Source organism: Vibrio sp. SCSIO 43009 (assembly GCF_023716525.1).
GTDB lineage: Bacteria > Pseudomonadota > Gammaproteobacteria > Enterobacterales > Vibrionaceae > Vibrio > Vibrio alginolyticus.
Map to the genome: position 1 here is coordinate 2,709,108 of NZ_CP071842.1, position 57,671 is coordinate 2,766,778.

Genomic DNA, 57,671 nt, shown 5'->3' on the forward strand with positions numbered 1-57,671 from the left:
CTCGGCGTTAACCTCTGCCATGTAAGGCGCTAAGACATTCTCAATGCCATTTGTAGCGTCCTCAAAGACACCAAGCTCTACTAACGCTTTAACATGCCCCCACACCTCTTGGTGCAGCTGCGAGTCTTGCGTTGTAAGCAGCGTTTGAGTATCAAGATGATTAGAGGCTTTAATAGTTAAGACGTCGTTCATATCAATGCTCCTTTGTGCTTAAGGTGAGCTAAAGATACCGAAACTCAACTTGGTTGTGTTATGTGTAGTCACTAGTGAGTGCAATAACTTGAATATGGTCACGCAAGAGCTTGCTAAGTGAGTACTTATTGTTCAATCAGCCGACACTTAGAACACGGTGCCAGCTTCAACCGCCTTCTTCTTCACTCTCTGTACGGTACTTGCATTACAGCCAAGCTCCTGAGCGACACCACGGATAGACTTTCCCTCAAGTAACAACTCAATGATACGCTGATGCTGCTTGGTATTAGCTTTGCGTCCTTGGAACTTCTCAGCCCACTTCGCAGGGTTAGCTTTAAGCGCTTGTCTTCCAGCCTCAGCCGACGCTAAGCGATTCTTACGCTCTGCCGCAGCCATAGCCGTGAGCATGGTAATCTGGATGTCAGTGACCATGTTCTGCATGTCATCATCTTTGCTTGAGTATGAGAACGTCAGACCTTGGTTGATAGTCTTAATGCACACACCCCTGTCGAGAAGCTCACGTATAGTCGATTCAGCGTCTCGATAGTCACGCCCTAAACGGTCAACCCACCATACGACTAGAGTATCTCCTTTACGTAGCTTACCAAGAAGAACCGATAGCCCTGCCCTCTCTTTAGCTGGCACAGTACCCGACACTTTCTCTGTCGTAATCTCCGCATCAGGGTAAAGCTTTGAGATGTCACTCAATTGGCTGTCCACGTTCTGCTCCTTAGTCGACACACGGACATAAGCAAAGAGCATTGAGTTACTGTCATTGGATTGAGTTGTCATTGTCATACCTCGAACGAGTGCTTTAGGTTACCGTGTGCTTAACTTATTGTATGCATATCGGCAAGTCAACACCTAAAGCACACAAAAATAACACCCTTAGAGTGTATGCATTTGGGCATAACCTAAGACATACATCGAAAAATAAAACGTGGCACTGAGTCTAACTAGCAAGAATGACTACTTTCGCTAAAGGGGTCTGGGGGGGATTTGAGGACAAGACATATAAACAATGGCTCCAGAAATTTTTTTTGCAAAAATTATTCGACCATCACACATCACTCCGTCACATTTTGATTAAAGCGCCAAGATGCATATAGTAAACCTTATGAATCACTCGTGAGAGCATATATGAACCTTGATGAATTCGTGAGCAATTACCTCACTAACCTATCCAGTCAGCTCGATGCATCAAACACCTATCTAACAATTTTTGCAGCAGTCCTTGGTGCTGTTCTAGGTATTGTGCTTTCCTTACTTGTTGGCTGGTTTGGAGGTAAGCTTAAAACTCTATCCTACAACCGTATTGTGCGTCAGCAATTAATAGGTCTCACTGAAGACAACCTCATGCGGTGTCGGGCTAATATAGGGGTACTCAACAACGAGTTATTGAGGTTAAGAGGCATAGACGGAAAAATGACTTTGAGTGGTATTGCTGCACTTATTGACTACCCCACTCAACTTCTGCACTTGCCTGCGAGCTTTCGAAGCTCTGAGTTATTCCTACTACGGATGCAAATCTCAGCCTTAAACGCCCATCATGCCCAACTCATCAACGTTGTACATTTGCGAGAAAGCCTTAGCATTGAAATCCGAAAAGCACCTGTAGGTCAGCAAGAATGGGAAATTGTGGGTCTTAGACAAGAATACAATAGGCACCTCAAAACGAAGTACTTGGAGATAATCGAATTTACGCAAGCCTTACAAGACTACCTAAGCATAGGGGCTTGGAAGCGATTCCTTATGAACTTCATACCCACACGTAAATTTAGAAAAATGCGAGACTCTCAAGCTGCAATACCCACCCAAAACAACAACGCCTCCAATTCAACTCCCCAACAGGGAACTGAACCGAACTAGCAGTGTTCTACAAGGTGTGCTACATTTCGAGTAAACCACTGGTGTACCTTCCTTGTATATCAGAGACTTACAGAGGAAAAGGCGACGAACTCTCGAATCCCGCCAGCTCCACCAAACGTTTGGAAAAGGCCACCTTCGGGTGGCCTTTTTTGTATCAACTAAAATAGTCTCTTTTTTCAAACATTCATGCTTTCTGAAATCTTACTACATGGATTACCGCATACCTTTGGCCCATGTAGGTTTACAAACTCGTTGAGTATTAATCAGTAAACAAGAAGTTCATAAGTACTAATCAAAAAGGCAGAAAGCATGGTACTAAAAGCCCTGCAACTTAAAAGTCTTCTGCTTACCTATCCTTTCTAAGAGATAACTAGATCTAAGTCTAAAGTCTATACTCATCTCCCTCGATGAATTGATTGATGTATTCATTGTTAGTCCCTACTCGCTTGTTTCATTACAACTCTATAGATGTAATGACTACAAACAGTAGTTACAAAAAATAATGTAACTCTAATCACAAAGTTAACCTTAGATATTGAACAGAAACACAACATATATAGATTTTTAAATTTCAAAATGAAAATATTGTTGTGAAAAATTAAGTTGCTGGAATTATTACCGTCATATTAGTGAGCATTGTAATGAATTTTGAAGAAAGTAAATTGAATGACGAACACGTTAATCAATACACACCGCAAATCAATGGTGTGTTAACAAAGAAAGGAAAACCACTTAGTAGCCTAAAGGTTAGCCTTAGTATTGGTTTAAGCATGTCAGGGAAATCAATAGACTTATCAACATTCACAGACAGTACTGGTCGCTTTGAGTTTTCTCCAGTCTATGAAAATAAAGACGTCATAAGCACTCCTCTCATTGATCGCTATGTAACTATTGTTTTAGTCGCAGAACTCAGCAATGATGAAAGTACTATTATTTGGGAAGGAAGCTTTGATGGTTATAAAATAGAGGATTACGTAAAAAATAACATGGCTAACCTTGCTTGTGACACTGAGAACCCTCTTAAGTACTTTGCTTTTTCAATTGATGATGAAGAAAACGATGACTACTACGTGAACAGCCAATGTAACTTATTTGGTTATATAGACTCTGACTTGTATGGAAATTAAATAATGCACTCATGATGCAACTCCAGTTCCTATGTCTCCTCTTTGGCCATTCATTCACGGGGGCATTGAGTATCGGTTAGAAGGAGGTTCTGGTATCGACTTCCACGCTCATGGACTAGGAAAAAATCTGTTCCGGGTTATGTCAATAACGCTACAAGTAATGAGTGATCGGCACTACAATCTAAGCCTTAAACTTATCTAGAACGCAACGTATTTCTTGACTTCAACAAGAGATATAACGCTCGGATGACTGATGGTTGGGTAAGTAAAATAGTCTCTTCAACTTTGACTTTACTAAGAATTTCAGGTCTGGGTCATATAATACAACAGATGCGACCGTAGGCCTTGCTACTTGGGTTCAATTAGCTAATTTCAGAGCTAAAAAATGAACGTAACGAACACGTACGCGGTATTATAGGCCACATAAATGTAATGTCAGGCAATGCGGAAATTAACCTATCTAATATTACTTGTAGAGCAATAAAGCTTTGTTTTTCAAGGTTAGTAAAAAGGCTAGACAGTCATGCTAGTAACGTATTAAATACCCTGGAGTAACAATAAAATAAATTAGCCCTCGTTTTATATATACGCTTCATCGGTCTTAAATTATTTGAATGATAAATAATAAAAGTGCGAAGCTATTTTGCTTCGCACTTTTATTGAGTCCAGCACGGCTAACTATATTAGAAGCGATACTCTACACCTAGTGATGCTTGGTTAAAGTCTGTTTCCGTGTTTGCACCGTTCGCGACATTCTCCGCATTGAGTTCTACGTCGTACCACATATATTCTGCGTTAACTAAGAAGTTATCAGTAACTTTAAAACCCACACCGGCACCAGCGAATACACCTTCATCATCTTTGTTGCCTTGGAAGCCCGCAACGTTGTAATCCGTCGAGTACCACATTTGACCGCCTTTTGCGTAAAGGTCGACACGATCAGCAATGGGAGCGGTAACTTTTAGAGCCGCTGTATAGCCGTCCGTTTCGGCATTTGCTAGGTTATTACCATAGCTACCGAAATCAATGTAACCACCTTCCAACGCTAAGTAAGGATTAAAACGGTAACCAACTAAACCTTGAATAACATCGCTGTCATCATCAAAGTCATCTTGTCCATCAACTTTTAAGTAACCGTAGTTGGCGCCAACATATACACCATGATCGTTGGAGTCCGCAGCATGTGATAAAGTACTAAACGTTGCTAAAGAAAAAAGGCTAATCAAAGTAACAACATTGCTTTTCATTTCGTTCTCCTAATATAAGTTCCATTGAAGGTTCGAATAGTAAAGAGCAAATGCAATGCCAACTTTAAATTAATGAAAAATATATTTAATTTTATAGAATACTGACAATCCTCTAAAGAACGCCGAACAAAAACAGAAAAAACGATCTGTCTGTTTACTTTATATAAACAATACTAAATTGAGGTTAATCGATGATGTGAAAAAGATTCTTGTTAATTTGTAGATTTTTCAAAGAAATTAAATAAACATCTAAAATACTCTTGTAGATTAATCAGTCAAAAAACGCTTAGCTAGTTTTTATAAGAAAGGAAGCTAATCACACATACGTTGCATCTTACTTTGCTTCAAGCCGTGAATACTCTACTCTTTGCCTAAGCAGAGTTTAATGGAACTGAAGTATGTTAAAAGGCAGTGAATACCCTTCTATTCGAGCATTAAGGACGTTTGTCGCGGTCTCTAATTACCTCAGTTTCTCTAAAGCAGCGGATGCCCTATGTATTACGCAAAGCGCAGTAAGCAAACAAATCGCATCGCTGGAGCAATTGGTGGGTTTACCTTTAATACAAAGAAGGGCGAGTGGTATTGAGTTAACCGAAGAAGGCAAGCGTTATCTGCCGCAAGTCACAGAAGCTTTGGAGCTTATTCAGCATGCAACTGCCAACTTAATCCAGTCAGATTCAAAGCAAGAATTACTCACCGTGGACGTAACCCCTTCTTTTGCCAGCCTTTGGTTGATACCTAATATTGATGACTTCCACCAGCAACATCCTAACATCCGAGTAAGAGTCTGTACCGGGGATGGGAACGTCAAAGATTCGAGCAACGAAAGTGACTTACATATTCGCTGCCTTCCATTATCCACACATTATGAATACAGCCACTTACTGTGCGAAGAAACATTGTTATTAGTCGGTTGCACAAATGCTCCTGCAATTGAGAGTGTGCACGCTGTTAGTAATTATCCGTTTATACCTCAAATCACTCGCCCTCAGCTATGGGAGCAATTTAAAACTGTCTACACTGTAGAATCTCCCGTTACCTATCAACCTGTAGGCGTCGAACATTTTTACCTAGCTTGCGAAGCTGTCAGAATGGGAAAAGGGCTCGCCTTGCTTCCTGATTTTATGGCGCAGTATTCGATTTTAAGAGGGGACATTCAGCATGTTCTCAACCTCTCTTTACAGAGCGGTTATGGTTATTACGTGATGATTCCAAATTATCGACTTTCAGCTAAAAAAGTAGTGGCATTTCACGAATGGCTGAAGAGCAAGCTAAGTTAATGTTGTTTCTTTAAACTCGTTTAGGTAAACCAAAACAACTCAAAGACTTCGGTATCTGTCTGCTCAAATTTATGGCATTCTCATCCATACTATTTAAAAAGGATAAATGGATAGTAGGATATGGACAGCAACACGCCAAGACTCTCTTTACGCACCATTGAGCCGACCGATTACCCAGAGCTCGCGGAATTAATGGACCTTGTTTTTCCTGATGTTGGTGGCTCATGGCCACGCCTGACCATCATGGATCTCATTCATCAGTTTCCTGATGGCCAAATCTGTATTGAAGATAACGGCAAAATAGTCGGTGCAGCATTAACCATTAAAGTGGACTACAACCGCTTTTCTCTTCCTCATCTATATACCGACATCATTACCGAAAACAACGTCATACAGAATCAAGTGACCGGTGACGCCATGTATGGTCTCGATGTATTTGTCCACCCGGACTACCGTGGGCTGCGTTTAGGTCGACGTTTGTATGATGCGCGTAAAGAGCTTTGCCGGAGTAAGAACTTCAAAGCAATTTTAGCCGGTGGTCGCATTCCTAATTACCACCAATACGCAGATGAACTGAGCGTTGCAGAGTACATCGACAAAGTAAAACGCCGTGAGCTTCATGACCCTATTTTGTCTTTTCAGCTTGCAAATGACTTCGATGTAAAGCGTATTATGCGTGGTTACTTGCCAGAGGATAGTGCTTCTAAAGGCTACGCAACTCTACTGGAGTGGGATAACTTTTTCTACGAAGAGGATATTCAATCCGTCCATGATGTAGAAAAAACGCTGATTCGAATTGGTGTTGTGCAGTGGCAAATGCGCGCTATGAATGACTTAGAGGACTTGCTCGATCAGGCTGAGTTTTTCATTTCTTCTCTTGCGAACTACAAAGCCGATTTCGCCCTATTCCCTGAATTCTTTAACGCGCCGCTGATGGGATTGCAAAACGACCAAAACTCCGTCGAAGCAATTCGCTTTTTGGCTAGCTTTACAGAAGAGATCAAAAACCGCTTCTCGCAGATGGCAGTCACCTACAACATCAACATTATTGCAGGCAGTATGCCCGTCATCGAGGATGGCAAGTTGTATAATGTGGCCTACTTGCTGCAACGAGATGGTGAAATAAACGCTCAATATAAGATTCACATCACGCCCCATGAGCAAAAAGACTGGGTGATCGACGGTGGCGACAATGTTCAGGTGTTCGAAACCGATGCAGGCAAAGTCGGCATACTGATTTGTTATGACAGCGAGTTCCCAGAGTTGGGAAGAATGCTCGCCGAGCAAGGCGCACAAATTGTGTTCGTTCCTTTCTGGACAGACACAAAAAATGGCTACCAACGAGTACGAATCTGTTCCCAATCACGAGCCATCGAAAACGAATGCTACGTTGCAATTGGGGGCAGTGTCGGCAACTTACCTCGTGTTGATAATGTCGATATCCAGTACGCACAATCTGCCGTATTTTCACCGTCGGATATCTATTTTCCACACGATGCGACCTTGACAGAAGCAAGCGCCAACACCGAAATGATAATCTTCGCTGATGTTGATTTGACTAAGTTGAAACAGCTTAATACCGAAGGCTCTGTCACCAACTTACGTCATCGCCGCCTTGATTTGTATGGCGCATTCACCAAAGCCAAAGAGTCATAAGGATCTCCCTAATTCGCCGCTACCAAAGAGCGTGGCGGCGAGTAAAGCCAGCTGCAGGTTGATTCTGCGCAATTATCAGAGGCATGTCAGTTTTTCTCAATGGTGAGAAACAAGAATTGACCCAATAGGACATTCGGAGTATCACTCCAACTTCGTTCCGCTTTTATTAGGGGAAAGCTTTTGGAACATATTAACGAACTTCTCATGTCAATGAAGCCTTTGCTTGAGCAATACGGCTACGTTGCGCTGATTGTCAGTATATTTCTAGAAGGGATAGGTATCCCGATGCCTGGTCAATCACTGATGATCACGGCATCTTTGCTCTCGTCAGAGCAAGTCATGAACCTAAGTATGGTAATGATGGTATCGTGGCTGAGCTGCTTTTTTGGTAATACCTGTGGCTACTTAATCGGTTATTACTTTGAGGGGTGGTTAGATAAAAAAGGCTACATTTCCGGCCCTAAGATGCAAACGCTTCAATTGACGATCCAGAAATACGGCCCTACGTGCTTGGTCGTCAGCCGCTTTATTGAAGGAATGAAGCAATTTATGCCTCTTGCATGCGGTATCGCGAAAATGCCACGTAGAGAGTTTTTGCTCGGTAACGCCCTCGCGGCGACGGTTTGGGTATTGGTATTCAGCTTGTTAACTCACTTTGCATTTGAACATTTAAGCGTGTTGAGCAACCTGTACGCCGAATACAAATATCTGGTATGGGCATTTGCTGCTGTCTTATTTACGTGGATGGTTTTAGGTATTGTTAAACGCAAAAAAGCCAAATCAATGCAATAACGACAGTCTCTTCATTAGCGCATAACTAAAGCTCGTGGTATCAGTGAGATACGCAACACGAGCTTTTATCTTTTTCTTTACGTGTAAAATTTAAACAGCCATTTAGACGTCTAGACGTTGACAATGTATAAATGTGATATTAGTCTGCTCTTCTCTCTTATCATTAACATTGTCGTTTACATGTCCGGTTCCCAACAAACTACTAAAACAGTTGCACCGTCTGCGGTCGCACTGATCCCATTAATTGTATTTCTTGCGCTATTTATTGGCGTAGGCACTTACTTATCTTTGCAAGGCGTGGAATTTGCCTTCTACCAGCTGCCTGCACCCATCGCGGTATTACCAGCCATCATCATTGCGTTTCTTTTAAGTAAAGAGAAACTTAACCGCTCAATCGAACACTTCATGCGTGGTGTTGGCCACCCAGACATCATCGCAATGTGTATGATCTATCTGCTTGCAGGTGCCTTTGCTGCGGTAGCAAAAGCCTCTGGTGGTGTTGATGCAACAGTGAACCTTGGTTTATCCGCTATTCCAACCAGCATGATTTTACCGGGCATTTTTCTGATTTCTGCTTTTATCGCAACAGCAATGGGGACTTCGATGGGTACCATCGCAGCCGTTGCCCCCGTAGCGTTGGGGATTGCTGAATCAGCAGGAATGAGCTTACCGTTAACCGCAGGCGTTGTGCTGAGCGGGGCTATGTTTGGTGATAACCTTTCTATCATCTCTGACACCACCATCGCGGCGACACGCTCTCAAGGTTGTGAGATGAAAGACAAGTTTAAAGAGAACATTCGTATTGCTTTACCTGCGGCGTTGATCGCGATTGCAGTGTTCGCTTTCAACAGTACCGCGACTCAAGTGCCTGAAACTGGCGATATTGAGTGGCTAAAAGTCTTGCCGTACATCACTATTTTGATCCTAGCGGTATCTGGTGTGAATGTGTTTGTGGTTCTGTCGATTGGCATTCTTTTGGCTGGCGGCGTGAGCTTGGCATCGATTGACAATTACGGACTAACTAATCTAGCCCAAGACGTATACAAAGGCTTTGGTAACATGCAAGAGATCTTCTTGTTATCCATGCTGATTGGTGGTTTGAGTGAACTGATGCGTCGCCAAGGTGGTCTTGCTTTTCTAACAAATTTCGTTAGTAGCCTTATCCACGCGTTTGGCTCTAGTCACTCTAAGCATGCGAACAGTCGTGCAAGCGAGCTAGGTATTGCAGGTTTGGTATCAATGGTCAATGGCTGTACGGCAAACAACACCGTAGCCATCATTGTATCGGGCAGCGTTGCTCGCCAACTGGCGGAAGAGAATAATGTCTCTCCTCGCCGCTCAGCAAGCTTGTTAGACATTTTCTCATGCGTGGTGCAAGGCGTGTTGCCTTACGGTGCTCAAGTACTGCTGCTAGGTTCCGTATTCAACCTCTCGCCACTTGAAGTAGTTGCCAATTCTTACTACTGTTTTGCATTAGCGATAGCGGCTGTTGTCGCGGTGTTTATCAAACATCCCGCTCGTCAACCTGTAGCGCAAACTGAGAACTAACGACAAATACCGAAAAGGCTCCGATGGAGCCTTTTTACTTTCCTTTCTTCTTTTTTTCTTTTCCGCGAGCAGATTTACTTCAAAGCTGAACGCAAACTTTGCGCACTGTGTAAAGGAATCGCAAAGCGATGCGCCACATCGCGTAGAGCTTCCACCTGAGCCACGTTACTGATTGCTAATTCGCCTGCCACATCGACGTGGTTATTCTCAAACCCCACTCTCACATCGAATCCAAGTAACATCGCACTCGCTAAACAGTCTTGCTCTCGCGCGCCAAAAGCACAAATGGCACATCGAATTTCTTCCTCGACAAAACGCGCCAAATTCAAACCTCGTAAATCCCATGGCGAAGACTGTTGAGCTTGGTGATAACGCCCTAACACCACTAATGCATGCTGATGCGTTTTAGGTAACACGCCCGTATCACGCAGTTGGAAATAACGTTCAATGTCGGTTGCATCGTAGAGAATAATTTGGCTCACGATGTTGTTTTCTGCCACCCAATGGAAAAAGGTATGCCCTTCTTTCTCACTTGCTCGATCAGGGATTAACTCCCTCAATGCGAAAGAAGCCGCTTCTGGTTTCACAGCTTTAACTAACGCCATCTGTTGTGGCGGAGAATACAAGCCCACCGCCTCTGTGGTGAGCTGTACCATCATGTTTTGTCCCACTGCTTCTTTCACGGCATGGTAAATTGTCATGTTGTCGTCGATGTCTAATGAATGACGTCCGTTGGCGTCTCTAGCATGCAAATGGATCATGGCAGCCCCTGCCGTTTGACAAGCGATAGCCTCTGCAACCAGTTCGTCTGTTGTCATGGGTAAGCTGGCGTGATCGTACTTAGTTTTTCTTGCACCGTTTGGGGCCACGATAATAGCGATAGGCTCTCGTATAGATCGATTTTCTAATTCCATTCCTTCGCTACCTCTTTTAGCGTTAATGAGAGTTTGCCAACTAGCTCATCAATATGGTGAGGCTGAATAATGAATGGCGGTGCAAGCAAGATATGGTGCCCATTAACGCCATCAATCGTTCCTCCCATTGGGTAGCACATTAAGCCATTTTCCATTGCTTGCTGTTTGATGCATTTGTCTGCCAATGTGGCTTTACTCAGAGGCGCCTTGCTTTCTTTATCCGCCACCAGCTCAATGCCAAAAAATAAGCCTTTACCACGAATGTCGCCAATGTACGGTAAATGGGCCAATTCAGAAGTAAGCTCATTACGCAGCAAAGCACTTTGCTGATTCACCGCCGTTAATAAATCATCTTGGAAGATGGTTTGAATGGTTGCCACGGCAGCAGCGCACGCCACAGGGTGCGCCATAAAGGTATGGCCATGTTGGAAAAAACCGCTTCCACCGGCAATAGCTTGGTAGACTCGATCATTCGCAACCACCGCGCCAATAGGTTGATAACCCGCACCAAGCCCTTTAGCCATACACACCAGATCGGGGTCTGCCTCTTCTTGCTCAAACGCAAAAAAACTACCACTGCGTCCAACGCCACACATGACTTCATCCAAGATCAATAACACATCGTATTGGTCGCATATTTCGCGAATACGCTTGAAATAACCTTGTGTGGCAGGCACAGCTCCAGCGGTGGCTCCCACAATGGGCTCGGCGACAAAAGCCATGACATTATCAGCCCCCAACTCAAGAATTTTTGCCTCTAGCTCATTCGCCGCTCGCAATGAGTAATCCAATTCCGACTCATGACTCTGCTGATAACGATAAGCATAGCAAGGGGCGATATGATGGCTCGGGTGTAAGATGGGTTTGAACGGTTCACGTCGCCATTCATTACCTCCGACAGCCAAAGCCCCCAAGGTATTGCCGTGATAACTTTGCTGACGCGCGATGAATTGCTTTTTCTCTGGCTTACCTGATTCCACGAAATACTGCCGCGCCATTTTTAGTGCCGACTCCACCGCTTCTGATCCGCCACTGACTAAATACACATGGTTGAACTGTTCAGGCATGTGCTGACAAACCAATTCTGCTAGGCGCTCACTGTTATCACTAGTAAAAAATCCAGTATGAGCAAACGGCACTCGCTCGATCTGTTCCAACATCGCTTTTTTAACGGCTTGATGACTGTGGCCAAGGTTTGATACCGCAGCCCCACCACAAGCATCGAGATACTGCTTTCCATGCTTATCGAATAGATAAACACCTTCACCTCTATCGATGATTGGTAGCGTGGCATGGCAATGACGGTGAAATACGTAAGACATTTGAGTCCCTTCCAATGTGTAATACTTGCACACATCATCAGGAACAAACCCAAACGTGACAAGAGAATAAATCTCACCCTCTATGAGCTTTTGGAATGCCACAAACCAAAAACACCAAAACCCTTGATATTTAAACAATAAAATAAAAATAGGCCAGCTTTTTTAAAGGCTGGCCTATGGGTAACCCAAAGCTAAAAACAGAATCGTTTTACGAGTTTAGTGCCTGTTCTAAATCGGCTAGAATATCGTCAATATGTTCAATACCCACCGATAAACGAATCATCTCTGGAGACACACCAGCTTGTTTTTGTTCTGCTTCGCTCAATTGACGATGAGTCGTCGATGCAGGATGGCAAGCCAATGATTTTGCATCGCCAATGTTCACCAAACGCTTAAAGATTTTCAAAGCATCATAAAAACGCACACCAGCGTCATAACCATCTTTTAAACCAAACGACAAAATCGCAGAAGGCTTACCTTTCATGTATTTTTCGGCGAGATGGAAGTGTTCAGAACTTGGCAATCCGGCATAATTTACCCAACTGACTTTGTCATTCTGTTCCAAGAATTCAGCCACTTTGAGTGTGTTCTCGGTATGGCGCTCCATACGCAGCGGTAACGTTTCTAACCCTTGCATAAGCATAAATGCATTCATCGGTGATAATGCTGCTCCGGTATTACGCAGTGGTACGGTACGCGCACGCCCGATAAATGCCGCCTCACCAAACGCTTCGGTATACACCACGCCGTGGTAAGAAGGTTCTGGTTGGTTGAAAACAGGAAAGCGGTCTTTGTGCTGTGCCCAAGGGAATTTACCGGAATCCACAATCACGCCACCTAATGTGGTGCCATGCCCACCAACGTATTTAGTGAGAGAGTGAACTACGATATCCGCACCAAATTCGATGGGTTTGCAAAGCACTGGCGTCGCAACGGTGTTATCCACAATCACAGGTACGCCTTGTGCATGAGCAAGCTCCGCCACACGTTCTAAATCGATGATATTGCCCGCAGGGTTCCCAATGCTCTCGCAGTACACCGCTTTGGTATTTTCATCAATTAATTCGGCCAAACTTTCTGGCTTGTCATCTTTAGCAAGCTTCACCTGAATACCTTGATTTGGGAGCATGTGCGCAAACAAGGTATAAGTACCGCCATAAAGTTGCGGCGTAGAAACGATGTTATCGCCCGCTTGCGCTAAGGTCAGAATCGCATAGTTAATCGCTGCACTCCCCGCACTCACGACCAATCCAGCAATGCCGCCTTCTAACGCTGCCATGCGTTTTTCCAGCACGTCATTAGTCGGATTCATGATGCGAGTGTAGATATTCCCCGGCACTTCCAAGTTAAACAGATCAGCACCATGCTGCGCGTTGTCAAACTCGTACGCGACTGTTTGATAAATCGGCGTCGCGACAGATTTAGTGGTAGGGTCAGTTTCGTAACCAAAATGGATGGATAGCGTTTCGTCTTTCATGTTCTTCCCTGTCTTTCATCACTCAAATAGCGGCAAGCAAAGCACTTACCTTGCTTAAAACTTATATTGCCCAATTTTTCAACAAATAACGTGGGGATGAATCACAGAGATAAAACGCTAATTCAACTGTCCAAGTAACCAGTGACGAAACGTTTCTGTCGCATTCGTACGTGTGTTCATGATCAAGTAATACCCTGCATTGGCAGGAATCGGTTTGAATGGAGAAACCAAACGCTCTGTCGTCAATTCATCCTCAATCAGTGCCATTCGTGCCATCGCAATCCCAACGCCTGCTTCGGCTGCAGACATCGCCATATCCGTTCGATTAAAAAAGTGTCCGATATCGGTTTTAAAATCCAACCCCATCGCTGACGCCCAATATAGCCACTCATAGTCACGCGTCGCTTTTTCCCATGGCATCGCATCGTGTAGTAGCGTCGCCTCTTGCCATTGCTTCACTGGCATTGAGTTTTTTTGCTCACCAAACAACGTTTTTAGCCAGCCATGATCCTCAAGGTATTTTGGACTCATCACCGGTAGCAGATGCTCATCCAAAATCAGCTCCGCGTTAGCATTTCTATAAGGATGAAGACCATAGTCAATTGCGACGTCATAGTCTTTTATCTCACTATTTACCAGCGCACCTTCCGCAAAGATTTGTACTTGGATATCCGGATTATCGTGATGGAAGCTTTCGAGCTTTGGAACTAACCATTTGAAAGCAAAAGAAGGCGTCAACTTCAAACGAATTTCATTGGTTTGCTTTTCTACTTTGAGCTCATCAAGCAATTTGCTCAGTTCCGAAAAGTGAAACTGCGTCGCTTGGTGTAACTGAGTGCCTTTTACGGTTAAACGAATACCGCGAGAGTGGCGTTCAAATAAAGTAAAACCTAATAACGCTTCCAAATGAATAATTTGTTGGCTTATGGCACCAGTGGTGAGGTGTAAATGTCTCGCAGCACCAGTAAAGCTGTTGTACTCCGCGATTTGGCTAAATAGACACAAGCCACTTATCAGATTACTTTTCATCCTTGAGCCTATAGTTTTTCTAAACGCTATGTGTAATTTATATCGATTGTTAATAAAAGGTAAAGAAAAGAAACTGAGCACTCTGATAAATGTGTGGAGTGCATCAATGGAAGTCATCGTATTAGGCAGCGGCGTTATCGGCTTAACCTCTGCTTGGTATTTATCTCAAGCAGGCTATCAAGTTACCGTCATTGACCGCCAACCAAGCAGTGCCATGGAAACGAGCTTCGCCAATGCCGGGCAGATCTCGTATGGCTATTCTTCGCCTTGGGCTGCGCCTGGTGTTCCTGTTAAAGCCATTAAGTGGTTAATGGAGGAGCATGCTCCACTTAAAATCAAACCCACTCTGAATGCCGATATGATCCGCTGGGCGAGTAAAATGGTCGCGAACTGCACCCTACCTCGCTATCAAGTTAACAAGGCTCGCATGCTTTCTATCGCTAACCACAGCCGTATTTGCTTAGAACAGTTACGCCAAGAACACGCCATTGAGTATCAAGGACGTCAGTTTGGGACCTTGCAAGTATTCCGAACACATCAACAGCTGCAAACTATTGAAAAGGACATGCAGCTCCTTGAACAAAGCGGAACCCGATTTAAGCTAATGGACGTCGAACAATGTATTGAACAAGAGCCAGGGCTTGCACTTGTGAAAGACAAACTGGTTGGTGGCTTGCATCTACCTGATGACGAAACGGGCGATTGCCATCAATTTTGCCAACAACTAACGGAGCTTGCTAAGGCACACGGTGTCCGATTTGAGTTCGATACTGAAGTAAGCAATTGGGTTACAGTAGGCAAAAAGATCATAGGTGTCCAAACGAACCGAGGACAATTTAAAGCAGACCAATATGTGGTGGCCTCTGGCAGCTACTCTACAGCGCTACTCAAGCAACTCGATATTGATATTCCGGTCTACCCTGTCAAAGGCTATTCACTCACCATCCCGATGGAAGATGAACACTTCTCTCCTCGATCTACTGTGATGGATGAAACCTATAAAGTCGCTATGACTCGATTTGATGACAGAATTCGCGTAGCTGGCACCGCAGAATTAGCAGGGTTTGATGCTTCCCTTCCACAAAAGCGCAAAAACACCATCGAAATGGTCATCCGTGATCTTTTTCCTCGTTGTGGTGACTTCAGCCAAGCTGAGTTTTGGAGCGGCTTTAGGCCAATGACGCCTGATGGCACACCAATTATCGGCGCGACTAAATACGATAACCTTTTTACTAACACCGGACACGGAACTCTGGGCTGGACGATGGCTTGTGGTTCAGGTCAATTGCTAGCAAGCGTAATGAAAGGTGAAAAAGCAAAAGTGATGGATAATGCGGAGCTTAACCTTTGTCGTTACTCCTGAGGACATGACTGAACAAAAAACAGGCAGACACTTACTCCACAAAATGCATAACCACTGGCATTTTTAACTCATCAAAATCGCAGCACATTTAAATGACAATGTGCTGCATAATTAATCATCAGACAAATCTTCTACCTAAAAGGAGCAAATAAGCAATAAGAACCAAATTTTAACAACTGCTCTCCATTCTGTGTTCATCATCACGCTACAAAGGATTTGTAGCTAAAAAAGTTAACAATTGCATTACATAAAGGGTAATGTATTGTGTGAAAAACAACCACAAACACAACTAACAGGGAAAATACTCATGCAGTCATTAGTTGATTTTCTGAATGGAATTATTTGGAGCCCGGTACTGATCTATTTGTGCCTTGGCGCAGGTTTGTTCTATTCAATCATGACGCGTTTTGTACAAATTCGTCACTTCTTTGAGATGTGGCGCTTATTACTTTCAGGGAAGAGTTCAACAAAAGGGATATCATCATTTCAGGCACTTGCCGTTTCACTGTCTGGCCGTGTAGGTACAGGTAACATTGCTGGTGTTGCTGCTGCTATCGGTTTCGGTGGCCCAGGCGCCGTATTCTGGATGTGGGTCGTAGCCTTCTTTGGCGCTGCAACCGCATACGCAGAATCAACACTTGCACAAATTTATAAAGAAGAAGACGAAGGCGAGTTCCGTGGTGGCCCTGCTTACTATATTGAGAAAGCAATGGGACAAAAATGGTACGCTTGGATCTTTGCTATCGCGACCATCTTTGCTTGTGGTGTTCTACTTCCTGGCGTTCAATCGAACAGTATCGGTAACGCAGTAGAAGCCGCATTTGGCTCAGGTGACATGATTGAAACCGCTATTGGTACCTTCAGTTTTGCTAAAATTTTCACTGGTACGGTTGTTTGTGTCATTTTGGCTTTCATCATTTTTGGTGGCGTAAAGCGTATCGCGAACTTTACCCAAGTCGTTGTACCATTTATGGCGTTAGCTTACATCATTACTGCGTTTGTCATCATCCTTCTAAACATTGGTGAGGTTCCGCGCATTTTCGGCATGATTATTGGTGACGCGTTCACACCAATGGCAGGCGTTGGTGCCGCAATTGGCTGGGGTGTAAAACGTGGTGTCTACTCCAACGAAGCAGGTCAAGGTACTGGTCCTCACGCAGCAGCAGCAGCGAGTGTTGATCACCCTGCTCAGCAAGGTCTTGTTCAATCTTTCTCTATTTACATCGATACACTACTTGTGTGTTCAGCAACCGCGTTCATGATTCTTATCACTGGCGCGTACAACGTAAATGGTGCGATTGAAGGTACATTCCTGGTTCAAAACCTACCAGCGGATATTGGTGCAAATGGCCCTGTGTTTACACAGATGGCGATCGAAAGCGCACTACCTGGCGTGGGTAAACCATTCATCGCAATCGCTCTATTCTTCTTCGCGTTTACGACCATTCTGGCTTACTACTACATTGCAGAAACGAACATTGCTTACATTCGTCGTACGTTCAAAGTAAATGGACTGATGTTTATTCTGAAAGTCATCATTATTTCATCCGTGTTCTACGGAACCGTGAAAACCGCCAACTTAGCATGGGCGATGGGTGATGTAGGTGTAGGACTGATGGCGTGGCTAAACATCATCGGTATTTTGATCATCTTCTTTATGTCGAAGCCTGCACTCAAAGCATTGAACGACTACGAAGAGCAACAAAAACGTGGTGTGACCGATTTTACATTTAACCCTGTTGCACTGGGCATTAAAGGCGCATATTACTGGGAAGATAAGTACCGACGTAAAACGGGTAAAGCACCAACGGCAGACAGCAATAGCGCAGAAACTGTTGAGCAACCATCAACATAGCGTTATCACATAAATAAGAAAAAGCAGTGGTCCGATTAAGGACATAAAAAAGGGGGATTAACCAATGGTTAATCCCCCTTTCTTCTTTATGAGTAACAGCTTAGGCGATAACCGCTTCAACTTTACGAGCGATTTTTGCTTTACCCACAGGTAACACTTCACGACCAAATTCGTTGTTCAGTACTTGCGCCATTGCGAAGTAAATTGCACTTGCGCCACAGAAGATACCCTCGAAGCCAGCGATAGCACCGATCACTTCGCTACCAGTGAAATCACGAGCAGCAAGCAAGAAGAACAGGATAGTTAGAGAGCCAAATACCACTTGCTTCGCTGTTGGGTAACATAGAGAACCAATGAACATGAAACCAGTGAAGATGCCCCAAAGCGCTAGGTACCAACCCATAAAGCTTGCAGGGCTTGCAGGAAGACCCATGTGAGGCATTACGATTAGACCAACCAATGTTAGCCAAAATAGACCGTAAGAAGTAAACGCAGTTGTGCCGAATGTATCACCGCGTTTAAAGCACATGATGCCAACGATTACTTGGCTAAGGCCACCGTAAAAGATGCCCATCGCTAGAATCATAGAGTCAATTGGGAAAAATCCTGCATTATGAATATTGAGCAGAATAGTGGTCATACCGAAACCCATAAGACCTAGCGGTGCTGGGTTAGCCAGTTTTGTCGACATGTACAAATACCTTTTTTCAAAAATGTTGATAAAAAATGCGCGCGAATTTTAATGGGCTCCAGAACAAAAGAGAAAAGCTGTTATTGAAAACTTAGATTCCATAAATAAACCACTACATATATAAAAAAAGACCCTGCAAAAAAGCAGAGTCTTTATAGATGGTTAGGTTGTTTTTTACTCGATCACTGACAAGAAATCTCGTCCCAGAACCAGTTGCTTTGCGTTGGGCTTTCCCACACTCCTGGGCCATTTTTCGCAACAAAACATTTGTTTTGGTACGTCACTTTATCGCCGTTAGCGACTTGCGTTACACCCGGCTCCCACTGAATAAAATTGCCTGTCACTGGTGGTTCTGGCTCGGTTACTGGCGGCTCTGGCTCAGTCACCGGTGGTTCAGGTTCCGTTGTAGGCGGCTCCGTAGGAGTGCCTGAAACCAGCTTCCAAGGGTCTCCTTTCGTTGGCTCATTACCTTGTGACCACCATTTCGCTTCGTAAACAGCACCTTGGTAAGAAACTTGATCACCCGTGTTATATACTTTGCCAGAATCCCAAGCTGCCACACCACCTACAGGCGGATCGACCGGATCCACTGGGTCTAACTTGTCAACTACACGAACTTCTGGCCAACCCGCATGAGATTGGTAGAAGTTAGTTACACATTTCTCATAGTCACCCGCAACTAGCGCAGAGTAAGCCGTTTGGAAACCAACAAGTTCACATTCAAAAGAGTGGCCTCCCGGACGATCTGAGTAGTATTTCCAGTTCCCATCCCAGTTGGTGTACAACACGTCTGTCGCACCATTCAGATTTAAGCTGCCGTAAGGCGTCTGCTGCCAACAGGTATTGGTCTCATCGGCTTCAATTGGAATTTGATAATGAGCGGCAAGTCCTTCCCAATAGCGAATACGGTTAACAGGTTGGCCTTTATCTTTGTTTTGCTCTCCACACTCAATACCACCATTGATCACGTTGATGGTGGTACCAAAGCCGTAACCAATGCCAGCATCAAGCTCACGCTGTGAAGGCACCCAAGTACGGTCAATCACATGTAGCATTGCAGGTTTCGGTGCTTGTGGGGTTAGGAAGAACCAGATAGCCGATGCTAAGTTCAGCCACGAATCCGCAACCAAGCCTGGATTTTTCAGCAATACAGATGCATCGCCATCAAACATCACTTCAGAGAACGCGCCATAGTTAAAATGGTAAGAAAGCTGCTTTGCACCACGTCCAAAGTAACCTTGTCCAGACTCACATGGCCAGCGTTTGTTTTGCCAGTCATTTTGACCACAACCTGTTGTGTAACCTTCTTGCCCTTCAGACCATCCCATTTCTCGCACATGAACCAAAGCTTGCTGCCACTCTTCCAACCCTAGCGGATTATCCGATACGTTATCAATCGAAATATGGCCACCGGTTTCTTGTGCAAAGTGAGCAAACGCTGTCACGATCGATTTTTTACAAATTGCATCCGAATCACGACCGTCTGTGTACTCACCACAGAATGCAGGGAACTTACCAATTGCACGTAGGAAACGCGTGTAAGTGTATTCAGGTGCCGCCATTTGAGTCAGGAAGTCCCACTCACTTTCGGGGAATACACGCTCTACACGCTTCACGTTTTCTGGGTTGGTTGTCGCCCCTGGAACAATCGCTTCAACCACTGAGTTCGGGCGTGTCTCTAATGCTTGTGACCAAATGGCATACATAGGATCAGAAGTTTTGCTTTGCTCTACGGCTTGAACGTCACCACGAGCAATAACATAACCATTCGGATTTTGCGGATCGGGCTGAATATTCATACTCGCATTCACTTGTGCTGCTAAGACACAACTCAATGCAAGAGGAAGATGTTTGAGTGCAAACATGTCTAGTCTCCGGATTTCAACAATACAATATACGAGGAATAACTAGACATATAGTGGATCATATATACGAAACACCGAGCCAAGTACGTTGATTCTGCGAGACAAAATGAATAAATAGGTCCTCACACACATTTTGTCACAAGAAAAATGTTACCTTGACTCAAAAGAAAAGCGGAGACCCTGTGAGCCTCCGCTTTGTGATGTTTCTCTCTTTATTGTTCTGCCGAAACCACCTCTAGCTTCGCGGTTGACTTTTGTTTAGACAGCACAAAATAAACCACACACTGAGAAATAATTGCGGCAAGCACAATCACTGGTGAGGCGTTGATTCCAGCTAAAAGAAAACACCCTAATGCGATCATTCCATTGAGTAATGCGTAAGGCAATTGTGTACGGAAGTGCTCATACTGTTCACACCCCGCTCCTGTCGACGACAAAATCGTAGTTTCAGAGATGGGAGAACAGTGATCGCCAAACAAGCCACCAGATAATACCGCACCAATACAAACCAACAGTGGTGCATCAATCGCAACGGCAGTTGGGATCACTAATGGCATCATGATGGCAAACGTCCCCCAAGATGATCCCGTAGCGAACGAGATAATACCGGCCAGTAAAAACGCAACCGCTGGCAATAACCAGTAAGGGAAACCGGCTTGAGCTTGTTCAGCAATGTATGCAGCTGCACCTAATTCTTTCCCAACCGAGCTAAGCGCCCAAGCCAATACCAGAATCACCGCCACTGACATCATGTTTGACATCCCTTTCAGATAAACCTGAATACCATCCGAAAGCTTTCTTACGCCATAAAACGCCATCAGCGCAATTAAAGTGAAGGCCGCGAAGAAATATGCAGAAGAAAGTGCAGCCCTAAACGTTGATCCTGCCACTTTTTGAAATGGAAAACCGTGTGGCACGAGGATGGTACATAGAACCACCAGCATAACGAGCAAAGGTGCCCATACAAAACTAGATTTTGCATTTTTATGCGTAAACACATTCATGGACTCCTGCACTTTCCCAAAGTCGGAGCCCTGCTCTGCTAGTTGTTCAGCCTTCGCCATCGGTCCGAAATCTAATTTGAAGAAAGAGACAATCGGCACAATCGCGATCGCAAGAAAGGCGTAAAACTGATACGGGATCGCACCAATGAAAGCATCCCAATCACTCATACTGACATTCAGGGCAGTAAACTCTTTTTGAATCAATCCCATGATGTAAACGCCCCATCCGATAAAAGGGATCAAGATTGCGACGGGAGAGGAAGTAGAGTCGATAATAAAAGCTAATTTTTGGCGTGATACTTTTAACTTATCAAATAAAGGGCGAAAAACAGGGCCAACAATCAGTGGTGTACCAAGGTCTGAGAAGAAAATAACCACACCACCGAACCATGCGGACAGTTGAGCTTGGCATTTACTCGCAACCCATTGAGTAACCTTTTTAGCAAACGCCACACCACCGCCAGATTTCTCCATCAAGGCAACAAAGCCACCAATAAAGACCAAGAGCAAAATGACGCCCGCATTGTAGCTGTCAGTTAATTGCGGCAGTAGATAGCTTTTCATCAGTGCACTAAACGAGTCTAGTGGCCCTTTTTCGACAAATGTCCCTTCGAGCATAGCGACACCACTCACCACACCCGCGAATAAACCAACAACGACATTTCTTGTGGTCAGCGCGAGGAAAAGAGTAATAAGGATGGGAATGAGAGAGGTAACGTCAGCCTGTTCCATAGCAATACCATTTATGATAATTAAACAATTAAAATGAATATATATTTAATTTAACCGCATGTATATATCTCTCACAAAAAAGTTGAGCCACCTCTTCACAAACTTGAAGTACAAAAAAACCAGCCCGAAGGCTGGTTCTTATAAACTCAACTGTCTAGAGGAAAATTATTCCCACTCGATAGTCGCTGGTGGCTTACCTGAAATGTCGTAAACAACACGAGAAATGCCATCAACTTCGTTGATAATACGGTTAGATACCTTACCTAGGAAGTCGTATGGTAGGTGCGCCCAGTGTGCCGTCATAAAGTCGATGGTTTCTACCGCACGTAGAGACACAACCCAATCGTACTTACGGCCATCGCCCATTACACCAACAGAACGTACTGGTAGGAATACCGTGAACGCTTGAGATACTTTGTTGTATAAATCAGCTGCGTGAAGCTCTTCAATAAAGATAGCATCAGCACGACGTAGCAAGTCACAGTATTCTTTCTTGATTTCACCAAGAACACGAACACCTAGACCTGGACCTGGGAATGGGTGGCGGTAAAGCATGTTATAAGGCAGGCCTAGCTCTAGACCAATCTTACGTACTTCATCTTTGAACAGCTCACGTAGTGGCTCAACAAGACCCATTTCCATGTCATCTGGAAGACCGCCCACGTTGTGGTGCGATTTGATCACGTGCGCTTTACCAGTCTTAGATGCAGCTGACTCGATTACATCAGGATAAATCGTACCTTGAGCTAACCATTTCGCGTTTTTCAGCTTCTTAGACTCTTCATCGAATACATCTACGAATACGTGACCGATAGTCTTACGCTTCTCTTCTGGGTCAGACTTGCCTTCAAGTGCTTTTAGGAAGCGTTCTTCAGCGTCAACCTTGATGATGTTCAAACCAAATTGGTCGCCGAACATATCCATTACTTGTTGACCTTCGTTTAGACGAAGTAGACCGTTATCAACAAATACACACGTTAGCTTGTCGCCGATTGCGCGGTGAACCAGCATCGCAACTACCGATGAATCAACACCACCAGATAGACCTAGGATAACTTCGTCGTCACCCACTTGCTCTTTAATGCGAGCAACCGCGTCTTCGATGATAGATTCCGAAGTCCATAGACGCTCACAGCCACATACGCCAAGAACAAAGTTCTCAAGCATTTGTAGGCCACCTTTTGTGTGTGTCACTTCTGGGTGGAACTGAACACCGTAGTATTTCTTCTCTTCGTTCGCCATCGCAGCGTAAGGACAAGTGTCTGTCTCACCAACTTTTACGAAATCGGCTGGGATCTCTACTACTTTGTCGCCATGGCTCATCCAAACGTCTTGAGTTGCTTCAAGGTCTTTAAATAGAGCACATTCACCAGAAACTTTAACCTGAGCGTAGCCAAACTCACGTTCGTTAGAGCCCGCCACTTTGCCTCCTAGCTGTTCCGCCATGGTTTGCATGCCGTAACATACGCCAAGCAAAGGAACACCAGAATCAAACACATATTGAGGCGCGCGTGGAGAGTTCTCTTCCGTTACGCTTTCTGGACCGCCAGATAGGATAATGCCATCTGGGTTGAATTCGCGAATATCCGCTTCTTCTACATCCCAGCTCCATAGTTCACAGTAAACGCCGATTTCACGTACGCGGCGTGCTACTAATTGAGTGTACTGAGAACCGAAGTCCAAGATCAGAATACGTTGGTCATGGATATTTTTAGTCATTTTGAGCAGTCTTTTTAAGGCTAAGTGATTAAAACCGAGGCGAGTGTACTCGCCTCTTCTTAATGCTTCAAGGAAAAAGCAAACGTTTCCGTTGGGTAATTAGTTCCCTAGACGGTAGTTCGGCGCTTCCTTAGTAATTTGAACATCGTGTACATGAGACTCTTGCATACCTGCACCAGAGATACGTACAAATTCAGCTTTCGTACGCATATCTTCGATAGTTGCAGAACCAGTTAGACCCATGCTTGAACGTAGACCACCCATTTGTTGGTGTACGATCTCTTTTAGACGGCCTTTGTATGCGATACGACCTTCAATGCCTTCTGGTACTAGCTTGTCCGCTGCGTTGTCAGACTGGAAGTAACGGTCAGAAGAACCTTGAGACATAGCACCAAGAGAACCCATGCCGCGGTAAGACTTGTAAGAACGGCCATTGTATAGAATCACTTCACCCGGCGCTTCTTCAGTACCAGCAAACATAGAACCAACCATCACACATGATGCGCCAGCTACGATTGCTTTACAGATATCACCTGAGAAACGGATACCACCGTCAGCAATAACCGGAATACCATAATCATTAGCCACTTCTGCCGCATCTGCGATTGCAGTGATTTGTGGAACTCCCACACCCGTTACAATACGAGTTGTACAGATAGAACCAGGGCCGATACCAACTTTCACTGCGCTTACGCCAGCTTCGATTAGTGCTTTAGCACCAGCACCTGTTGCTACGTTACCACCGATGATGTCTAGATCTGGGTAAGCAGCGCGAGTTTCGCGGATGCGGTTTAGTACACCTTCAGAATGTCCGTGTGAAGAGTCGATAAGTAGAATGTCAACGCCTGCTTCAACTAGAGCAGCAACACGCTCTTCGTTACCAGCGCCAGCACCAACGGCTGCGCCAACACGTAGGCGACCACGCTCATCTTTACATGCGTTTGGTTTACGTTCTGCTTTGTGGAAGTCTTTCGCAGTAATCATACCGGTTAGTTGGAACTCATCATTCACAACCAATACTTTCTCTACACGAGCTTCGTGCATTTTCTCTTGCACTTCTTCTCGTGTTGCACCTTCTTTAACTGCTGCCAACTTCTCTTTTGGCGTCATTACTGAAGATACTTTCTTAGAAAGGTCCGTCACAAAACGAACGTCACGACCAGTGATAATACCAACAAGCTCATTGCTCTCAGTGACAACAGGGAAACCTGCAAAACCATGCTTTTCAGTGAGTGCAACAACATCAGCGATGGTCGCGTCAGGGTTTACAGTAACCGCGTCAGTTACCATACCAGCTTCGAACTTCTTAACTTTACGAACTTCGGCTGCCTGCTGCTCAATAGACATGTTCTTGTGGATAAAGCCAATGCCACCCTCTTGCGCTAGCGCAATTGCTAGACGAGCTTCAGTAACAGTGTCCATAGACGCTGAAATCATTGGGATGTTTAGGGTGATGTTCTTAGTTAGCTGAGTGCGAAGATCAGCTGTGTTTGGGAGAACGGTGGAGTGTGCTGGCACAAGTAGTACGTCATCGAATGTCAGCGCTTCTTTGGCAATTCTTAGCATTTGCAATATCTCACAATTAGAGGAGTAAAAAGAACAATCCAATCTCATCGTTTCGCATAATGAGGGTAACCTGCGTTAGCAACTAGCTACATTTGGATTAGATATTGCGGAGGGATTATACGGTTAACGCAATCGCTTGACCACAAATTTTTTAATTTTTTTCTTGCAATTACCCCCTTGCTATGTATTATATTGCCGCTAATTTCCATACTCACGTCTAAGAGATTAGCTGTGCTCTCCAAGACCAATCAAAACATCTTTACTGTTTCTCGTCTCAACGCGGAAGTTCGTTTACTCCTTGAAAACGAAATGGGGATCGTTTGGCTCGTCGGAGAGATATCCAACTTTTCAGCTCCTGTCTCTGGTCACTGGTACCTCACTCTTAAAGACTCTCGCGCTCAAGTTAAATGTGCCATGTTTCGTGGTAACAATCGCCGCGTTACTTTCAAACCCGCTAACGGTAATCAAGTCCTAGTAAAAGCTCGTCTGTCTCTTTATGAGCCTCGCGGTGACTACCAATTGATCATCGAAAGCATGCAACCGGAAGGTGATGGCCGTCTTCAACAAGAGTTTGAAGAGCTGAAAATGAAGCTTGCAGCAGAAGGGTTGTTCGCGCAAATCAATAAGCAATCTTTGCCTGAGCACCCTAAACGTGTTAGCGTCATCACATCGAAAACTGGTGCCGCGCTTTACGATATCTTAGACGTATTGAAACGTCGTGATCCTTCCCTACCTGTTGTGATTTATCCGACAGTGGTACAAGGTGAGGACGCAGCCATTCAAATTGCACAAGCCATTGGTCGCGCTAACAGCCGTGATGAATGTGATGTACTAATTGTGGGCCGAGGTGGTGGTTCATTAGAAGACTTATGGTGCTTTAACAACGAGATATTAGCTCGCACGATTGCAGCAAGCCAAATTCCTATTATTAGCGCCGTTGGACATGAAGTTGACGTGACAATAGCTGATTTTGTCGCCGACGTACGCGCGCCTACTCCATCAGCAGCCGCTGAGCTAGTAAGCCGTGATAACAGCCACAAAGATCAAGCTTTAGTTACCCGCCAGCATAAGTTAGCGAGCGCGATGCGTTACTACCTAGCACAACAAAAGCAGCAATCTACTCAATTAGTGCACCGTCTAGAGAGACAGCACCCAAGCTATCGCTTGCAACGTCAGACGCAACAGTTAGATGAGTTGGACATGCGCTTACAGCGAGCGATGAGTCGTTTTATTGCCTTGCGTCAACAGCGAATCGAGCGTCAACATTATCGGCTGCAATTAAATTCTCCTGTAACACGCCTTGCCGAGCAGAAGTCGAAGCTAGAACGTGTTGAGCAAAAGCTCATGGATGCAATGGATCGCAAATTACTGACTATACGCCATCAACTCGCGATTGCCGCAGAAAAGTTGGACACCGTCAGCCCACTAGCGACATTGAAACGAGGTTACTCAATTACTCAAACTGAGCAAGGTAAAGTAATTACGCAATCTTCAGATGTAAAGTCGGGAGATGTATTGATTACCCGGTTAGCCGAAGGCGACGTTCGTTCTACCGTTAACTGAATACAAACTCTGGTTAACTGACTTTCTGGAACTCAAATCGGACACGTGATTTTGATTTGAGTTCATTACACACATTACAAAAGTAACTCGCAGCACCGCATGCTTGCAGCTTCTCCAGCTCCGCCTCACAATCAGGGCAAAAACCTACTTTTTTAAAATCCGATTCACACTGTGCACAATGGTATTGTCCTGTCCATTCCAGTTCGACATTGCAAGTCGGGCAAATGTTCTGCTGCATATCCCGTTCCTCTCTCTAAACTAAGCAATTTCGAGTAACGCATGCTACTCAAAATAACGAACAAGTATGTTGATCTTCATCACCGCCCCAACAAGTTTCACGAGGCGTTAACCATACTTGATACGTAGGATCTTATACTGATCGTCTGATATTTACTCCTTGATCAGCGATCACCCCTTAAAAGAATATTTATATAACCACACACCGAAAGCATAAGTTACATATTCTGCATTCCAATTTAAAAGAGAATAAAAAACCTTAAAGAGATTTAATTAAACGAAAAATCAGAATTTAATAAAAAGATCTTATTCAAAAAGCAGTGTTTACATTGGTGTGCATTTCGATAGTTTGAGCGTCGAGCTTAACGAGTTTAACTTGGATAAAAGCAAACTCATTTAAATGGCTCGCATGCGTTCCACCACAAGGGATTACCGCTAATTGACCTTCCCCTAAATCGCACTTCCAATAGCGAGAATCCGTTAATCTGTCACCGTGGCATTCCATGGTGATCATCGCATCTCGTCGAAGCCATTCCACAAGTTGGCTATTCACTTTTTTTGCAATCGCCTGGAGGTCATTCAGCATATCTGCACTGTTTAATCCTCTTTTACGGAGTGTTTTGCCTAAACGGTACGTATCGAGGCACTTGTCTGGAGTAACATAACTCGTAACTTGTGCATAGCTATTAAAGTCATAATAACCATGTGGGTCTTTGCGGTCTGCGTCTTTTCGCCAATAGTCTTCCGCTAGTACTTTATTCAACGCCAAATACGCTAAGTGTCCTGCAGTGTGGCCTCGACTCAAAGCGCGTTGGTAATCCTTATCTACCGCCAATGTCACCAAATCATCAGTAACAAGTGATTCCGTACGTGATAAAACATGCACGACGACAAACACCCAACCTTCAGCATCACGCTTTACAGGGATGTCACTACCCACATACAGAGCACCACTTTCCTGCTCCACTGCCCCAACTTGGCAATCTACTACGTCATGCTCAGCCCCATTCACCTTCAACGTTCCTTTGTCTGCAGGGTGATCCGGCCATATGTGACTAACGGGATGGAACGGCGTGACATCTGTAATAACGTAAGTCACTTCTTCCGTATATTGAACGAGCTGTATTTGTGCTTCTAATTGCCATGTTTGATGACAAAAACGAGTCTTTGTTGCTGTGATAGTCATTTTTACGATTACTTTTGATAAAAAAATACCCAAGTAGAAACTTGGGTATTCGAATTTCATTATTTATTGCGGTTTTTCACCATCGACATCATACGCTTACGTTTACGCTCTTGTGATAGCGTAAGCTTATTCGTACGGTTCTCGTATGGGTTATCACTGTTGTGGAAGTTAATGCGAATCGGTGTTCCCATAATTTCCAGAGACTTACGGAAGTAGTTCATCAGATAACGTTTATACGAATCTGGCAATTCACGAACCATGTTACCGTGGATAACAACGATCGGTGGGTTGTAACCACCTGCGTGTGCGTATTTGAGTTTGATACGACGACCACGAACCATTGGCGGTTGGTGATCATCCACAGCCATCTTCATGATACGCGTCAGTACTGACGTACCCACACGCGTTGTCGCCGAGTTATATGCTTCTTGGATAGATTCAAACAAGTGACCAACGCCAGTACCGTGCAGCGCAGAGATAAAGTGGATACGCGCGAAGTCGACGAATCCTAGACGGCGGTCCAGTTCTTTCTTCACGCTTTCTTTCACGTCACTGTCTAGACCATCCCACTTGTTAACGGCGATGACAATTGAGCGGCCAGCATTCAGTGCAAAACCAAGCAAGCTTAGGTCTTGGTCTGAAATATTTTCACGAGCATCAATCACCAGTAGAACGACGTTTGCATCTTCTACCGCTTTCAGCGTCTTAACAACAGAGAACTTTTCAACCGTTTCATTGATACGACCACGACGACGAACACCTGCGGTGTCAATTAGTACGTATTCGCGTCCATCACGCTCCATCGGGATGTAGATAGAATCGCGCGTTGTACCAGGCATATCGTATACAACCACACGTTCTTCACCCAGAATACGGTTAGTCAGTGTCGATTTGCCTACGTTAGGACGACCGATGATCGCCAACTTAATCGGCTGCTCTTGAAGGCGTTTGAATTCAGCTTCTGCGTCTTCTTCAGTGTAATCTTCAACAAGAGGCTCTTCGTCTTCGAATCCAGTCAGGTCTTCAATCTCACCTTCTTCAGATTCACTTGTTAGTAGATCATCAAAGAATGGAGATAAAGCACGCTCAAGCAAAGCGGTCACACCACGGCCATGAGCAGCCGCAATCTGGTACATATCATCCACGCCGAGCTGCCAAAAGTCAGCACACGCCGCATCGGCATCAATACCATCGATTTTGTTTACTACCAGCATCGCTGGCTTTTCAATTTTACGCAGATGCGCCGCAATTGCTTCATCTGAAGGTGTCAGACCAGCACGACCGTCAACAAGGAACAATACAACATCAGCCTCATCAATCGCGGCTAATGACTGTTCTGCCATCTTTGTTTCCACGCCTTCTTCTGTGCCATCGATACCACCAGTATCAATCACAATGAATTCGTGCTCTTCACCAAGTCTCGCCTGGCCATATTTACGGTCTCGCGTTAGGCCTGGAAAGTCCGCAACCAACGCGTCACGAGTGCGAGTCAATCGGTTAAATAGTGTAGATTTACCTACGTTCGGACGCCCTACTAGAGCTACAACAGGTACCATAACAACCTCTACAATAATCTTTCTTCTGTAGTTATAGGTAACGACTTGCTCGATGCCAAATCAAACCAGCTTTTTACCTATAACCACGTCAGGGTTAATAAATTCAAACAACAAAACGGCTCCTAGCTGTCACCAGCCAGGAGCCGAATGTGAATTATATCACGATATTATTCGTTAATGGTTAGTTTCTTTACATCGCCGTTGCGAGTTGTAATCACATAACCATCCGACAATAACGTCGGGCCAACTGCCAAGCCACTATCATCGACAAACTGCTGCGCAACAAATTCGCCCGTTGAACGATCCATCCAGTGAAGGTAACCAAGCGTGTCACCGACAACGAGATAATTGCCAACAATAACTGGCGCTGTAAGTTGTCGGTGCTCAAGCAAGCTGTTTTCCCACAACTCAGTCCCGCTTCGTGAATCAACGGCAACAACATGATCTTTTTCCGTTATCACAAAGATGCGACTACCATCTGTAGAAATGTCTGTCGCAGATGAGTAATTACGCTTCCAAATCGGGTTCGCTGAACGCAAGTCAATGGCGATAAGTTGACCATTGTATCCAATGGTGAAAAGAGTACCGCCTAGCACAATTGGCGATGAATCAACGTCAACCAAACGATCAATTTCTGTCGCGCCTTTTGGCGTACCAACAGGCTGTTGCCAAATCAACTGACCACGCTCAACGATAGCAGCTGCGAGTCGGCCATTTGCCGTTCCCCAAAATACACCGCCGCCAATTGCAGTCGGAGTACTGTCGCCACGTAAAGTTAAGTTCGGCACTTCTGTGCTCAATGCCCAGCGTTGCTCACCTGTACTCTCATTAAGGGCAATCAGCATGCCTCGGCTAGTATTGATGATAATAAGGCCTGAATCTGCAACTGGCTTCGCCAGTACCTCACCACCAACTTTTACACGCCAAACAATTTCACCTGTTTCTTGGTCAAGAGAGATGACTTCACCATTCTCAGAGCCAATGTAAAGGTTTCCGTATGCCGCTGTGATACCACCAGAGAGACGAGCAATGACATCTTCTTCTAGGTCCGTTTGCCAACGTTGTTTACCATTCTCAGGATCCAGCGCTTTTACTAAGCCATCACGACTTGCCACGAACAATGTATCATTCGCAAATACAGGGGATAGTTTTGAAAAGTAATGACCAACACCATCGCCAACCGATGTGCTCCACTCACTACTGGTTGTAAACTGACTGTCTACCTGAGGTAGTGGCGCCATTACAATGGTGTCTTTCTCACCTGCACAACCGGCAAGTACTCCCATTGTTAACGCCCCTAGCAAGGCTTTCTTAAAGACTCTTTTCATCCAATGCGGTCCTTATTTCGCCAGATCGTCCAATTTCATTTGTAGTGTCGGGCTTGCATCTGCCGCTTGCTGAGCTTCAGTATACGCAGCGTACGCAGCATCTTTGTCACCTTGGCGAATCGCAATATCGCCACGAAGTTCAGCAATACGACCTGTCCATGCTGTATCAGTGACGTTACTTAGCTCTGCCGTTGCAGCGTCGAAGTTACCCATTTCCGTCTCAATACGCGCAATGCGGTAACTAATCAATGGTAACAACGCAGCATCTTGAGTGTTGCTTTGCGCCCACTTCAGTTGCTCCAATGCAGCAGAAAGGTCTTGAGCTTCAACTTGTGCTTTAGCAAGTTGTAGTGCAGCCAATACTGAATATTCTTTTACTTCATTTGACTCAATGAAAGCTTTCACGTCAGCTTGAGCATCAGTGCCTTTGTCTTGCAAAGCATTCATTGCTGTCGTGTAGCTTTGAGAAGCTGCTTCACTCGCCTGAATCACAGAATCCTGGTAGTAACGCCAGCCAAATAGACCACCTAAACCAACAACCGCACCGATGATGACGGCTTTGCCGTTTTCCTTCCACCAGTCTTTAATGGCTTCAACTTGTTGTTCTTCAGTATCGTAAAGTTCCACTTCCTGTCCTCTTAAAACATGTAAATGGCAGCTTAGCTGCCATTGTTCCTATTTCGTTTAAAGGCTCCACATTTGGGAGCCTTAGCTTACGAACTAGGATGTAATTTTGTTAGATTACTAAAAGACTTAAATCAGTGCTGCGATCTTTTCTGCAACTTCTGCTTGGTTGTAAGTCTCTTGCTCACCACCAGCTAAGTCTTTCAGTACTACGGTATTATCCGCAACTTCGTTTTCGCCCAGAACCAATGCTACAACAGCACCAACTTTGTCTGCGCGTTTAAACTGTTTCTTGAAGTTACCGCCACCGAAGTGATTCATCACACGAACGCCTGGAACAGACTCGCGAAGCTGTTCTGCTAGCTTCATTCCTGCCATCATGGTGCCTTCACCCGCAGTGACTACGTACACGTCAACACTGCGACGAACGTCTGTCAGTTCCAACGTTTCTAGCATCAGTACTAGACGCTCTAGGCCCATTGCAAAGCCAACCGCTGGTGTTGGTTTACCACCTAATTGCTCTACAAGGCCATCGTAACGACCACCGCCACATACAGTGCCTTGAGCACCTAGGCTCTCAGTGATCCACTCAAATACCGTGCGATTGTAGTAATCCAGACCACGAACTAGACGTTCGTTAACTGTGTATTTGATACCTGCGGCGTCTAAAAGTTCACATAGACCTGCGAAGTGTGCTTTAGATTCTTCACCCAAGTAATCTGAAAGGCGAGGCGCATCACCTAAAATAGCTTGAACGTCTGGGTTCTTCGTATCCAGAACACGCAGTGGGTTCGTGTGCATGCGACGCTTACAATCTTCATCTAGCACATCAATATGTTGCTCAAGGAATGCAACCAGTGCAGTACGGTAGTCTGCGCGGTCTTCTTGAGAACCGATAGAGTTCAGCTCAAGACGGACATGTTCATTGATACCTAGCTCACGCCATAAACGCGCCGTCATCATGATAAGCTCTGCATCAACATCTGGACCATTTAGACCAAACACCTCAACACCACACTGGTGGAATTGACGGTAACGACCTTTCTGCGGACGTTCATGGCGGAACATAGGCCCCATGTACCACAGACGCTGTTCATCACGGTTGATCAGGCTGTTTTGGATACATGAACGTACACAACCCGCCGTACCTTCTGGGCGAAGTGTTAGGCTGTCGCCGTTACGGTCATCAAAAGTGTACATTTCTTTTGAAACGACGTCTGTTTCTTCACCAACAGCGCGGCTGAATAGGTTTGTTTCTTCAACGATTGGCATGCGCACTTCGTTATAACCGTATGCGCTAATTACATTTTTCACTGTGTTTTCTAATTTTTGCCACAGTGGCGACTGAGTTGGGAGGCAATCGTTCATGCCTCGAATTGCTTGAATTGTTTTTGCCACAATACTTACCGTAATTCTCGTTGAGATTAATCTTGTACTTTAACTTCGATGCGGTTTTCGCCATTCATCATAGCTGCTTTCGCACGGATCTTAGCTTCTAGCTTATTCACAAGGTCATCGTTATCAAAGCGCTCTTTCTGGCGTTTACCATCTTCGTAGAATGCGCTCTTCTTGTTACTACCTGCTAGACCTAAGTGAGAAACTTCTGCTTCACCAGGGCCGTTTACCACACAACCGATGATAGACACATCCATTGGCGTGATGATGTCTTCTAAACGTTGCTCCAGTGCATTCACCGTACCAATCACATCGAATTCTTGGCGTGAGCAGCTTGGGCACGCAATAAAGTTGATGCCTCGAGAGCGAATACGCAGAGATTTAAGGATGTCGAAACCGACTTTGATTTCTTCAACTGGATCGGCAGCCAAAGAGATACGCAGCGTATCGCCTATCCCTTCAGATAACAGCATACCTAAGCCAACAGATGACTTAACAGCGCCAGCTCGAGCACCACCCGCCTCTGTGATACCTAAATGAAGAGGCTGATCGATTTTCTTCGCCAGCAGACGATATGAATCCACCGCAAGAAAAACGTCTGAAGCTTTCACGCTAACTTTAAATTGGTCAAAGTTAAGACGATCGAGATGATCTACGTGACGCATCGCCGATTCAACCAAGGCTTCTGGCGTAGGCTCACCGTATTTCATCTGTAGATCTTTTTCCAAAGATCCACCATTGACACCAATACGGATCGGGATATTTTTATCGCGAGCGCAATCAACAACAGCGCGAATGCGCTCTTCATTGCCGATGTTACCTGGGTTGATACGTAAACAGTCAACTCCGTACTCCGCCACTTTCAGCGCGATACGATAGTCGAAATGAATATCAGCCACTAATGGTACAGAAACTTGCTGTTTAATCAGTTTGAAAGCTTCTGCTGCGTCCATCGTAGGTACAGAAACTCGAACGATATCTGCGCCGACTTTTTCTAGTGCTCGGATTTGAGCGACTGTCGCTTCTACGTCAGTCGTGCGAGTGTTAGTCATTGACTGTACTGCAATTGGCGCACCATCACCAATTGGCACATCACCCACATAAATACGCGTCGATTTACGACGAATAATTGGAGATTCGTGTTGCATAATTTTTTATAACGGTAGAGTGAATCTAGCTACTTTGCCTGAAGTATACCCAGAAAGGTCGACAGGTTCACTTGCAAATGTCATTGTAACCCCTTCCGGTGCGCCTAATATCACTTTAAATGGCGCTTTTCCGGTAAGTTCTACATCTTGTCCTGGCTTATGAGTACCACTTACCAGCGTTTTACCATTGGTGTCTTTTACTTGAATCCAACAGTCCGCTTTAAACTTCATAGTAAGAAGTGTCATGCCTTCAGGTACTACTGGCGCAGGCTGTTCCTCTTCCGCCGCTTCAATCACGGCAACAGGTTCTTCAGAATCTACGCTTGTTGTATTTTCAGTTTCAGTCAGCAAAGGATCCGCCCCTTGCTCAACGGGTGCTTCAGTCAATTCAGCAACACCTTCATTAGTTGAAGCAACTTCTTCAGGAGTGCTTGCGATTAACTCTTCAGCCGTCATCAAATCGATATCAGCTAATTCTTGAGCAGTGGGCTGCGGCGCTTCAACACTTGAATCCGTTACTTCCTTAGTTAGGCTATTCTCTTGTTGGTTTTGCCACCACCATGCAGCTGAAATGCCAATAATGACTAGCCCGATAACCCAAGTAAGGAGCATAATACGGCTATTGTGCTTCTCGTCTTTTGTTTTACGAGAGAAGCTTTGCATTTCAATTTCTTGCTCTTGAGGCTGAGCATCGGCAGTCTGCTCTAACGCCGTCAAAACCACCTTCTCATCAAGACCTACAAATTTAGCGTAAGAGCGTAAGTAACCACGCGTAAATGTCGCGACTTGTTGAGATTCAAATCGGTTATTTTCAATATCTTCAATCACAGAAATGCGAAGCCTCAGGCGGTCGGCAACTTGCTTTTGGCTCATTCCCAAGGATTCACGTTTGTTTTTCAGTAATGTGCCAGCTTCAATAGAGAGTGGCACTTCATTCGTATTTTCGTGTTCTGTCATAATGGCGGTATTTAATCTGTTTTAGTGGCTAACGTGGTCATGTATTTTCGTTATTGTTCTTAAGCCTCTTTAAAGATAGCTAGCCAAAACGCGTTAACCAAAAATAATAATTTTAAGAAACTCTCAGCGATCTGAGTGCGAATACCCGTTTTGCAAAAATCAGCAAAACGTATGTGAGAAAGTGCTGAGAATTATCGGTGTCATCGTTAGTGTTACATATCATGATAAGCGAATGCGCAACGAAGACAAAAACTCTTTACACTCAAACTAACAGATAGCTCAAGCTTTTGTCCAAACTTTGACAAAGGAATTCGAAATTATACCCAAATAACCTTAGGTTGAAGAGTGATAGTCCCAAATCTTGGCGAAAATGTCCTAAACAATAAACAAAATAGCCAGAGCGAATGGCTCTGGCTATTTTTGAATTCCGGTCGTTTATACAGCTTTCACTTCAATGGTATCGGCACCGCGTGACGCTTTCAGCATTGCCGTACGTTTAGTTCGGTCAATTACATCACCGACCAACTGACCACATGCGGCATCAATGTCATCACCACGTGTTTTACGAACCGTAACTGTGTGCTCGTATTGCATCAATGTTTTTTGGAAGCGATCAATACGTGAGTTACTTGGTTTCTTGTAAGGTGAACCTGGGTACGGGTTAAACGGAATCAAGTTAATCTTACATGGTGTGTCTTTCATCAATTCAGCCAGTTCACGAGCATGGTCCATGTCATCGTTCACATGATCAAGCAACACGTACTCGACTGTTACCTTGCCACGGTTTGCATTCGATGAAGCAATGTAACGACGAACGGATGCTAGGAAATCTTGAATATCCCAACGATCGTTAATTGGCATGATTTCACTACGCAGCTTATCGTTTGGCGCATGAAGAGAGATCGCTAACGCAACGTCGATTTTGCCCGTCATCTGATCAAGACCAGAAACGACACCTGATGTTGATACGGTTACGCGACGCTTCGACAAACCAAAGCCAAGGTCATCCAGCATTAACTCCAATGCAGGAATCAAGTTCTTCATATTAAGAAGCGGCTCACCCATGCCCATCATCACGACGTTCGTAATTGGGCGACGGCCTGTTTCTTTCTCAAGACCAATTTCACGTGCAGCACGCCACACCTGACCGATGATCTCTGAAACTTTCAAGTTACGGTTAAAGCCCTGCTGTGCTGTTGAGCAGAACTTACATTCCAATGCACAACCTACTTGAGAAGATACACAAAGCGTTGCGCGATCATCTTCTGGAATGTAAACCGTTTCTACATCCTGATCACCAACCTTCATTGCCCACTTGATCGTGCCGTCTGAAGAATGCTGAGCTTCTGCTACAGTTGGTGCTTTAATTTCACACTTGTGTAAAAGCTTTTCGCGCAGCTTCTTGTTGATGTTTGTCATTTTTTCGAAGTCATCTACACCGAAATGGTAGATCCACTTCATAACCTGATCGGCACGAAACGCTTTCTCGCCAAGTTCTTCCGCGAAAAACTGACGCATGCCTTTGCGATCAAAGTCGAGTAGATTGATTTTTTCAGTGGTCATGTTGCCTCTCAATGACTGAAACAAGAATAAGGGCGCGAATTGTACAGCCTTTATGCAGCTACAACAAGGGGTGTAAGACCCTGAGTTTGCTAAGGCATTAAAATAAAAACGATTAAATTTTAATCAGACTTTACGGTGAGAATAATGATTAGACAACCGACAACAAAAGCGTAGAAGTGGTACAGAGAAAACAGTGAGAACAAACACACGTAACTAAGCTTTCACCCCTGTAAGATGCTCAGATTAGCCAACATCTTCGCGAATAATTACGAATGAACTCGCAGGTGAAATGGAGAACGCGGAATAAAAAACCTCGGACAATTCCGAGGTTATTACGAACTAGATCATCACGCAAAAGTGATGCATGAACGAGTTAGCGAGAGAAAACTTCTGATTCAGGGAAGAAAAACTCAATTTCACGAGCGGCAGACTCAGGGCTATCTGAACCATGAACTGAATTGTGACGCATGCTGAGTGCGTAATCAGCACGCAAAGTGCCACATGCCGCGTCCTCTGGGTTGGTTTTACCCATTAGCTCGCGGTAACGTGCAATCGCATTTTCGCCTTCCAATACCTGAACCATAATAGGACCAGATGTCATGAACTCTTTTAGAGGAGGGAAAAACTCTTTACCTTCATGCTCTGCATAAAAGCCGCTTGCCTGATCTTCTGTCAGGTGAACCATTTTGGCAGCGATGATACGTAGGCCAGCCTTTTCAATACGATTGTAGATTTCACCAATTAGGTTTCGCTCTACAGCATCAGGCTTAATGATTGAAAATGTTCTTTCTAGAGCCATAAAATTTCCTTTCTGTACTTGTAATAATAGTTGTGCTTTTAAAGTGACTTACTGGGTAAGAGCAGCACTCAAACAAGAGAGTGCTGCAATCAATCTTATTTTCCAGCTTGCTCATTGAGGAAACGAGCAAGTGTACGAACACCCATACCCGTTGCTCCCGCAGCCCATTTATCAGAAGCGGCTTTACGATACGTACCCGCACAGTCGAAATGTAACCAGCCTTTTTTGTAGTCCTCAACGAAGTAAGACAAGAATGCAGCTGCAGTACTTGCACCTGGAGAATAATCACCAGAGCTGATATTCGATAAATCGGCAAAATTAGATGGCAGCATTTCTCGATGGAAATCAGCAAGTGGTAGCGGCCACAAGCCTTCTTTTTCCTGGTTTGCCGCCGTAAGCGCTTGATGCGATAGCTCATCATCAAAGCTCATTAGCGCATGGTAATCGTTACCTAACGCATTCTTCGCTGCGCCTGTTAGTGTCGCGCAGTCAATGATTAACTCAGGCTTTTGCTCACTGGCGTAGATAAGACCGTCTGCAAGCACCAAGCGACCTTCCGCGTCGGTATTCATAATCTCAACGGTTTTGCCGTTTTTGTAAGTGATGATGTCGCCAAGCTTAAGGGCACGGCCAGAAACCATGTTCTCAGCACAACACAAGATCAGTTTTACGCGCTTGTTTAAACCGCGCAAGATAGCTAATCCTAGGCCACCAGTTATAGTACCCGAGCCACCCATATCTGCTTTCATTGCACTCATGAAGGTAGAAGGCTTCAAGCTGTAACCACCGGAATCAAAGGTGATGCCTTTACCCACAAGACATGCGAATACAGGTGCGTTTTCGTCACCAGTTGGGTTGTAGTCTAACTGAAGCATCGCAGAAGTACGCTCAGAACCACGGCCTACTGCGTAAATACCTTCCCAACCTTCTGCCAACAAGTCTTTGTCTTTGACGATACGTGCTGTCACAGTGCCTTTCGGCGCAACAGATTTGATGAATTCAGCAGCCATTGTCGCTAGCTGACGAGGAGCAACTTCTTCTGCCGTTTTGTTGATAATATCGCGGGTAAAATCAGTCGAAGTAATACGAGCTTGAAGCTCTGCTTGATCTTCATCAGACAATGCAGCCCACTCAACTGAGCCATGTTTTTTAGGGTTACGGAACCCTTGGTGGAAAGCCCATACGCTCTCTAGATCCCAGTTATCACCAGAAAGAAAAATAGAACGAATTCCTTGGCCATCTAGCTGACGAGCTGCACGTTGAATTGCGCCGAGATCATAACCTTCACCTAAGTGAATAGTTGCGCCGTTTTCGGCGAATGAAAGCAGTGCTTTTTCACCCCAATGTGGTGCTGCCGACTCTTGACTTAAAAATACAGACATCTGTGTAGACATGGTTTCTCCTTGTCTTATAGCAGCGTTGCCTACGCTGCTTCTTTTTAATAACTCACGGATGTTAGCATTATGTAGGGCAAAAATGTCAATTGGATAAAAAAACGGACCTAAAGGTCCGCTTTTTTTAGTAAGAATTGTTAACTAGGCTGTGTTTTACAGACTTAGTCCGCTTCGTCCATCCAGCACATGATAACGGCTTCTAGAATCTTTTCATTAGAACGGTTTGGCTCATCGTCAAACTCATCTAACTCCATGATCCATTGATGAAGATCGGTAAAACGCACTGTTTTTGGATCGACATCTGGAAACTTGTCACAAAGTTCAATCGCGATATCGCGAGAATCTGTCCATTTCATTGCTCATCTTCCTTTTGCTTCTTCCCTATATTGGGAAGATAGTTTTAGTGATCTTCTGAAGCGTGGTTTAGTGTGTATTTAGGAATTTCTACCACCAAGTCTTCATCAGCAATTCTCGCCTGACACCCTAGGCGTGACTCAGGCTCTAGACCCCACGCTTTATCTAGCATGTCGTCTTCTAGTTCTTCACTTTCTTCTAGTGAATCAAAACCTTCACGGATGATTACGTGGCAGGTAGTACACGCACATGACTTCTCACACGCATGTTCAATACCGATACCGTTTTTTAGCGCTACGTCTAGAACGGTGTCACCAGAGTTTGCTTCCAACACTGCACCTTCTGGGCACAAATCGTCGTGTGGTAATACAATAATCTTAGGCATAACTACTTATCTCTTATATATCGTCTACTGATTGACCTGACAACGCAGCTCGAATCGATTTATCCATACGGCGTGATGCGAAATCTTGGCTCGCTTTATCGGTATCTTTAATGCCTTGCTCTATCGCATCTGCATCATCACCATTACGCAGCTCAATCAAGGCTTCGATGGCTTTAATCAAGTTTTGTTTCTCTTGTTCTGATAGTAAGTCATCACCATCAGCTTGCATCGCTGCAATCAAACCTTCTATCACTCGGTCGGCTTCAACACGCTGCTCAGCTAAGGCACGAGCTTGCATGTCTTCTTTTGCGTGCGTCATTGAATCACGCAACATATCCGCCACTTCATTGTCACTTAAGCCGTAAGAAGGTTTTACTTGAATCTCTGATTGAACACCAGTGCTCTTCTCCATTGCCGTAACAGAAAGAAGGCCATCAGCGTCAACTTGGTAAGTCACGCGAATATGTGCCGCACCCGCTGCCATCGGAGGAATACCTTTTAACGAGAAGCGAGCAAGTGAACGACAGTCATCAACCATTTCACGTTCACCTTGTACCACATGAACACTCATCGCCGTTTGGCCATCTTTGAATGTGGTAAATTCTTGCGCACGCGCAACGGGAATCGTAGTGTTGCGGGGGATGATCTTCTCGACCAAACCACCCATGGTTTCAATACCGAGCGACAGTGGAATCACATCAAGAAGCAACATTTCAGAGTCAGGTTTGTTACCCGCTAGGATATCAGCTTGAATACCCGCACCGATTGCAACAACTTCATCTGGGTTAATGCTTGTCAGTGGTGTACGGCCAAAGAATTCGCCAACCATTTCTCGTACAAGCAATGTGCGTGTTGAGCCACCGACCATGACTACTTCAAGTACATCTTCCGCATCTACATCCGCATCTTTCAGCGCACGGCGGCAAGACATCAGGGTTTTCTTCACTAGCGGACGAATCAGATCTTCGAACTGCTCGCGAGTCACGGTGCCTTTCCAACCAAAAACGTCAACGTCAACACTGTCTTGCTCAGAGAAAGCAATCTTAGCTTCAGTAGCAATGTTCAACAGTGTACGGTTCTTTTCTGCAGAAAGCGGCGCTTCTAGACCCGCTTGCTCCATTAAATAACCGGCAAATAGATGGTCGAAGTCGTCACCGCCTAATGCAGAATCGCCACCTGTTGCTAATACTTCAAATACGCCTTTCGATAAACGTAGGATAGAGATATCAAAAGTACCGCCACCTAGATCGTAAACCGCAATCACACCTTCTTGACCAGAGTCTAGGCCATAAGCAATTGCCGCAGCGGTTGGTTCATTAAGTAGACGGAGAACATGAAGACCAGCTAATTTCGCCGCATCTTTTGTACCTGCACGTTGCGCGTCATCAAAGTAAGCAGGAACGGTAATAACGACACCAGCTAACTCACCACCTAACGTATCTTCAGCTCGCTTACTCAATACTTTTAGGATGTCCGCAGATACTTCAATCGGGTTTTTGTCACCTTGAGGTGTTTGCAGAATTGGCAGGCCGTTTTCACTCTCTTTAAAACGATAAGGAAGTGAAGAGTAACGGGACTGAATGTCCTTTAATGAACGACCGATCAAACGTTTTACAGAGATAATCGTGTTCTCTGGTTCAAACTCTGCTTTGGCTTTGGCTTCGTGGCCGACCGTTAACGTTTCTTCAGCGTAATTAACGACTGAAGGTAAAATAGTACGGCCCTGCTCGTCCGCAAGTGGAGTTGCATCGCCGCTACGTACAGAAGCAACCAAAGAGTTGGTAGTACCTAAGTCGATACCCGCTGCTAACTTATGCTCATGAGGTGCCGAGCTTTGGCCCGGTTCTGCGATTTGAAGTAGTGCCATGATAGGTCCTTGTCACGCTTACTAGCCGAGGAGTTTGTCTTCGACTAGCTCAATTTCGTTCTTTAGTTTGGCAATGAATTTTAGCTTACGAACTCGGTCTGCGGCTTCAGCCCATAGACCATCATCAAGCTCTTGCTCGACGCTTGCCAGATGCTGTTTGTACATTTTGCTGACCTTAGAGTCGAAGTCAAAAAGCGCCGATTCAGGATCGGAGCTGTCAGCAATCTCTTCCAGTTCTTCGCGCAGTTCCATTTGCTCCATTAAGAACATCGGATCTTGCATCGTTTGCTGTTCACCTCGGATCTCAACACCTTGCTCTGCGAGGATATACTCGGCGCGAGAAATAGGATTTTTCAGAACTTGATAGGCATCGTTGATTTGCGCCGCCTTTTGCACCGCCATCAAACGGTCACGTTCTGAGCCCGTTGCAAAGTTATCCGGGTGGAAGCGTTTTTGTAGTTCTCGGAACTGAGAAGAAAGAAGGCTACCATCCAGCTTAAACTGACTTGGTAGCCCAAATAATTCAAAGTGATTCATTAAGTTCGGGTCCTAGTAAAGCCTTCCGGACTCGTTTGCCCAGAAGGACAATCAATTAGACGTTGAAGCTTTCACCACAACCACATTCACTTTTCGCGTTAGGGTTGTTGAATTCAAAACCTTCATTCAACCCTTCTTTCACGTAATCCAATTCAGTACCATCTAGGTACACTAAGCTCTTTTGATCGATGATAATTTTCACTCCAGAGAGTTCAAATACTTCGTCTTCTTCATTGAGCTCATCAACAAACTCAAGTACGTATGCCATGCCGGAACAGCCAGTCGTCTTCACTCCAAGACGTAAACCGATACCTTTGCCTCGGTTATCTAGGAATGCTCTTACACGACTTGCCGCTGATTCTGTCATTGTGATGGCCATACTGCACCTTAGTCTGTCTAAATTTCGATTGGAATGGGAGCGTCAAAGCTCCCATTATATTACGGAATAATTATTCTTGGTGTTTTTTCTTGTAGTCAGCAACCGCTGCTTTGATTGCATCTTCAGCAAGAATAGAACAGTGAACTTTCACTGGTGGAAGCTCTAGCTCTTCAGCAATCTCAGAGTTTTTAATTGCTGCCGCTTCATCAACTGACTTACCTTTTACCCACTCAGTTACTAGTGAGCTTGATGCGATTGCACTACCACAACCGTATGTTTTGAACTTCGCATCTTCGATGATACCTTCAGGTGTCACTTTGATTTGAAGCTTCATTACGTCACCACACGCAGGAGCGCCAACCATGCCGCTACCTACTGATGGATCTTCTTTATCGAATGAACCAACGTTACGTGGGTTCTCGTAGTGATCAATTACTTTTTCGCTGTATGCCATGATAAATTACCTCGAATCCTCTATTTCAATCCCTGAGATTAATGGTGAGCCCATTCAACAGTGCTCAAATCAATCCCTTCTTTGTACATATCCCATAGAGGAGACATGTCGCGTAGCTTAGTCACTGCAACGCGGATTTGTTCAATTGCGTAATCAATTTCTTCTTCAGTCGTGAAACGACCAAACGAGAAACGAACCGAGCTGTGAGCCAATTCGTCATCCATGCCTAGGGCACGAAGAACGTAAGAAGGCTCAAGGCTTGCAGACGTACAAGCACTACCAGAAGATACCGCTAGATCTTTAAGCGACATTAGTAGTGATTCACCTTCTACGAATGCGAAACTGATGTTTAGGTTGTGTGGTACACGCTGCTCAAAGTCACCGTTTACCGTCACTGCTTCTAAGTCTTTCACGCCATCAAAAAGACGGTTACGAAGCGCTAAAGCATGATCGTAATCTTTTTGCATGTCTTCTTTTGCAATGCGGAATGCTTCACCCATGCCTACGATTTGGTGAGTAGGTAGTGTACCAGAGCGGAAACCACGCTCATGACCGCCACCGTGCATTTGCGCTTCAAGACGAATACGAGGCTTACGACGTACGTAAAGTGCACCGATACCTTTAGGACCGTAAACTTTGTGAGCAGAAAGTGAAATTAGATCAACTTTCATCTCGTGAACGTCGATTGGTAATTTACCTGCAGATTGCGCAGCGTCCACGTGGAAAACAATTTTACGCTCACGGCACAGTTCGCCGATCGCTGTAATGTCTTGAACCACACCAATCTCGTTGTTTACATGCATAATAGACACAAGCACGGTGTCATCACGCATGGCTGCTCTAAGCTTCTCTAGATCGATCAAGCCATTTGATTCTGGCTCAAGGTAAGTCACTTCAAAGCCTTCACGCTCAAGTTGACGACATGGGTCAAGAACGGCTTTGTGCTCTGTTTTACAAGTGATTACGTGCTTGCCTTTCTTCGAGTAAAAGTGCGCTGCACCTTTAATCGCAAGGTTGTCTGATTCTGTCGCACCAGATGTAAATACGATTTCGCGAGGATCTGCATTTAGAAGGTCAGCAATTTGCTCACGAGCAGTATCGACCGCTTCTTCTGCCTGCCAGCCGTAACGGTGCGAACGTGACGCTGGGTTGCCAAATGTGCCATCCATTGTCATGTACTGAACCATTTTTTCAGCAACACGTGGATCAACTGGACATGTAGCGGAATAATCAAGATAAATCGGCAGTTTCATTCTCTACTCCAATGTAAAAAGCTGACCGCTAAGAGCGGACGTTTACACCGATGGGCGCGGCGGTTGTATTTTTGTTTGATAGCCCATGGGTTACCGCCAGATCAATGTCCTGACGATCAGAAATTTCGAGTACTTCATTGTCTGTCATCAACTCACCAAGAGTGATGTTATTCAAAAAGTCACTAATGCGAGAGCTTAGGTCACGCCACAGCGTGTGAGTAAGGCAACGTGTTCCACCTTGGCAATCTCCTTTACCTTGGCATTTGGTTGCATCTACTGACTCATCAACGGCAGCAATCACGGTACCAATAGCGATACTGTGAGCGTCGGCACCAAGTCGGTAACCACCACCAGGACCACGAACGCTGGCAACGAGACCTGCTTTACGCAATTTTGAAAATAGCTGCTCTAAGTAAGAGAGCGAGATCCCTTGACGCTCTGAAATATCAGCCAGAGGTACAGGGTTTTGTTGCGAATGCAGTGCCACATCCAGCATGGCTGTCACCGCATATCTTCCTTTAGATGTAAGTTTCATACCACACCGTATCCACATGGTTTGTAATGGTTAAGATTTTTCCATACCTGAGTAATTTGGTCAAGTATTTATTTGACCATTTTACTCAGGTATTCATCCTCACATCTAAAGTGGTTATTATTCACTCAGAACTTCTTTTCTATCGAAGTCAAAACGCCTCGTAGAATATTAAGTTCTTGGGTTTCTGGTCGAGCACGAGAGAACAAACGGCGCAACTTATTCATCACCTGTCCAGGTTGCTCTTTGTTAATAAACTGGGTCTCAACCATCACCTTTTCAAGATGCTCGAAGAACAATTCGAGTTCTCGATGACGCGGGTATTCTTCCGATTCATTTGGGGAAAACTGGCTTTGCTCTAAGTTCAAGTGTGCAACTCGCACTTCGTAACTGAGAGTTTGTACAGCCATCGCTAGGTTAAGCGAGCTGTACTCAGGATTAGCGGGAATACAAACATGGTAGTGGCACTTTTGTAGCTCTTCGTTTGTCAAACCAGTTCTTTCTCGGCCAAACACGAGCGCAACCGGATGCTTTCGGCCTTCAACTGCAAATTTCTCACCGCATTCACGTGGCTCGAGCATTGGCCATTCTAATGTACGAGAGCGGGCGCTAGAACCCACAACAAGGCCACAATCTTCAACCGCTTCTTCTAATGTGCCGACAATCTTTGCATTTTGAGCAATATCACCAGCACCCGCAGCTAAAGCAAGAGTTTGTTCATCCACTTCACATTGTGGATCGACTAATACTAGTTGGTTTAAACCCATCACTTTCATTGCTCGAGCTGCTGAGCCAATATTGCCTGAATGAGAGGTACCTACGAGTACAATTTTTACTTGATCCAACATCTGTGTTTGCTACCTAAATTAAAACCGCAGAATGTTATCATAGTTTTTTAAGACACCCTAGAGGCAAGCAGACCTCTCTTCTCATTCTTGGTTATTGTTCTCGTCCGCAGTATGATCTGTACACTCAGTCGGCCGCAATTAGAGTAAAAAATAACCACTTCCCTTTTTGATTATCTCTGGTATACTCGCCGCCGCTTTCATTTGTTCTTTAACATCCGTTGGGAAATTCGTATGCATCCAATGCTAAACATTGCTATTCGCGCTGCGCGAAAGGCAGGCAATCATATTGCTAAATCATTAGAAAACACTGATAAAGTAGAATCTACTCTTAAAGGCACTAATGACTTTGTCACTAACGTAGACAAAGAAGCAGAATACATCATCATCGATACTATCAAGCAGTCTTACCCTGAGCACTGTATCGTTGCTGAAGAACAAGGTCTTATCGAAGGTAAAGATAAAGACGTACAATGGATCATCGACCCACTGGATGGCACCACTAACTTTGTAAAAGGTTACCCAACTTTCGCGGTTTCTATCGCTGTTCGTATTAAGGGCAAAACTGAAGTTGCTTGTGTTTACGATCCAATGCAAAACGAGCTATTCACTGCACAACGCGGTGCCGGCGCTCAACTAAACAGTGCACGTATTCGTGTTGCTCAACTAAAAGACCTTCAAGGTACTGTTCTAGCAACAGGCTTCCCATTCAAGCAGAAACAACACGCTGAGTCTTACATCAAGATCGTTGGTGCGCTATTCACTGAATGTGCTGATTTCCGTCGTAGCGGCTCTGCTGCTCTTGACCTTTGTTACGTGGCTGCTGGCCGTGTTGATGGTTACTTCGAGCTAGGCCTAAAACCTTGGGATATGGCAGCAGGTGAGCTTATTGCTCGTGAAGCTGGCGCAATCCTAACAGACTTTGCTGGCGGCACTGACTACATGAAGTCTGGTAACATCGTTGCTTCAAGCGCTCGTGGCGTAAAATCTATCCTTAAGCACATCCGCGAAAACGGTAACAGCGCGATCCTTAAGTAAGATTTGAAAGTCATATATAGCCCGTCACGCTGATGACTTTAGAAAGCCCCGCTCATTGAGCGGGGCTTTTTTATTTCGAACAATCAGCCTGTTTGTAGAAACGGTCGTAGTCAGATAAGTGGTCTATTTTTACGTGCTTAACCTTCCATATTTGTTCCTTCATTAAAAACTGCAGCGAAACCGTGACTGGCTGGTATACCTCACCAAAGCCGTTTACAGAAAGACATCCAACTCCTCCATCCTCACTGTACTCTTCAAAGTAAGACAGCTCTGTAACCAAACTTGATGGGATAGATGATAAAAATGGAAATTGATGACCAAATTTTATTGGGTGAGACTTAATACTGTTCAGCTCTTCAATCGATAGATTTGGTCCTGCCATAGCTTCTACCACCTCTATATACTGCATCTTGTATAAATTATTACGTATATCAAGGTAAGTATCGTGGAGTGGACTTGCGATGCAGGGCGTTGAAACACTTAGTAAAACCGGAATAGGTAGAATTCTATTTAGCATAACCAACTAAACCCCAGCTTCACGGAGCGCTTGATCAATTTTACTCGGCTTAAATCTGTACTTACAAAGCCCCCACTCGCACTGCTCTAAAAGCTCACGGACATTTACCTGCCCAGTAACTCCAAAGGAAACAACACCAAAAAGAGAAACACTCCCACTGTATGTCAAAACACCATCACGAGTAGTTTTAAAAGTAACAGAAACGGCTTTTAATTTTATGCCCAGCTCTTCAACCATTTCTTTTGAAACTTCAAACTTAGTAAATCCAAGCTCACCAGATAAAGTTACTTTACCTGACTCATCAACTGCTAACTTGAACCTTTTCCCTCCAGTAACTAGCTTGGTGGTAACACCTTTATTGTGCTTGTAAGAAATCTCTACAAACTTCAGTAACTGTACTTTTATTTCAGCTTGCCTTGACATTATTTCCTCCCGAAATTGTTGAACATACTTCCGATATTCAACTCAATCAAAAAACTACAATTCAAGCTGGAAGTACCTCAAAAAAAAATGAAACTTTCAAATCTATCAGGCATAAAAAAACCGCTGATTGTTCAGCGGTTTTTGTTTTCGGTTCTCAATCTGCCTTATGGCATTTCGTCGAACTCTGCACCCTCTTTTTCTACTTGAGGTGGCATCAAGTGCTCTTTCTGGATGCCCAGTTTCAGCGCTAGTGCTGATGCTACGTAGATAGAAGAGTAAGTACCAACAGTGATACCTAGTAGTAGTGCAGTTGCGAAGCCGTGAATCATCGCACCACCCTGCATGAACAGTGCAATTACTACGAATAACGTCGTACCAGATGTAATCAATGTACGGCTCAACGTTTGAGTGATTGAGGCGTCCATAATGTCTGAAGGTTCACCCTTACGCATCTTACGGAAGTTTTCACGAATCCGGTCAAATACAACGATGGTATCGTTGAGTGAGTAGCCCACAACTGTCAGTAGCGCAGCTACGATGGTCAGGTCAACTTCAATTTGTAGAAACGAGAAGACACCTAGCGTGATAATTATATCGTGAGCCAATGCCATTACCGCACCAGCCGCTAGACGCCATTCAAATCGCATCGATACATAAAGCAGGATACAGATCAGCGATACCAAGATCGCTAGACCACCAGCTTCTGTTAGCTCATCACCAACGTTGGGACCTACGAACTCAATACGACGCATTTCTACGCTTTCGCCAGTACCATCTTTGATAGCACCAATGATTTGGTTACCTAGCGTTTCACCAGAAACGTCATCACGTGGACGAAGACGGACCATGACTTCACGAGCACTACCGAAGTTTTGTACTGTCGCATCGCCAAAGCCTTTTGAATCTAGTGCTGCACGAATCTCTTCAAGGTTTGCTGGCTGTTCAAAACCTACCTCGATAAGCGTACCGCCAGTGAAATCTAGCCCCCAATTAAGCCACTTGGTTGACAAAGTGAAGATAGAAGCAGCAATCATTATAATTGAAAAAACGAATGCTACTTTCGACCAACGCATAAAGCCGATCGTCTTCTCTGCTTTTAGAATTTGAAACATATTAATTCCCAGCCTTAGATCGACAATTTATCAACGCGTTTGCCACCGTAGATCAGGTTCACGATACAACGTGTACCAATAATGGCGGTGAACATTGAAGTTAAGATACCGATAGATAGAGTAACTGCGAAACCTTTCACCGCACCTGTACCGACCGCAAATAGAATGATTGCAGTAATTAGTGTTGTGATGTTCGCATCAGCAATCGTGCTGAATGCATTCGCGTAACCTTGGTGAATCGCTTGTTGTGGACTGCGTCCATCACGAATTTCTTCACGGATACGCTCGAAGATCAGTACGTTCGCATCAACCGCCATACCGACTGTTAACACGATACCGGCTATCCCCGGAAGCGTCATGGTAGCGCCTGGAATCATCGACATAACACCAATGATAAGCACCAAGTTTGCCATTAGAGCGATGTTTGCAATCAAACCAAAGCCGCGGTAGTAAAGCAGCGTAAATAGCATTACGGCAACCATACCCCAGATACATGCTTGGATACCCATATCGATGTTTTGCTGGCCCATTGATGGACCAATGGTACGTTCTTCAACGATAGAGATAGGTGCAATCAGTGCACCAGCACGTAGTAGAAGTGCTAGGTTGTGTGCTTCTGCAGCAGAGTCGATACCTGTAATACGGAAGTTACGACCAAGAGCCGATTGAATCGTTGCTTGGTTGATGACTTCTTCATGCTTATCCAGAATAACTTTGCCTTCAGGCGTACGACGGCCACTGTCTTTGTATTCTGCAAACACGGTAGCCATTAGCTTACCAATGTTCTTCTTAGAGAACGCAGACATCTTATTACCACCTTCGCTGTCTAGCGAGATGTTAACTTGTGGACGACCATATTCATCAACACTTGAGCTTGCATCTGTGATGCTTTGACCGCCAAGAATAACGCGCTTCTTAAGCACAACTGGGCGACCATCACGGTCCATCTTGATTTCACTACCTGCTGGCGCACGACCATTTGCCGCTGCCGATAGGTCAGCTTTATCATCAACTTCACGGAATTCAAGCGTTGCCGTAGCTCCGAGAATTTCTTTTGCACGAGCAGTGTCTTGAACACCAGGCAGTTCAACTACAATGCGACTAGCACCTTGACGTTGAACCAATGGTTCCGCAACACCTAGTTCGTTGACACGATTACGTAAAATCGTAATATTTTGCTCAACTGCATAGTTACGGATCTCTTGTAAACGTTGCTCAGTAAAGGTTGCAGTAAGAGCGTAACGTCCATTTGAATCAGAATCGACAAAAATCATGTCCGGGTGATTCTTTTCTAGCGTTGCTTTCGCTTCTGCTAATTGCTCTTCGTTACGCAACAACACTTCTACCGCTTCTTTTCCAGAAGGGCGGATTGCACGGTAACGAATCTTGGCGTCACGAAGTTCGCTACGGAAAGCTTCTTCTTGTTGACCAACAAGCTTTTCCATCGCTGCATCCATATCCACTTCCATTAAGAAGTGAACACCACCGCGAAGGTCAAGACCTAGCTTCAATGGTGACGCGCCAATCGCTTCTAGCCAATCGGGTGTAGAAGGTGCAAGGTTAAGTGCAACAATTGTGTCTTTGCCTAGCGCTTCGCTGATGACATCACGAGCACTGATTTGTGTGTCAGTGTCGTTAAAACGAACAAGAATTGATCCATCTTCGAGAGCAATGGATTTATGAGAAAGTTGCTCTTTGTTAAGAGCAGTAGTGACAGCATCCAGCGTTGACATATCTACAGAGGCGCCACGCGCCCCTGTAACTTGAATAGCCGGATCTTCACCGTAGATATTTGGAAGTGCGTATAACGCAGCGGTGATGATGGCAAAAAGCACCATCAAGTACTTCCATAATGGATAACGGTTTAGCACAGCGAGGATCCTTTAGCTGTTTTATAGAGACTTAAGCGTACCTTTTGGTAGCACTGCAGTGATGAAGTCTTTCTTGATTACTACTTCATTGTTCGCGTTAAGCTCAATTGAAATGTAGTCATTGTCTTCAGCAATCTTAGTGATTTTACCCACTAGGCCACCGCTAGTTAAAACTTCGTCGCCTTTGCCCATAGAAGCCATTAGGTTTTTGTGTTCTTTTACGCGTTTCGCTTGTGGGCGGTAAATCATGAAGTAAAAGATCACTGCGAACATGCCAAGCATGATTAGCATTTCAAAACCACCGCCTGCTGGCGCGCCTTCTGCTGCTGCGTGAGCCTGAGAAATAAACATTAAAACATCCTCATTATATTTTATTGATAATCAAACAAATTGGGTTTTCGCATTTTAGATTCAAGTCTGAGAGTAACTAATAGAGATCGCTCTCTCAAAAATAACGTGCGTTAGCCTACTTTATTAGCAAAAGCCTCTGGCGACATGCCAAAGGCTTAATTCTTTTAGTTTTTCAATTACTGCTCTTTTGCTAGTGGTGGCACTTCACGGCCACGACGCTCATAGAACTCAGTAACAAATTCATCGAAGCGATCTTCATCAATTGCTTTACGAATGCTTTCCATCAGACGCTGGTAGTAACGCAGGTTATGGATTGTATTCAAGCGAGCGCCTAAGATTTCATTACAACGCTCTAAATGGTGAAGGTACGACTTGCTGTAGTTTTGACAAGTGTAACAGTCACAATGCGGATCCAATGGTGTTGTATCCGTTTTATGTTTCGCATTACGGATCTTGATCACACCACCAGTCACAAATAAGTGACCATTACGTGCGTTACGCGTTGGCATTACACAGTCAAACATGTCGATACCACGACGAACACCTTCAACCAAGTCTTCTGGCTTACCTACGCCCATCAAGTAGCGAGGTTTGTCTTCCGGAAGTTGAGGACAAGTATGCTCAAGAATACGGTGCATGTCTTCTTTAGGCTCACCTACTGCCAAACCACCAACCGCGTAACCGTCAAAACCGATTTCCGTTAGACCTTTTACCGACACATCACGTAAATCTTCGTAAACACCACCTTGAACAATACCAAATAGGTTGTTCGGGTTTTCTAGCTTCTCGAAGTGGTCGCGTGAACGCTGTGCCCAGCGTAATGACATTTCCATCGATTTCTTCGCTTCATCGTGTGTCGCTGGGTAAGGCGTACACTCGTCAAAAATCATGACGATGTCAGAGCCCAGGTCTTTTTGAATTTCCATCGACTTTTCTGCGTCCATGAAAATCTTGTCACCGTTTACTGGGTTACGAAAGTGAACACCCTCTTCAGTGATCGTACGCATCTTACCAAGGCTGAATACTTGGAAGCCGCCTGAATCAGTAAGAATAGGACCGTGCCAGTTCATAAAATCGTGCAGGTCACCGTGCATTTTCATCACTTCTTGACCAGGACGTAGCCACAGGTGGAACGTATTACCTAGCAGAATTTCTGCACCAGTACCTTTTACTTCTTCTGGTGTCATACCTTTAACGGTACCGTAAGTACCTACTGGCATGAACGCAGGAGTTTGAACAGTGCCACGTTCGAAAGTCAGTTGACCACGACGTGCATTGCCGTTTTTCTTCTTAAGATCGAATTTTAATTTCACGATGCCTCCGGGTGTCAGAGAAACAGTCTGACTGAGTGTTTAGGGCTCTACCCTACTTTAAGGAGCGGTCGCTTTTCCTTGCGAGAGACAAAGCAATGGATGCTTTATTTCCTAGCTTACTGCTAGCACTCGTAAATCTATTTTTAACTACGCCGTTTTCTTCTTGATGAACATTGAATCGCCATACGAGAAGAAACGGTATTTGTTTTCCACCGCATGTTTGTAAGCATTCATGGTGTTCTCGTATCCAGCAAATGCACTCACCAACATGATCAGTGTTGATTCAGGCAAGTGGAAATTTGTGATCAAGCAATCCACCAACTGATATTCGTAACCAGGGAAAATAAAGATTTCTGTATCGCCAAAGAATGGGGCCAGCTCAGTCCCTTTTTGCAATGCGTCTTGCGCTGCACTTTCAAGTGAACGCACAGATGTGGTACCAACAGCAATAATTCGTCCGCCACGCGCTTTCGTCGCTTTAATTGCGTCGACGACTTCTTGTGGTACTTCTACGTACTCGGCATGCATGTGGTGATCGTTGATATTTTCCACTTTTACTGGCTGGAATGTACCCGCCCCAACGTGCAAAGTAACGTAAGCAAACTCTGCACCTTTCGCTTTGATTTTCTCCAAGAGAACATCATCAAAGTGAAGGCCCGCCGTCGGTGCCGCAACCGCACCTGGCTTTTGATTATATACCGTTTGGTAACGCTCTTTATCTGCATCTTCGTCTGGACGGTCGATGTAAGGAGGAAGCGGCATATGGCCGATTTCTTCCAGAATTTCTAGTACCGTCTTATCAGAACTAAATTTCAGTTCAAATAAAGCATCATGGCGTGCAACCATTTCTGCTGAATATTCATCATTCTCGCCAACAATAATGGTTGTACCTGGTTTTGGTGATTTAGAGCAACGAACGTGCGCGAGGATGCTTTTCTCATCCAACATGCGCTCCACTAGCACTTCTAATTTACCGCCCGATTCCTTGCGGCCAAAAAGACGAGCAGGAATAACACGAGTATTATTAAACACCACTAAGTCACCGGGTTGAACTTGGCCCAATACATCAGTAAATGTGCCATCAATGAGCTCTCCGGTATTGCCGTCCATTTGCAGCAGTCGGCTAGCGGTACGCTCTGGTTGAGGGTAGCGAGCGATGAGTTCATCTGGAAGGTCGAAATGGAAATCTGATACTTGCATGTTACTTGTCTTATCTATTGGTCAAATCACGTCTAGGCGACGATAAAATTGCGACGAGTTTTTCGCAGCAGACTAGTATATGTTTACATGCTGCAATAGCAAGCAAATCACCAGAATATAGCAGTAAAAGCCATGGTCAAGAGTGTAATAAAACGTGAAAAGCCTCGATTACTTGGCACTATTTTTAATTTGAGCCCCAAAGAGAGAACATGAAAAAAGCAAAGCAACGTATACCGCTGCTTATTAGTTTGGCATTCCAATCGCCCTATCAAACCTCACGCTTTCGCCACAAGAATAACGGCACGAATAAACCCAATAACAAAAACCCTAGACTGCCACCTTCATCATCTGAGCCTTTGAAATCACAGTTATTGGTCGCAATGCCATCGTGACACTCTTTATTGTCACCACTTTCATTGTTAGCACTTTTGATAAAATTCGGCGCAATGATGTAACGACTTGGTGGCGCATCGGCAGTGATGTAAGACTGTACCCAGTCGTAATAGTGGCTCACCTTGGTATAGAAACTTGGGATCGTCAAAGAGCCACACGTTGGTAGAATAAGAGGGCCGCCACTAACAATACCAATTTGTTTGCCGGTCGCCACATCGACCAACGGGCCACCACTGTCACCTTTACATGCAGAGTTGCCATATTGAGTATGGCTATCTGGCTCCAATACATGGTTTTGTGTTGGTAGCGTACAAATTTTGGTTTGGTTGTCTCTTGAATCAATGATCCCCGGAAAACTGCTGCCAATTTCTAAACGCTCATAACATTTGTCGATGGGTAAAAATGTGCTAATGGTGGTTTTGAGCGTATTAGAAGGTTCAGAAGCATCCGGCTGAGTAGCCCCCCATCCAAACACTTGCACATTTTCGACACGTTGATTGGTCAGGTAATTATCGTTCCAATCCGCCACCAAACGTGCTTCGATACTCTCCATGTCAACTTTACTTGCTAGGTCAGCAAAGCTCGCGTTTGCCACTTGGCGCGTGAGATACAGCAACGCGATGTCTGAATCTAAACCGGTTTGGATAGGTTTCACGTTGCCATTACTGTCGGTCTCAGCTTTTGAAATCCGAGTGTAATCCGGATGAACCACAACGTGAGACACCGGATAGAAGTTATCAAGCCCTGCAGAATTAAGTTCATACACATTCGCATTCACCGACAGCTCACCCGGCGGGGTCACATAGTAGGTTGCTTCATTGGTTCCTTGTCCCATCACCACACAGTGCGCCGCAGTCAGTACCCATTGCTCTGTCAGCATCGTTCCACCACACAGCGGAAACTCTGCCATATTACTTGCTCGCAAAGTAACGCGGTCAACAGGATCGGTTTGTTCATCTCCTAACACAATCGCCTGTGTTGATGGCACACTGAACGCCGCCACTGCCAGCGAAATAAGTTTGTTACACGTTGTTCGTTTCATCTAGGTTGCTGTCTTCAATTTGGTACGCCTAGACGTATCTTCTTCGAGAGAAGAATCTTGGAAAATCCAGCGAATAAAATGTGCGATTCAATTCATTGGATTACCTTGGGAACACATTCAATATCAACTAAAAATGCCAACTGACTCGCACACAAACCGACTTATTCAAATTAATAAAAACACCAATACAACACAGATTACGCAGCCCATCAGCATTGTGCTATTTAATTGATGAAAAACGAGTTAGCTCCCAGATATACAGAAAAATATTCTCTATATTTAAGAGAAGGACAATGCCGCTGGAGGTCTCTATGATCAAGGTTGAAGACATGATGACTCGTAATCCTCATACCTTACTGCGCACGCACACCTTGCGTGATGCAAAAAGCATGATGGATGCGCTTGATATTCGACACATTCCGGTTGTTGATGCCAATAACCACTTACAAGGCTTGGTGACTCAACGCGACATTCTTGCTGCTCAAGAATCGAGCTTGCACCCAGATGAGGCTGAACAATCTTTTACTTTAGACACACCGCTCTACGAAATGATGCACACCAATATCATGACGGCAGAGCCTATCGCGGGGCTCAAAGAGAGCGCTATCTATATGCAAAAGCATAAAGTTGGCTGTCTACCTGTTGTCACCAAAGGTCGATTGGTCGGCATTATTACTGATAGTGACTTCGTGACGATTGCGATTAACTTATTGGAACTACAAGAAGAAGTGGAACCTGAAGAAATCGAGCAGGAAGAATAGTACGCAAGCGTATTCTCTTTGTTGTAAGTTTCGTTTTTAAACCGGTTAAACGAAAAAAGAGCGGCAGGGTTGCCGCTCAAAATGCCATTACTGACGCTGATTAAGGAAGTGTTTCTCTGCCAATTAGAATTGGTCTTCTTCGGTCGAACCTGTCAATGCTGTCACTGAAGAGTTACCACCTTGGATAGTATTGGTCATTCTATCGAAGTAACCTGTACCTACTTCTTGTTGGTGCGCAACAAACGTATAACCTTTTTCAGCCGCTTGGAATTCAGGACGCTGAACTTTCTCAACATAATGACGCATACCTTCACCTTGAGCGTAAGCGTGTGCCAGTTCAAACATGTTGAACCACATGTTGTGAATGCCTGCTAGCGTGATGAATTGGTACTTGTAGCCCATGTCTGCAAGCTCTTGTTGGAACTTAGCAATGGTTTCTGCATCTAGGTTTTTCTCCCAGTTGAATGAAGGCGAGCAGTTGTATGCCAACAATTGATCTGGGTATTCAGCGTGAATTGCTTCTGCAAACTTACGTGCTTCTTCCAAACATGGCGTAGCCGTTTCACACCAAATCAAGTCTGCATATGGTGCGTAAGCCAGACCGCGAGAAATCGCTTGGTCGATACCCGCGCGAACGCGGTAGAAACCTTCTTGAGTGCGCTCACCTTCAATAAAGTCTTTATCATATGGGTCGCAATCTGAAGTAATGAGATCCGCCGCATTCGCATCAGTACGAGCAATAACTAATGTTGTTGTTCCCGCTACGTCAGCAGCCAAACGAGCTGCAACGAGCTTTTGTACAGCTTCTTGCGTAGGAACTAATACCTTACCACCCATATGACCACACTTTTTCACCGATGCTAACTGGTCTTCAAAGTGAACGCCCGCGGCACCGGCTTCGATCATCGATTTCATTAGTTCGTAAGCGTTAAGCACACCACCAAAGCCCGCTTCAGCATCCGCTACGATAGGTAGGAAGTAATCAATACCACCTTCATCTTCAGGCGTCTTACCAGCAGCCCACTGAATTTGGTCTGCACGACGGAATGAGTTGTTGATACGCTTTACTACTGACGGTACAGAATCTACTGGGTAAAGAGATTGGTCTGGATACATCGTCGAGGCGGTGTTGTTATCCGCCGCTACCTGCCAGCCTGACAAGTAAATCGCTTCAATACCTGCTTTAGCTTGTTGAACCGCTTGACCACCCGTTAGCGCACCAAGACAGTTTACGTAACCTTTTTTTGCACTACCGTTGACCAGTGACCAAAGTTTGTCTGCACCACGTTGTGCAATTGTGTTTGCAGGCACCATAGAGCCACGCAGTTCCACCACTTCCTCGGCAGTGTAAGTACGCTTCACATTTTTCCAGCGTGGATTAGTTGCCCAGTCTTTTTCCAGAGCTTCAATTTGTTGGCGGCGAGTTAAGTTAGTCATTGGTCTATCCCTCTTTATAATTTGCACTTTATGCGTGTGCGTTGAGTTTCCGTTCTCAGGCAGTACTTCCCTATCTGCCTTGAAAATCCTTCACGTTATTGGTGTTACAGTTATTCTTTATTAATCCAGGTAGTCATAACCAGGAACTGTCAAAAAGTTGGTCAGTTCATCGCTCGTCGTGAGCCTTGCCATTAAGTCTGCTGCTTCTTCAAATCGACCCGCATGGTAGCGCTGCTCGCCAATTTCTTGCTTCACGACTTCAATCTCCTCTTTGAGATAGAGCTCGAACAGCTCTTTAGTGACCTTTAATCCGTTGTCTAGCGACTTGCCGTGTTGAATCCATTGCCAGATAGAGGCGCGTGAGATTTCTGCCGTTGCTGCGTCTTCCATCAGTCCGTAAATCGGCACACAACCATTGCCAGAAATCCAAGCTTCGATGTATTGCAGCGCAACGCGAATATTGTGGCGCATTCCGCCTTCAGTGCGCTCGCCTTCACAAGGCTCAAGCAGTTCAGCTGCTGTAATAGGCGCATCCTCTGCACGGCTCACATCCAACTGGTTGGTGCGTTCACCCAGCACAGCACTAAAGACTTCCATAGCAGTGTCAGC

The 57,671-nt window shown here is 44.8% G+C and carries 53 protein-coding genes (2 of these 53 cut by a window edge); 11 read left to right on the forward strand and 42 right to left on the reverse strand.

Annotated elements, in window-relative coordinates; all coding sequences use genetic code 11:
- Positions 1-192: the 5' portion of a hypothetical protein gene (locus J4N43_RS12590; protein ID WP_005479249.1), read on the reverse strand. It extends 9 nt beyond the left edge of the window; 192 of the gene's 201 nt are visible here — the first part of the coding sequence; its start codon is at positions 190-192; its stop codon lies beyond the left edge, outside the window.
- A gap of 147 nt (positions 193-339) precedes the next feature.
- Positions 340-984: a recombinase family protein gene (locus J4N43_RS12595; RefSeq protein ID WP_199266805.1), complete on the reverse strand. Its 645-nt coding sequence runs from the start codon at positions 982-984 to the stop codon at positions 340-342.
- A gap of 348 nt (positions 985-1,332) precedes the next feature.
- Here J4N43_RS12595 and J4N43_RS12600 point away from each other — a divergent pair, with 348 nt between their 5' ends.
- Both J4N43_RS12600 and J4N43_RS12605 read left to right on the forward strand, forming a co-directional pair.
- Complete coding sequence (locus tag J4N43_RS12600; protein WP_005483033.1) at positions 1,333-2,061, forward strand: hypothetical protein; 729 nt, start codon at positions 1,333-1,335, stop codon at positions 2,059-2,061.
- A gap of 641 nt (positions 2,062-2,702) precedes the next feature.
- Positions 2,703-3,188 (forward strand): DUF6795 domain-containing protein, encoded by a 486-nt coding sequence (locus tag J4N43_RS12605; protein WP_053302978.1) that lies wholly within the window; start codon positions 2,703-2,705, stop codon positions 3,186-3,188.
- Positions 3,189-3,871: 683 nt separating this feature from the next.
- Here the strand turns inward: J4N43_RS12605 and J4N43_RS12610 are convergent.
- On the reverse strand, positions 3,872-4,435 hold the full coding sequence (locus J4N43_RS12610; protein WP_005381668.1) for a porin family protein: 564 nt from the start codon (positions 4,433-4,435) through the stop codon (positions 3,872-3,874).
- A 398-nt stretch (positions 4,436-4,833) separates the two neighbouring features.
- Between J4N43_RS12610 and J4N43_RS12615 the strand changes: the two genes are divergently transcribed.
- The 4 genes from J4N43_RS12615 to J4N43_RS12630 all read left to right on the forward strand — a co-directional run bounded on the left by J4N43_RS12615 (position 4,834) and on the right by J4N43_RS12630 (position 9,711).
- Positions 4,834-5,715 carry a LysR family transcriptional regulator gene (locus J4N43_RS12615; RefSeq protein ID WP_005381669.1) on the forward strand — a complete coding sequence of 294 codons (882 nt, stop codon included), beginning with the start codon at positions 4,834-4,836 and terminating at the stop codon, positions 5,713-5,715.
- Between the two features lie 120 nt (positions 5,716-5,835).
- Positions 5,836-7,371: a bifunctional GNAT family N-acetyltransferase/carbon-nitrogen hydrolase family protein gene (locus tag J4N43_RS12620; protein WP_053350254.1), complete on the forward strand. Its 1,536-nt coding sequence runs from the start codon at positions 5,836-5,838 to the stop codon at positions 7,369-7,371.
- Positions 7,372-7,575: 204 nt separating this feature from the next.
- Positions 7,576-8,163 (forward strand): DedA family protein, encoded by a 588-nt coding sequence (locus tag J4N43_RS12625; RefSeq protein WP_053350253.1) that lies wholly within the window; start codon positions 7,576-7,578, stop codon positions 8,161-8,163.
- Positions 8,164-8,343: 180 nt separating this feature from the next.
- A complete protein-coding gene (locus J4N43_RS12630; RefSeq protein WP_017635705.1) occupies positions 8,344-9,711 on the forward strand; it encodes a Na+/H+ antiporter NhaC family protein in 1,368 nt (455 codons plus the stop codon).
- Between the two features lie 74 nt (positions 9,712-9,785).
- Here J4N43_RS12630 and J4N43_RS12635 read toward each other — a convergent pair whose 3' ends face one another.
- The 4 genes from J4N43_RS12635 to J4N43_RS12650 form a co-directional block, all read right to left on the reverse strand.
- Entirely contained in the window at positions 9,786-10,625 is an 840-nt protein-coding gene (locus J4N43_RS12635) for a beta-keto acid cleavage family enzyme (protein ID WP_053350252.1), read from the reverse strand.
- Entirely contained in the window at positions 10,616-11,947 is a 1,332-nt protein-coding gene (locus J4N43_RS12640) for an aspartate aminotransferase family protein (protein WP_053350251.1), read from the reverse strand. Before J4N43_RS12640 ends, J4N43_RS12635 begins: the two co-directional genes overlap by 10 nt.
- Positions 11,948-12,155: 208 nt before the next feature.
- Positions 12,156-13,424: an O-acetylhomoserine aminocarboxypropyltransferase/cysteine synthase family protein gene (locus J4N43_RS12645; RefSeq protein WP_053350250.1), complete on the reverse strand. Its 1,269-nt coding sequence runs from the start codon at positions 13,422-13,424 to the stop codon at positions 12,156-12,158.
- 117 nt (positions 13,425-13,541) lie between these two features.
- Complete coding sequence (locus J4N43_RS12650; RefSeq protein WP_053350249.1) at positions 13,542-14,453, reverse strand: LysR substrate-binding domain-containing protein; 912 nt, start codon at positions 14,451-14,453, stop codon at positions 13,542-13,544.
- Positions 14,454-14,559: 106 nt separating this feature from the next.
- Here J4N43_RS12650 and J4N43_RS12655 point away from each other — a divergent pair, with 106 nt between their 5' ends.
- Together J4N43_RS12655 and J4N43_RS12660 are read left to right on the forward strand one after the other, a co-directional pair.
- On the forward strand, positions 14,560-15,816 hold the full coding sequence (locus J4N43_RS12655) for a D-amino acid dehydrogenase (RefSeq protein WP_158159570.1): 1,257 nt from the start codon (positions 14,560-14,562) through the stop codon (positions 15,814-15,816).
- Between the two features lie 307 nt (positions 15,817-16,123).
- A complete protein-coding gene (locus J4N43_RS12660) occupies positions 16,124-17,671 on the forward strand; it encodes an alanine/glycine:cation symporter family protein (RefSeq protein ID WP_158159569.1) in 1,548 nt (515 codons plus the stop codon).
- 100 nt (positions 17,672-17,771) lie between these two features.
- Here J4N43_RS12660 and J4N43_RS12665 read toward each other — a convergent pair whose 3' ends face one another.
- The 5 genes from J4N43_RS12665 to guaB all read right to left on the reverse strand — a co-directional run bounded on the left by J4N43_RS12665 (position 17,772) and on the right by guaB (position 25,248).
- Positions 17,772-18,362 (reverse strand): acetate uptake transporter, encoded by a 591-nt coding sequence (locus J4N43_RS12665; RefSeq protein ID WP_005381682.1) that lies wholly within the window; start codon positions 18,360-18,362, stop codon positions 17,772-17,774.
- Positions 18,363-18,544: 182 nt separating this feature from the next.
- Positions 18,545-20,227, reverse strand: coding sequence for a chitinase (locus J4N43_RS12670; RefSeq protein WP_005381683.1), 1,683 nt, complete (start codon positions 20,225-20,227; stop codon positions 18,545-18,547).
- 212 nt (positions 20,228-20,439) lie between these two features.
- Entirely contained in the window at positions 20,440-21,963 is a 1,524-nt protein-coding gene (locus tag J4N43_RS12675; protein ID WP_005381684.1) for a Na+/H+ antiporter NhaC family protein, read from the reverse strand.
- A 165-nt stretch (positions 21,964-22,128) separates the two neighbouring features.
- Positions 22,129-23,682, reverse strand: coding sequence for a glutamine-hydrolyzing GMP synthase (guaA, locus tag J4N43_RS12680; protein ID WP_005381685.1), 1,554 nt, complete (start codon positions 23,680-23,682; stop codon positions 22,129-22,131).
- A gap of 99 nt (positions 23,683-23,781) precedes the next feature.
- The gene (guaB, locus tag J4N43_RS12685; RefSeq protein WP_017633908.1) at positions 23,782-25,248 is read right to left on the reverse strand and encodes an IMP dehydrogenase; all 1,467 of its coding nucleotides are present in this window, start codon (positions 25,246-25,248) and stop codon (positions 23,782-23,784) included.
- A gap of 231 nt (positions 25,249-25,479) precedes the next feature.
- Here guaB and xseA point away from each other — a divergent pair, with 231 nt between their 5' ends.
- On the forward strand, positions 25,480-26,811 hold the full coding sequence (xseA, locus tag J4N43_RS12690) for an exodeoxyribonuclease VII large subunit (protein WP_252094116.1): 1,332 nt from the start codon (positions 25,480-25,482) through the stop codon (positions 26,809-26,811).
- A 13-nt stretch (positions 26,812-26,824) separates the two neighbouring features.
- On the opposite strand, the gene J4N43_RS12695 is transcribed toward xseA, so the two are convergent.
- From J4N43_RS12695 to trmJ, 20 genes are all read right to left on the reverse strand, one after another.
- Positions 26,825-27,049: a zinc ribbon domain-containing protein gene (locus J4N43_RS12695; RefSeq protein WP_005381691.1), complete on the reverse strand. Its 225-nt coding sequence runs from the start codon at positions 27,047-27,049 to the stop codon at positions 26,825-26,827.
- A 309-nt stretch (positions 27,050-27,358) separates the two neighbouring features.
- Positions 27,359-28,234, reverse strand: a complete 876-nt coding sequence (locus J4N43_RS12700; RefSeq protein WP_025768864.1) for an alanyl-tRNA editing protein — start codon at positions 28,232-28,234, stop codon at positions 27,359-27,361.
- A gap of 59 nt (positions 28,235-28,293) precedes the next feature.
- On the reverse strand, positions 28,294-29,790 hold the full coding sequence (gene der / locus J4N43_RS12705) for a ribosome biogenesis GTPase Der (protein ID WP_017820569.1): 1,497 nt from the start codon (positions 29,788-29,790) through the stop codon (positions 28,294-28,296).
- Positions 29,791-29,957: 167 nt separating this feature from the next.
- Complete coding sequence (gene bamB / locus J4N43_RS12710; protein ID WP_005381696.1) at positions 29,958-31,118, reverse strand: outer membrane protein assembly factor BamB; 1,161 nt, start codon at positions 31,116-31,118, stop codon at positions 29,958-29,960.
- Positions 31,119-31,130: 12 nt separating this feature from the next.
- On the reverse strand, positions 31,131-31,745 hold the full coding sequence (locus J4N43_RS12715; protein ID WP_005381697.1) for a YfgM family protein: 615 nt from the start codon (positions 31,743-31,745) through the stop codon (positions 31,131-31,133).
- Positions 31,746-31,871: 126 nt separating this feature from the next.
- Positions 31,872-33,140, reverse strand: coding sequence for a histidine--tRNA ligase (hisS, locus tag J4N43_RS12720; protein WP_005381698.1), 1,269 nt, complete (start codon positions 33,138-33,140; stop codon positions 31,872-31,874).
- A gap of 26 nt (positions 33,141-33,166) precedes the next feature.
- Entirely contained in the window at positions 33,167-34,285 is a 1,119-nt protein-coding gene (ispG, locus tag J4N43_RS12725; protein ID WP_005381699.1) for a flavodoxin-dependent (E)-4-hydroxy-3-methylbut-2-enyl-diphosphate synthase, read from the reverse strand.
- A gap of 6 nt (positions 34,286-34,291) precedes the next feature.
- Complete coding sequence (rodZ, locus tag J4N43_RS12730) at positions 34,292-35,242, reverse strand: cytoskeleton protein RodZ (protein WP_005383707.1); 951 nt, start codon at positions 35,240-35,242, stop codon at positions 34,292-34,294.
- Positions 35,243-35,677: 435 nt separating this feature from the next.
- Positions 35,678-36,805 (reverse strand): dual-specificity RNA methyltransferase RlmN, encoded by a 1,128-nt coding sequence (rlmN, locus tag J4N43_RS12735; protein ID WP_017633913.1) that lies wholly within the window; start codon positions 36,803-36,805, stop codon positions 35,678-35,680.
- Positions 36,806-37,178: 373 nt separating this feature from the next.
- Positions 37,179-37,604 (reverse strand): nucleoside-diphosphate kinase, encoded by a 426-nt coding sequence (gene ndk, locus J4N43_RS12740; RefSeq protein ID WP_005381702.1) that lies wholly within the window; start codon positions 37,602-37,604, stop codon positions 37,179-37,181.
- 95 nt (positions 37,605-37,699) lie between these two features.
- Positions 37,700-38,998 (reverse strand): aminopeptidase PepB, encoded by a 1,299-nt coding sequence (pepB, locus tag J4N43_RS12745; protein WP_042521166.1) that lies wholly within the window; start codon positions 38,996-38,998, stop codon positions 37,700-37,702.
- Positions 38,999-39,159: 161 nt separating this feature from the next.
- Positions 39,160-39,354, reverse strand: coding sequence for a Fe-S cluster assembly protein IscX (gene iscX, locus J4N43_RS12750; protein WP_005381711.1), 195 nt, complete (start codon positions 39,352-39,354; stop codon positions 39,160-39,162).
- Positions 39,355-39,398: 44 nt separating this feature from the next.
- Positions 39,399-39,737 (reverse strand): ISC system 2Fe-2S type ferredoxin, encoded by a 339-nt coding sequence (gene fdx, locus J4N43_RS12755; RefSeq protein ID WP_005381713.1) that lies wholly within the window; start codon positions 39,735-39,737, stop codon positions 39,399-39,401.
- A gap of 13 nt (positions 39,738-39,750) precedes the next feature.
- A complete protein-coding gene (gene hscA / locus J4N43_RS12760) occupies positions 39,751-41,604 on the reverse strand; it encodes a Fe-S protein assembly chaperone HscA (RefSeq protein WP_053350241.1) in 1,854 nt (617 codons plus the stop codon).
- A 21-nt stretch (positions 41,605-41,625) separates the two neighbouring features.
- The gene (hscB, locus tag J4N43_RS12765; RefSeq protein ID WP_017820566.1) at positions 41,626-42,141 is read right to left on the reverse strand and encodes a co-chaperone HscB; all 516 of its coding nucleotides are present in this window, start codon (positions 42,139-42,141) and stop codon (positions 41,626-41,628) included.
- 55 nt (positions 42,142-42,196) lie between these two features.
- Positions 42,197-42,520 carry an iron-sulfur cluster assembly protein IscA gene (gene iscA / locus J4N43_RS12770; RefSeq protein ID WP_005381717.1) on the reverse strand — a complete coding sequence of 108 codons (324 nt, stop codon included), beginning with the start codon at positions 42,518-42,520 and terminating at the stop codon, positions 42,197-42,199.
- Positions 42,521-42,590: 70 nt separating this feature from the next.
- Entirely contained in the window at positions 42,591-42,974 is a 384-nt protein-coding gene (iscU, locus tag J4N43_RS12775) for a Fe-S cluster assembly scaffold IscU (protein ID WP_005381718.1), read from the reverse strand.
- 38 nt (positions 42,975-43,012) lie between these two features.
- Positions 43,013-44,227 carry an IscS subfamily cysteine desulfurase gene (locus J4N43_RS12780; RefSeq protein WP_158159568.1) on the reverse strand — a complete coding sequence of 405 codons (1,215 nt, stop codon included), beginning with the start codon at positions 44,225-44,227 and terminating at the stop codon, positions 43,013-43,015.
- Positions 44,228-44,255: 28 nt separating this feature from the next.
- A complete protein-coding gene (iscR, locus tag J4N43_RS12785; protein WP_005381720.1) occupies positions 44,256-44,762 on the reverse strand; it encodes a Fe-S cluster assembly transcriptional regulator IscR in 507 nt (168 codons plus the stop codon).
- A 125-nt stretch (positions 44,763-44,887) separates the two neighbouring features.
- A complete protein-coding gene (gene trmJ, locus J4N43_RS12790) occupies positions 44,888-45,607 on the reverse strand; it encodes a tRNA (cytosine(32)/uridine(32)-2'-O)-methyltransferase TrmJ (protein ID WP_017633919.1) in 720 nt (239 codons plus the stop codon).
- A gap of 231 nt (positions 45,608-45,838) precedes the next feature.
- Between trmJ and suhB the strand changes: the two genes are divergently transcribed.
- Complete coding sequence (suhB, locus tag J4N43_RS12795) at positions 45,839-46,642, forward strand: inositol-1-monophosphatase (RefSeq protein WP_005381722.1); 804 nt, start codon at positions 45,839-45,841, stop codon at positions 46,640-46,642.
- A gap of 70 nt (positions 46,643-46,712) precedes the next feature.
- On the opposite strand, the gene J4N43_RS12800 is transcribed toward suhB, so the two are convergent.
- The 8 genes from J4N43_RS12800 to J4N43_RS12835 all read right to left on the reverse strand — a co-directional run bounded on the left by J4N43_RS12800 (position 46,713) and on the right by J4N43_RS12835 (position 54,864).
- Positions 46,713-47,024, reverse strand: a complete 312-nt coding sequence (locus tag J4N43_RS12800) for a hypothetical protein (protein ID WP_053350240.1) — start codon at positions 47,022-47,024, stop codon at positions 46,713-46,715.
- A gap of 141 nt (positions 47,025-47,165) precedes the next feature.
- Positions 47,166-47,582: a hypothetical protein gene (locus tag J4N43_RS12805; protein ID WP_017633921.1), complete on the reverse strand. Its 417-nt coding sequence runs from the start codon at positions 47,580-47,582 to the stop codon at positions 47,166-47,168.
- 164 nt (positions 47,583-47,746) lie between these two features.
- Positions 47,747-48,694, reverse strand: coding sequence for a protein translocase subunit SecF (gene secF / locus J4N43_RS12810; RefSeq protein WP_005383689.1), 948 nt, complete (start codon positions 48,692-48,694; stop codon positions 47,747-47,749).
- 14 nt (positions 48,695-48,708) lie between these two features.
- Positions 48,709-50,565, reverse strand: coding sequence for a protein translocase subunit SecD (gene secD, locus J4N43_RS12815; RefSeq protein WP_005381724.1), 1,857 nt, complete (start codon positions 50,563-50,565; stop codon positions 48,709-48,711).
- Between the two features lie 21 nt (positions 50,566-50,586).
- A complete protein-coding gene (gene yajC / locus J4N43_RS12820) occupies positions 50,587-50,916 on the reverse strand; it encodes a preprotein translocase subunit YajC (RefSeq protein ID WP_005381725.1) in 330 nt (109 codons plus the stop codon).
- 176 nt (positions 50,917-51,092) lie between these two features.
- Entirely contained in the window at positions 51,093-52,229 is a 1,137-nt protein-coding gene (gene tgt / locus J4N43_RS12825; RefSeq protein WP_005381727.1) for a tRNA guanosine(34) transglycosylase Tgt, read from the reverse strand.
- Between the two features lie 147 nt (positions 52,230-52,376).
- The gene (gene queA, locus J4N43_RS12830; protein WP_025768859.1) at positions 52,377-53,429 is read right to left on the reverse strand and encodes a tRNA preQ1(34) S-adenosylmethionine ribosyltransferase-isomerase QueA; all 1,053 of its coding nucleotides are present in this window, start codon (positions 53,427-53,429) and stop codon (positions 52,377-52,379) included.
- Positions 53,430-53,697: 268 nt separating this feature from the next.
- Complete coding sequence (locus J4N43_RS12835; RefSeq protein WP_158159567.1) at positions 53,698-54,864, reverse strand: S1 family peptidase; 1,167 nt, start codon at positions 54,862-54,864, stop codon at positions 53,698-53,700.
- A 311-nt stretch (positions 54,865-55,175) separates the two neighbouring features.
- On the opposite strand from J4N43_RS12835, the gene J4N43_RS12840 reads away from it, so the two are divergent.
- Positions 55,176-55,625, forward strand: coding sequence for a CBS domain-containing protein (locus tag J4N43_RS12840; RefSeq protein ID WP_017820562.1), 450 nt, complete (start codon positions 55,176-55,178; stop codon positions 55,623-55,625).
- Positions 55,626-55,748: 123 nt separating this feature from the next.
- Here the strand turns inward: J4N43_RS12840 and aceA are convergent, their stop codons facing one another.
- A complete protein-coding gene (gene aceA, locus J4N43_RS12845) occupies positions 55,749-57,062 on the reverse strand; it encodes an isocitrate lyase (protein WP_005381733.1) in 1,314 nt (437 codons plus the stop codon).
- Between the two features lie 120 nt (positions 57,063-57,182).
- Positions 57,183-57,671: the 3' portion of a malate synthase A gene (gene aceB, locus J4N43_RS12850; protein WP_017820561.1), read on the reverse strand. The gene runs 1,140 nt beyond the window's last position; 489 of the gene's 1,629 nt are visible here — the last part of the coding sequence; its start codon lies off the right edge, out of view; it ends in the stop codon at positions 57,183-57,185.

Bases quoted from the DNA above. Each gene is read 5' to 3' on its own strand.
- J4N43_RS12835 (WP_158159567.1), bottom strand. From the start codon at position 54,864: ATGAAACGAACAACGTGTAACAAACTTATTTCGCTGGCAGTGGCGGCG.
- fdx (WP_005381713.1), bottom strand. From the start codon at position 39,737: ATGCCTAAGATTATTGTATTACCACACGACGATTTGTGCCCAGAAGGT.
- J4N43_RS12635 (WP_053350252.1), bottom strand. From the start codon at position 10,625: ATGGAATTAGAAAATCGATCTATACGAGAGCCTATCGCTATTATCGTG.
- trmJ (WP_017633919.1), bottom strand. From the start codon at position 45,607: ATGTTGGATCAAGTAAAAATTGTACTCGTAGGTACCTCTCATTCAGGC.
- pepB (WP_042521166.1), bottom strand. From the start codon at position 38,998: ATGTCTACACAGATGTCTGTATTTTTAAGTCAAGAGTCGGCAGCACCA.
- ndk (WP_005381702.1), bottom strand. From the start codon at position 37,604: ATGGCTCTAGAAAGAACATTTTCAATCATTAAGCCTGATGCTGTAGAG.
- aceA (WP_005381733.1), bottom strand. From the start codon at position 57,062: ATGACTAACTTAACTCGCCGCCAACAAATTGAAGCTCTGGAAAAAGAC.
- J4N43_RS12670 (WP_005381683.1), bottom strand. From the start codon at position 20,227: ATGTTTGCACTCAAACATCTTCCTCTTGCATTGAGTTGTGTCTTAGCA.
- J4N43_RS12675 (WP_005381684.1), bottom strand. From the start codon at position 21,963: ATGGAACAGGCTGACGTTACCTCTCTCATTCCCATCCTTATTACTCTT.
- J4N43_RS12660 (WP_158159569.1), top strand. From the start codon at position 16,124: ATGCAGTCATTAGTTGATTTTCTGAATGGAATTATTTGGAGCCCGGTA.
- guaA (WP_005381685.1), bottom strand. From the start codon at position 23,682: ATGACTAAAAATATCCATGACCAACGTATTCTGATCTTGGACTTCGGT.
- iscU (WP_005381718.1), bottom strand. From the start codon at position 42,974: ATGGCATACAGCGAAAAAGTAATTGATCACTACGAGAACCCACGTAAC.
- J4N43_RS12695 (WP_005381691.1), bottom strand. From the start codon at position 27,049: ATGCAGCAGAACATTTGCCCGACTTGCAATGTCGAACTGGAATGGACA.
- ispG (WP_005381699.1), bottom strand. From the start codon at position 34,285: ATGCAACACGAATCTCCAATTATTCGTCGTAAATCGACGCGTATTTAT.
- J4N43_RS12640 (WP_053350251.1), bottom strand. From the start codon at position 11,947: ATGTCTTACGTATTTCACCGTCATTGCCATGCCACGCTACCAATCATC.
- J4N43_RS12600 (WP_005483033.1), top strand. From the start codon at position 1,333: ATGAACCTTGATGAATTCGTGAGCAATTACCTCACTAACCTATCCAGT.
- iscA (WP_005381717.1), bottom strand. From the start codon at position 42,520: ATGGCCATCACAATGACAGAATCAGCGGCAAGTCGTGTAAGAGCATTC.
- bamB (WP_005381696.1), bottom strand. From the start codon at position 31,118: ATGAAAAGAGTCTTTAAGAAAGCCTTGCTAGGGGCGTTAACAATGGGA.
- der (WP_017820569.1), bottom strand. From the start codon at position 29,790: ATGGTACCTGTTGTAGCTCTAGTAGGGCGTCCGAACGTAGGTAAATCT.
- J4N43_RS12615 (WP_005381669.1), top strand. From the start codon at position 4,834: ATGTTAAAAGGCAGTGAATACCCTTCTATTCGAGCATTAAGGACGTTT.
- J4N43_RS12650 (WP_053350249.1), bottom strand. From the start codon at position 14,453: ATGAAAAGTAATCTGATAAGTGGCTTGTGTCTATTTAGCCAAATCGCG.
- J4N43_RS12605 (WP_053302978.1), top strand. From the start codon at position 2,703: ATGAATTTTGAAGAAAGTAAATTGAATGACGAACACGTTAATCAATAC.
- J4N43_RS12805 (WP_017633921.1), bottom strand. From the start codon at position 47,582: ATGTCAAGGCAAGCTGAAATAAAAGTACAGTTACTGAAGTTTGTAGAG.
- J4N43_RS12800 (WP_053350240.1), bottom strand. From the start codon at position 47,024: ATGGCAGGACCAAATCTATCGATTGAAGAGCTGAACAGTATTAAGTCT.
- J4N43_RS12630 (WP_017635705.1), top strand. From the start codon at position 8,344: ATGTCCGGTTCCCAACAAACTACTAAAACAGTTGCACCGTCTGCGGTC.
- guaB (WP_017633908.1), bottom strand. From the start codon at position 25,248: ATGCTAAGAATTGCCAAAGAAGCGCTGACATTCGATGACGTACTACTT.
- J4N43_RS12665 (WP_005381682.1), bottom strand. From the start codon at position 18,362: ATGTCGACAAAACTGGCTAACCCAGCACCGCTAGGTCTTATGGGTTTC.
- rodZ (WP_005383707.1), bottom strand. From the start codon at position 35,242: ATGACAGAACACGAAAATACGAATGAAGTGCCACTCTCTATTGAAGCT.
- J4N43_RS12620 (WP_053350254.1), top strand. From the start codon at position 5,836: ATGGACAGCAACACGCCAAGACTCTCTTTACGCACCATTGAGCCGACC.
- J4N43_RS12655 (WP_158159570.1), top strand. From the start codon at position 14,560: ATGGAAGTCATCGTATTAGGCAGCGGCGTTATCGGCTTAACCTCTGCT.
- J4N43_RS12780 (WP_158159568.1), bottom strand. From the start codon at position 44,227: ATGAAACTGCCGATTTATCTTGATTATTCCGCTACATGTCCAGTTGAT.
- J4N43_RS12645 (WP_053350250.1), bottom strand. From the start codon at position 13,424: ATGAAAGACGAAACGCTATCCATCCATTTTGGTTACGAAACTGACCCT.
- J4N43_RS12595 (WP_199266805.1), bottom strand. From the start codon at position 984: ATGACAACTCAATCCAATGACAGTAACTCAATGCTCTTTGCTTATGTC.
- hscB (WP_017820566.1), bottom strand. From the start codon at position 42,141: ATGAATCACTTTGAATTATTTGGGCTACCAAGTCAGTTTAAGCTGGAT.
- iscR (WP_005381720.1), bottom strand. From the start codon at position 44,762: ATGAAACTTACATCTAAAGGAAGATATGCGGTGACAGCCATGCTGGAT.
- secF (WP_005383689.1), bottom strand. From the start codon at position 48,694: ATGTTTCAAATTCTAAAAGCAGAGAAGACGATCGGCTTTATGCGTTGG.
- queA (WP_025768859.1), bottom strand. From the start codon at position 53,429: ATGCAAGTATCAGATTTCCATTTCGACCTTCCAGATGAACTCATCGCT.
- rlmN (WP_017633913.1), bottom strand. From the start codon at position 36,805: ATGACCACTGAAAAAATCAATCTACTCGACTTTGATCGCAAAGGCATG.
- suhB (WP_005381722.1), top strand. From the start codon at position 45,839: ATGCATCCAATGCTAAACATTGCTATTCGCGCTGCGCGAAAGGCAGGC.
- J4N43_RS12610 (WP_005381668.1), bottom strand. From the start codon at position 4,435: ATGAAAAGCAATGTTGTTACTTTGATTAGCCTTTTTTCTTTAGCAACG.
- J4N43_RS12700 (WP_025768864.1), bottom strand. From the start codon at position 28,234: ATGACTATCACAGCAACAAAGACTCGTTTTTGTCATCAAACATGGCAA.
- hscA (WP_053350241.1), bottom strand. From the start codon at position 41,604: ATGGCACTACTTCAAATCGCAGAACCGGGCCAAAGCTCGGCACCTCAT.
- yajC (WP_005381725.1), bottom strand. From the start codon at position 50,916: ATGTTTATTTCTCAGGCTCACGCAGCAGCAGAAGGCGCGCCAGCAGGC.
- iscX (WP_005381711.1), bottom strand. From the start codon at position 39,354: ATGAAATGGACAGATTCTCGCGATATCGCGATTGAACTTTGTGACAAG.
- J4N43_RS12840 (WP_017820562.1), top strand. From the start codon at position 55,176: ATGATCAAGGTTGAAGACATGATGACTCGTAATCCTCATACCTTACTG.
- J4N43_RS12625 (WP_053350253.1), top strand. From the start codon at position 7,576: ATGTCAATGAAGCCTTTGCTTGAGCAATACGGCTACGTTGCGCTGATT.